This is a genomic window from Hyphomonas pacifica, assembly GCF_000682675.1.
Lineage (GTDB): Bacteria > Pseudomonadota > Alphaproteobacteria > Caulobacterales > Hyphomonadaceae > Hyphomonas > Hyphomonas pacifica.
The window spans coordinates 62,501-114,298 of sequence record NZ_AWFA01000067.1 but is presented as its reverse complement, the minus strand read 5'-3'; the positions used below and the strand labels follow the sequence as shown (position 1 = coordinate 114,298).

49 protein-coding genes, 3 tRNA genes, 2 rRNA genes and 1 pseudogene (1 of these 55 running past the window's edge) are annotated in these 51,798 nt (G+C 60.3%); 22 read left to right on the top strand and 33 right to left on the bottom strand.

What is annotated here, in order from left to right:
* From HY2_RS15225 to HY2_RS15185, 9 genes are all read right to left on the bottom strand, one after another.
* A partial coding sequence (locus tag HY2_RS15225) for a phage tail assembly chaperone (protein ID WP_034829094.1) occupies positions 1-225 on the bottom strand: 225 nt, incomplete at its 3' end.
* The gene (locus HY2_RS15220) at positions 225-518 is read right to left on the bottom strand and encodes a GTA-gp10 family protein (protein ID WP_034829092.1); all 294 of its coding nucleotides are present in this window, start codon (positions 516-518) and stop codon (positions 225-227) included. The genes HY2_RS15225 and HY2_RS15220, both read right to left, overlap by 1 nt.
* A 1-nt stretch (position 519) precedes the next feature.
* Positions 520-930 (bottom strand): phage major tail protein, TP901-1 family, encoded by a 411-nt coding sequence (locus HY2_RS15215; RefSeq protein WP_034829091.1) that lies wholly within the window; start codon positions 928-930, stop codon positions 520-522.
* Positions 930-1,340: a DUF3168 domain-containing protein gene (locus HY2_RS15210; protein WP_034829089.1), complete on the bottom strand. Its 411-nt coding sequence runs from the start codon at positions 1,338-1,340 to the stop codon at positions 930-932. Before HY2_RS15210 ends, HY2_RS15215 begins: the two co-directional genes overlap by 1 nt.
* Entirely contained in the window at positions 1,337-1,882 is a 546-nt protein-coding gene (locus HY2_RS15205) for a head-tail connector protein (RefSeq protein ID WP_034829087.1), read from the bottom strand. The genes HY2_RS15210 and HY2_RS15205 overlap by 4 nt, the downstream gene beginning before the upstream one ends.
* Positions 1,883-2,022: 140 nt before the next feature.
* Positions 2,023-3,192, bottom strand: a complete 1,170-nt coding sequence (locus HY2_RS15200) for a phage major capsid protein (protein WP_034829085.1) — start codon at positions 3,190-3,192, stop codon at positions 2,023-2,025.
* 50 nt (positions 3,193-3,242) lie between these two features.
* Positions 3,243-3,794: an HK97 family phage prohead protease gene (locus HY2_RS15195; RefSeq protein WP_081815094.1), complete on the bottom strand. Its 552-nt coding sequence runs from the start codon at positions 3,792-3,794 to the stop codon at positions 3,243-3,245.
* Positions 3,787-4,017 carry a hypothetical protein gene (locus HY2_RS15190; protein ID WP_034829083.1) on the bottom strand — a complete coding sequence of 77 codons (231 nt, stop codon included), beginning with the start codon at positions 4,015-4,017 and terminating at the stop codon, positions 3,787-3,789. The genes HY2_RS15195 and HY2_RS15190 overlap by 8 nt, the downstream gene beginning before the upstream one ends.
* Positions 4,014-5,180, bottom strand: a complete 1,167-nt coding sequence (locus tag HY2_RS15185; protein ID WP_034829082.1) for a phage portal protein — start codon at positions 5,178-5,180, stop codon at positions 4,014-4,016. Before HY2_RS15185 ends, HY2_RS15190 begins: the two co-directional genes overlap by 4 nt.
* A gap of 217 nt (positions 5,181-5,397) precedes the next feature.
* Between HY2_RS15185 and HY2_RS15180 the strand changes: the two genes are divergently transcribed.
* Both HY2_RS15180 and HY2_RS15175 read left to right on the top strand, forming a co-directional pair.
* Positions 5,398-6,282, top strand: a complete 885-nt coding sequence (locus HY2_RS15180; RefSeq protein ID WP_051595100.1) for a ParA family protein — start codon at positions 5,398-5,400, stop codon at positions 6,280-6,282.
* The gene (locus HY2_RS15175) at positions 6,279-6,752 is read left to right on the top strand and encodes a hypothetical protein (RefSeq protein ID WP_034829081.1); all 474 of its coding nucleotides are present in this window, start codon (positions 6,279-6,281) and stop codon (positions 6,750-6,752) included. Before HY2_RS15180 ends, HY2_RS15175 begins: the two co-directional genes overlap by 4 nt.
* 24 nt (positions 6,753-6,776) lie before the next feature.
* On the opposite strand, the gene HY2_RS15170 is transcribed toward HY2_RS15175, so the two are convergent.
* Positions 6,777-7,172: a VOC family protein gene (locus HY2_RS15170; protein WP_034829080.1), complete on the bottom strand. Its 396-nt coding sequence runs from the start codon at positions 7,170-7,172 to the stop codon at positions 6,777-6,779.
* A 76-nt stretch (positions 7,173-7,248) separates the two neighbouring features.
* On the bottom strand, positions 7,249-7,686 hold the full coding sequence (locus HY2_RS15165) for an acetyltransferase (protein ID WP_034829140.1): 438 nt from the start codon (positions 7,684-7,686) through the stop codon (positions 7,249-7,251).
* Between the two features lie 89 nt (positions 7,687-7,775).
* Here HY2_RS15165 and HY2_RS17215 point away from each other — a divergent pair.
* Positions 7,776-8,542, top strand: a pseudogene (locus tag HY2_RS17215) (IS5 family transposase).
* A 149-nt stretch (positions 8,543-8,691) separates the two neighbouring features.
* Here HY2_RS17215 and HY2_RS15155 read toward each other — a convergent pair.
* Positions 8,692-10,014, bottom strand: coding sequence for a DNA-packaging protein (locus HY2_RS15155; RefSeq protein ID WP_199285707.1), 1,323 nt, complete (start codon positions 10,012-10,014; stop codon positions 8,692-8,694).
* Here HY2_RS15155 and HY2_RS15150 point away from each other — a divergent pair.
* The 3 genes from HY2_RS15150 (at position 10,013) to HY2_RS15140 (ending at position 14,631) form a co-directional block, all read left to right on the top strand.
* Positions 10,013-10,441 carry a hypothetical protein gene (locus HY2_RS15150; protein ID WP_034829079.1) on the top strand — a complete coding sequence of 143 codons (429 nt, stop codon included), beginning with the start codon at positions 10,013-10,015 and terminating at the stop codon, positions 10,439-10,441. The two genes, HY2_RS15155 and HY2_RS15150, sit on opposite strands and share 2 nt — an antisense overlap.
* 281 nt (positions 10,442-10,722) lie before the next feature.
* Positions 10,723-13,509 (top strand): TonB-dependent receptor, encoded by a 2,787-nt coding sequence (locus HY2_RS15145; RefSeq protein ID WP_034829078.1) that lies wholly within the window; start codon positions 10,723-10,725, stop codon positions 13,507-13,509.
* Between the two features lie 90 nt (positions 13,510-13,599).
* Positions 13,600-14,631 carry a phytase gene (locus HY2_RS15140; RefSeq protein ID WP_034829077.1) on the top strand — a complete coding sequence of 344 codons (1,032 nt, stop codon included), beginning with the start codon at positions 13,600-13,602 and terminating at the stop codon, positions 14,629-14,631.
* Positions 14,632-14,709: 78 nt separating this feature from the next.
* Here the strand turns inward: HY2_RS15140 and HY2_RS15135 are convergent, their stop codons facing one another.
* The 3 genes from HY2_RS15135 to HY2_RS15125 form a co-directional block, all read right to left on the bottom strand.
* Positions 14,710-16,533 carry a sensor domain-containing diguanylate cyclase gene (locus HY2_RS15135; protein ID WP_034829136.1) on the bottom strand — a complete coding sequence of 608 codons (1,824 nt, stop codon included), beginning with the start codon at positions 16,531-16,533 and terminating at the stop codon, positions 14,710-14,712.
* Positions 16,534-16,689: 156 nt separating this feature from the next.
* Positions 16,690-16,763: transfer RNA gene (locus HY2_RS15130), tRNA-Gly, on the bottom strand.
* Between the two features lie 31 nt (positions 16,764-16,794).
* A tRNA-Tyr gene (locus HY2_RS15125) sits at positions 16,795-16,879 on the bottom strand.
* Between the two features lie 107 nt (positions 16,880-16,986).
* On the opposite strand from HY2_RS15125, the gene rlmB reads away from it, so the two are divergent.
* The 4 genes from rlmB (at position 16,987) to HY2_RS15100 (ending at position 23,050) form a co-directional block, all read left to right on the top strand.
* The gene (gene rlmB, locus HY2_RS15120) at positions 16,987-17,823 is read left to right on the top strand and encodes a 23S rRNA (guanosine(2251)-2'-O)-methyltransferase RlmB (RefSeq protein WP_034829076.1); all 837 of its coding nucleotides are present in this window, start codon (positions 16,987-16,989) and stop codon (positions 17,821-17,823) included.
* Positions 17,824-17,887: 64 nt separating this feature from the next.
* Positions 17,888-18,790, top strand: a complete 903-nt coding sequence (locus HY2_RS16920; protein WP_051595098.1) for a hypothetical protein — start codon at positions 17,888-17,890, stop codon at positions 18,788-18,790.
* A 98-nt stretch (positions 18,791-18,888) separates the two neighbouring features.
* Positions 18,889-21,708, top strand: coding sequence for a phosphoenolpyruvate carboxylase (locus HY2_RS15105; protein ID WP_034829070.1), 2,820 nt, complete (start codon positions 18,889-18,891; stop codon positions 21,706-21,708).
* A gap of 280 nt (positions 21,709-21,988) precedes the next feature.
* The gene (locus HY2_RS15100) at positions 21,989-23,050 is read left to right on the top strand and encodes a DUF4852 domain-containing protein (RefSeq protein ID WP_034829068.1); all 1,062 of its coding nucleotides are present in this window, start codon (positions 21,989-21,991) and stop codon (positions 23,048-23,050) included.
* 72 nt (positions 23,051-23,122) lie between these two features.
* Here HY2_RS15100 and HY2_RS15095 read toward each other — a convergent pair whose 3' ends face one another.
* Entirely contained in the window at positions 23,123-24,025 is a 903-nt protein-coding gene (locus tag HY2_RS15095) for an aspartyl protease family protein (protein ID WP_158534052.1), read from the bottom strand.
* 257 nt (positions 24,026-24,282) lie between these two features.
* Here HY2_RS15095 and HY2_RS15090 point away from each other — a divergent pair, with 257 nt between their 5' ends.
* Together HY2_RS15090 and HY2_RS16915 are read left to right on the top strand one after the other, a co-directional pair.
* Positions 24,283-25,527, top strand: coding sequence for an acetyl-CoA C-acetyltransferase (locus HY2_RS15090; protein ID WP_034829063.1), 1,245 nt, complete (start codon positions 24,283-24,285; stop codon positions 25,525-25,527).
* Between the two features lie 185 nt (positions 25,528-25,712).
* Positions 25,713-26,114, top strand: a complete 402-nt coding sequence (locus tag HY2_RS16915) for a SpoIIAA family protein (protein ID WP_051595097.1) — start codon at positions 25,713-25,715, stop codon at positions 26,112-26,114.
* A gap of 15 nt (positions 26,115-26,129) precedes the next feature.
* Here HY2_RS16915 and arsC read toward each other — a convergent pair whose 3' ends face one another.
* The 4 genes from arsC to rnk all read right to left on the bottom strand — a co-directional run bounded on the left by arsC (position 26,130) and on the right by rnk (position 28,838).
* Positions 26,130-26,531: an arsenate reductase (glutaredoxin) gene (gene arsC / locus HY2_RS15085; protein WP_034829061.1), complete on the bottom strand. Its 402-nt coding sequence runs from the start codon at positions 26,529-26,531 to the stop codon at positions 26,130-26,132.
* A gap of 364 nt (positions 26,532-26,895) precedes the next feature.
* On the bottom strand, positions 26,896-27,180 hold the full coding sequence (locus tag HY2_RS17655) for an aquaporin (protein ID WP_206741047.1): 285 nt from the start codon (positions 27,178-27,180) through the stop codon (positions 26,896-26,898).
* A 157-nt stretch (positions 27,181-27,337) separates the two neighbouring features.
* On the bottom strand, positions 27,338-28,333 hold the full coding sequence (locus HY2_RS15075) for a DNA topoisomerase IB (protein ID WP_051595096.1): 996 nt from the start codon (positions 28,331-28,333) through the stop codon (positions 27,338-27,340).
* An 85-nt stretch (positions 28,334-28,418) separates the two neighbouring features.
* The gene (gene rnk / locus HY2_RS15070) at positions 28,419-28,838 is read right to left on the bottom strand and encodes a nucleoside diphosphate kinase regulator (RefSeq protein WP_034829058.1); all 420 of its coding nucleotides are present in this window, start codon (positions 28,836-28,838) and stop codon (positions 28,419-28,421) included.
* Between the two features lie 482 nt (positions 28,839-29,320).
* On the opposite strand from rnk, the gene HY2_RS15065 reads away from it, so the two are divergent.
* A complete protein-coding gene (locus HY2_RS15065; protein ID WP_034829057.1) occupies positions 29,321-30,274 on the top strand; it encodes a LysR substrate-binding domain-containing protein in 954 nt (317 codons plus the stop codon).
* A 30-nt stretch (positions 30,275-30,304) separates the two neighbouring features.
* Here HY2_RS15065 and HY2_RS15060 read toward each other — a convergent pair whose 3' ends face one another.
* From HY2_RS15060 to HY2_RS15050, 3 genes are all read right to left on the bottom strand, one after another.
* A complete protein-coding gene (locus HY2_RS15060) occupies positions 30,305-31,276 on the bottom strand; it encodes a hypothetical protein (protein WP_034829054.1) in 972 nt (323 codons plus the stop codon).
* A gap of 103 nt (positions 31,277-31,379) precedes the next feature.
* Complete coding sequence (gene dnaJ / locus HY2_RS15055; RefSeq protein ID WP_034829052.1) at positions 31,380-32,537, bottom strand: molecular chaperone DnaJ; 1,158 nt, start codon at positions 32,535-32,537, stop codon at positions 31,380-31,382.
* Between the two features lie 134 nt (positions 32,538-32,671).
* Positions 32,672-33,988 (bottom strand): penicillin-binding protein activator, encoded by a 1,317-nt coding sequence (locus tag HY2_RS15050; protein ID WP_081815093.1) that lies wholly within the window; start codon positions 33,986-33,988, stop codon positions 32,672-32,674.
* On the opposite strand from HY2_RS15050, the gene rsmI reads away from it, so the two are divergent.
* Both rsmI and HY2_RS15040 read left to right on the top strand, forming a co-directional pair.
* Positions 33,982-34,902 (top strand): 16S rRNA (cytidine(1402)-2'-O)-methyltransferase, encoded by a 921-nt coding sequence (gene rsmI, locus HY2_RS15045; RefSeq protein WP_081815092.1) that lies wholly within the window; start codon positions 33,982-33,984, stop codon positions 34,900-34,902. The two genes, HY2_RS15050 and rsmI, sit on opposite strands and share 7 nt — an antisense overlap.
* Complete coding sequence (locus tag HY2_RS15040; RefSeq protein WP_034829048.1) at positions 34,895-35,296, top strand: YraN family protein; 402 nt, start codon at positions 34,895-34,897, stop codon at positions 35,294-35,296. The genes rsmI and HY2_RS15040 overlap by 8 nt, the downstream gene beginning before the upstream one ends.
* Here the strand turns inward: HY2_RS15040 and HY2_RS15035 are convergent.
* The 3 genes from HY2_RS15035 to HY2_RS15025 all read right to left on the bottom strand — a co-directional run bounded on the left by HY2_RS15035 (position 35,293) and on the right by HY2_RS15025 (position 37,905).
* Complete coding sequence (locus tag HY2_RS15035) at positions 35,293-36,522, bottom strand: MFS transporter (RefSeq protein ID WP_034829046.1); 1,230 nt, start codon at positions 36,520-36,522, stop codon at positions 35,293-35,295. The genes HY2_RS15040 and HY2_RS15035 overlap by 4 nt on opposite strands.
* A 183-nt stretch (positions 36,523-36,705) precedes the next feature.
* The gene (locus HY2_RS15030; protein ID WP_051595094.1) at positions 36,706-37,380 is read right to left on the bottom strand and encodes a cytochrome b/b6 domain-containing protein; all 675 of its coding nucleotides are present in this window, start codon (positions 37,378-37,380) and stop codon (positions 36,706-36,708) included.
* A gap of 6 nt (positions 37,381-37,386) precedes the next feature.
* Positions 37,387-37,905, bottom strand: a complete 519-nt coding sequence (locus tag HY2_RS15025) for a c-type cytochrome (RefSeq protein ID WP_051595093.1) — start codon at positions 37,903-37,905, stop codon at positions 37,387-37,389.
* A gap of 187 nt (positions 37,906-38,092) precedes the next feature.
* On the opposite strand from HY2_RS15025, the gene HY2_RS15020 reads away from it, so the two are divergent.
* Both HY2_RS15020 and HY2_RS15015 read left to right on the top strand, forming a co-directional pair.
* Entirely contained in the window at positions 38,093-39,073 is a 981-nt protein-coding gene (locus HY2_RS15020) for a glutathione S-transferase family protein (protein ID WP_034829044.1), read from the top strand.
* Between the two features lie 90 nt (positions 39,074-39,163).
* Positions 39,164-40,312 carry an acyl-CoA dehydrogenase family protein gene (locus tag HY2_RS15015; protein ID WP_064773926.1) on the top strand — a complete coding sequence of 383 codons (1,149 nt, stop codon included), beginning with the start codon at positions 39,164-39,166 and terminating at the stop codon, positions 40,310-40,312.
* A gap of 69 nt (positions 40,313-40,381) precedes the next feature.
* Here HY2_RS15015 and HY2_RS15010 read toward each other — a convergent pair whose 3' ends face one another.
* The 3 genes from HY2_RS15010 to HY2_RS17210 form a co-directional block, all read right to left on the bottom strand.
* Complete coding sequence (locus HY2_RS15010) at positions 40,382-41,269, bottom strand: hypothetical protein (RefSeq protein WP_034829041.1); 888 nt, start codon at positions 41,267-41,269, stop codon at positions 40,382-40,384.
* A 117-nt stretch (positions 41,270-41,386) separates the two neighbouring features.
* Positions 41,387-42,904, bottom strand: a complete 1,518-nt coding sequence (locus HY2_RS15005) for a flavin-containing monooxygenase (protein WP_034829124.1) — start codon at positions 42,902-42,904, stop codon at positions 41,387-41,389.
* 134 nt (positions 42,905-43,038) lie between these two features.
* A complete protein-coding gene (locus HY2_RS17210) occupies positions 43,039-43,494 on the bottom strand; it encodes a hypothetical protein (protein WP_081815090.1) in 456 nt (151 codons plus the stop codon).
* A 167-nt stretch (positions 43,495-43,661) separates the two neighbouring features.
* Here HY2_RS17210 and HY2_RS15000 point away from each other — a divergent pair, with 167 nt between their 5' ends.
* The 3 genes from HY2_RS15000 to HY2_RS14990 are packed head-to-tail and all read left to right on the top strand — an operon-like array spanning position 43,662 to position 47,420.
* On the top strand, positions 43,662-45,668 hold the full coding sequence (locus tag HY2_RS15000) for a transglycosylase domain-containing protein (protein WP_051595091.1): 2,007 nt from the start codon (positions 43,662-43,664) through the stop codon (positions 45,666-45,668).
* Between the two features lie 40 nt (positions 45,669-45,708).
* A complete protein-coding gene (locus HY2_RS14995; RefSeq protein ID WP_034829039.1) occupies positions 45,709-46,749 on the top strand; it encodes a class I SAM-dependent methyltransferase in 1,041 nt (346 codons plus the stop codon).
* The gene (locus tag HY2_RS14990; protein ID WP_034829037.1) at positions 46,749-47,420 is read left to right on the top strand and encodes a pseudouridine synthase; all 672 of its coding nucleotides are present in this window, start codon (positions 46,749-46,751) and stop codon (positions 47,418-47,420) included. The genes HY2_RS14995 and HY2_RS14990 overlap by 1 nt, the downstream gene beginning before the upstream one ends.
* On the opposite strand, the gene HY2_RS17385 is transcribed toward HY2_RS14990, so the two are convergent.
* Positions 47,417-47,572, bottom strand: coding sequence for a hypothetical protein (locus tag HY2_RS17385; protein WP_155836567.1), 156 nt, complete (start codon positions 47,570-47,572; stop codon positions 47,417-47,419). The genes HY2_RS14990 and HY2_RS17385 overlap by 4 nt on opposite strands.
* A gap of 418 nt (positions 47,573-47,990) precedes the next feature.
* Between HY2_RS17385 and HY2_RS14985 the strand changes: the two genes are divergently transcribed.
* Together HY2_RS14985 and HY2_RS14980 are read left to right on the top strand one after the other, a co-directional pair.
* Positions 47,991-49,820 (top strand): ABC-F family ATP-binding cassette domain-containing protein, encoded by a 1,830-nt coding sequence (locus HY2_RS14985; RefSeq protein ID WP_034829035.1) that lies wholly within the window; start codon positions 47,991-47,993, stop codon positions 49,818-49,820.
* Positions 49,821-49,919: 99 nt separating this feature from the next.
* The gene (locus HY2_RS14980; protein WP_158534051.1) at positions 49,920-50,312 is read left to right on the top strand and encodes a PAN domain-containing protein; all 393 of its coding nucleotides are present in this window, start codon (positions 49,920-49,922) and stop codon (positions 50,310-50,312) included.
* A gap of 135 nt (positions 50,313-50,447) precedes the next feature.
* Here the strand turns inward: HY2_RS14980 and HY2_RS14975 are convergent.
* The 3 genes from HY2_RS14975 to HY2_RS14965 all read right to left on the bottom strand — a co-directional run.
* A tRNA-Met gene (locus HY2_RS14975) sits at positions 50,448-50,524 on the bottom strand.
* A 159-nt stretch (positions 50,525-50,683) separates the two neighbouring features.
* Positions 50,684-50,798 (bottom strand): 5S ribosomal RNA (gene rrf / locus HY2_RS14970).
* 91 nt (positions 50,799-50,889) lie between these two features.
* Positions 50,890-51,798: ribosomal RNA gene (locus HY2_RS14965) — 23S ribosomal RNA — on the bottom strand (it continues 1,865 nt past the right edge of the window).

The window sequence follows — 51,798 nt, the reverse complement described above, 5'->3', positions numbered from 1 at the left end:
CTCATCCTGAGCGAAGTCGAAGGATGAAGCGGCAGGAGTTTCACGCCCGGCTCCATCCGGAAACGCCTTTATCAAATCCACCATCCGTCCACGCCCCATCACATCACCTCCACGCGCCAGCCAGCGCCACTCCTTCAGAGACAATCTCCAGAACGCCTCCGGCCCAATCCCGGCAGACAGCGCCGCCCGCATCATCGCCCCCCAGGGCAGCAAGCCATCCCCCATCACCCTGCCAGCCCCAGCCGGAACGCATCCGCCACGGCGCGCGCCGCCGCGCCCGGCTGCACATCGCTCTCGCGCAGCGCATCTGCCATCTCGGCCTCGCCGCCCCCGCGCAGCAACGCCGCCAGCACCACCACAAGGTCTGCCGCAGACAGCGCCCGCATCCGCGCCTCCAGCTCACTCATCCGCACACAGCCGAAAGCCGCCTCAATCTCTGCCAGTGCGCCCAGCGTCAGGCACAGCCGCCGCGCCCGACCGCCAATCACCAGCCCTGTCTCTCCCCGCGACGCATTCATCCTACAGCGCTCCAAAGCTCAGGCGGCCGGCGCTTTCCAGCGTGACGGAGAATTCCGCCTCGCCATCATGCTCGCCGCTCCAGCTCAGTTCGGTGATCTGGAACGCGCCTTCCAATATGCCGAAATCCGGCAGGATCAGCTGCCAGCCCGGTGCTTCGCCTGCAAAGAAGACGGCCCGCATCCGCGCATCGCTGGCGGCATCCTTGAACACGCCGCGCCCGGTCACGCGGGCGGATTTCACGCCCGCACCGGCCACCAGTTCACGCCAGGCCTCTGCGCTGTCAGCGCTCGTCCCGTCGACACTTCCGGCCGACAGCTGAATGCGGCTCGCCCGCACGCCGGCCAGTGTCGTAAAGTCACCCGCCCCGTCTGAAATCTTCAGCAGAATGTCCCTGCCCCTCTGGCCAGCCATCACGCCATCTCCTCTGAAATAATCCTGATCCGGATCAGCCCCCGGAACGCGCGCTTGTCTGCCGTGCGCATCACATCGCCATAGACGACATGCGCCAGCACGATATGCACGCCCGGCACGCTCCAGCTTGCGCCCTCCACCGCGCGGCGCAGCGCGGCCACCGCCGCCTTCGCGCCGCGCACGCCGCCCTCACGGGTATAGACCGCCAGCGAGATCCGGTGCGCCGCACCCTTCACCAGCGCCGCATCTTCCGGCGTCACCTCGTGCCGCTCCAGCAGGGCGTGCGGAAACATCGGCGCCTCACTTTCGGCATCGAACACGCGCGCAGGTGATCCGAACACGGCCTGCACACCGGCATCCGCGCGCAGCATTTCCATCAGCGCCGCTTGCACCGCTTCTTCCGCGCTCATATCCGACGCTCCCGGCGCGCGGCCAGTATGGCGGTCACCTCCTCTGGCAGGGCCTCGCCCGCCTCACGGCCATAGGCCGCCAGCACCAGCCGCTTCAGCGCCTGCACCAGATCCTCCGGCACATCCGCCGCTGCGCCATATCCGGTCACGAAGGTCACATCGGCCCGCCCGCCCGGCGGAATGGAGGGCCGCGCCACAAAAGGCTTCAGCCGCAGCCGTCCGCCTACCAATTGAAACCGCCCCGTGTACAGCTGCGCCGCGCCATCGGCATCTGCCACCTCAACGGAGACCAGCGCCGAGGCCGGCCCCGGCAACAGGCGCGCGCCAGTGCGGATCAACCCCACCGGCCAGTGGTCAAAGCTGCGCTTTACCGTCCGCGTCACCAGGGCCAGCCCCGTCTCCGCCTCCAGCCGCGCCCGCGCCGCCGCGATCAGCCCCGCCACCAGCGGATCTTCCCCCTCATGCCCGATGCGGAGATACTCTTTCGCCGCCTGCAGAGACAAAGCCTCGTCGGCTGGCGGTGTGATCACCGTCAGTGTCATAACTATTTCCTTCTCGATATACCTTCCTCCGCCTGAGGGGGAAGTGGGTCGGACGCCAGACGCGGCCGGGCTGAAGGGGGCCTTCCCCCTCCGCCTTTCAGACACCTCCCCCGCAAGCGGGGGGGGGAGGAGACGCCGCGCTAAAACACCATCACTTTCGCCGCGTCGAAATTCTGTACCCCGCCGCCGACACGCTTCGTCGTATAGAACAGCACGTAAGGCTTGGCAGAGTATGGATCGCGCAGCACGCGGGCGCCCTGCCGGTCGGCGATCAGATAGAAGCGCCGGAAATCTCCGAAGGCGATGGCCACATTGCCCGTGCCAATGTCCGGCATGTCCTCCACTTCCGTCACCGGATAGCCGAGGATCGTCGCTGCTTCTCCGCCCGTGCCGGGTTGCCACAGATAGCGCCCGTCGCCATCCTTCAGCTTGCGGACAGATGCCACAGTCCGACGGTTCATCACAAAGCGCCCATTCGTGCGAAAATGCGCCTTTGGCGTGTAGATCAGGTCGATCAGTTGGTCGGCCGCATTCGCCGCGCCGAAATCCCCGGCGACAGAGCCGATTTTGCCCCACACATGGCTCGCATCGGCCACAATGTCATAGTCCAGAAAACCGCGCGGTTTGCCGCTGCCATCGCCGCTGACAAAGGCCGCCGACTCCTGCGCCGCAAAGGCGGCTTCCACCTCATCGGCCAGCCAGGCATCAATGTCGGCATAGCTGTCTTCCAGCAGGGTCTGCGTCGCCGCCGGCATGGCGTAGAGTTCCCCCGCCGGGAATTCCAGCAGGGAGAGACCGGAATGAGCCGTCTCAGTCCGCGTGGCCTGTTCACCCACCCAGCTTGCCGCCGCGCCAAGGCCCACCGGCTTGCGATAGACGCCGGCAGAGGTCTGCCGCACGGTCGCAATCTGGCGCATCGGGCTCGCCGCCATCAGGCGGGATTCGATCAGCCGGTCCAGTTCCGGTGGCGCAATATAGCCGCCCTGCTCGTCCGTACCCGTATTCAGCGCCTTCACGTCCAGCCGGGCTAGCCCGCTATCATCGCCACTGCGCAGGTAACGCGCCCAGGCGTCACTACGGGCGTCTTCGTCCGCACTCTTTACATTCCCCGCTTCCGGCCTCGCCATCTTCAGGCTCAGCGCCTCAAGACGGCGGTCGATCCGCGCCAGGCGCTCATCCGTCAGCGGATCGCTTGCGCCCTTCTGTTCCATCTCGGCCAGACGCGCATCATTGGCCTCTGTATAGGCCGCAAATGCCGCCATCAGCTCGGTCGTATCCGACCCGCCCGCCATTTTCGTTTCCTTGGTCATACTCTCTCCTGTTAAACTCTCTCTGTCGAAGCACAAGCGCGGGCTCTCCCTCACGCCGCTACCGCCCCTCCCATCAGGGCAAACCGGGCCCGGGCCTGCATCGGGCAGGCCACCAGGGACACTTCCACCAGGTCCACCTCGATCAGTTCCCGCCCATCCGCTCTCAAACGGTTCCAGATGCGCGGACGAAAGCCGATGGACAGGCCGCTCAGGCCGCTCTCCGCCATGCTGCGCGCCGCCTCACCTTCGATCAGTCCACGCACGTATAGCCCTCGTCCATCCTCCACCATGCGCACCCAGCGCCCGGCAATCGCGCCCGGCCTGTGCTGCAACAGCATCGGCACAGGTGCCGCCCGCTGCAGGCTCCGCGAAAACGCCCCAGCCCGCACCACATCTCCGCTCGCATCGGGTATCCCGAAGAGAGAGGCATAGCCTTCGATGAGGAGGTCTCGTCTCGTATCACGCCCCCCACCTGTCCTTCCCCTTGCAGGGGGAGGAACTCCAACAGCAGCCGCCTTGCTTGAAGGCTGTCCTCCCCCCTGAAAAGGGGGCGTTAGAGGGGGGTAATGCGCACGCGGATCTTCGCAGAAAAGCCTACTCATCCCCGGCCTCCATCTTCCGTTCTATCCGGTCCAGCTGGCCTTCCATCCGGTCGACGCCCTCTTCCAGGCGCGCCAGCCGTTCCACCACAGTGCGCCGTTCCCGGACGGTCTGCTCCAGCTGCGAAATCCGCTCCGCCGCCGCCCCGGCCCAGACCAGCGCGCCGCCGGTCTGCACCATCACGGCCAGCACAAAGCCTGCTGTCACCTTCTGCTCCATCTTCATGATTGCAGCCCCGCCAGACGCCGCTTCTCCTCTGCGGTCGCAAAGCTCGCGCCTTCCAGCCGCGCCCACAGCGCATCGCGCTCGGCCGACAGCGCCGGCACGCGGTCAACATCCGCGCGGATCTCCACATCCTGCCCGAATGGCACATCCAGCCAGGCCGACAGCGCGCCCGCGAATTTCTGCACCAGCGGCAAAATCGTCATCCGCCAGAAGGCGAGGTTCGCCTCCTTATAGTTCGAATACGTATTATCCCCTGGAATCCCCAGCAGCATGGGCGGCACGCCCAGCGCCAGCGCAATCTCCCGCGCCGCACCATGCCGGGCTTCCAGAAAGTCCATCTCCGCAGGCGACAGAGACATCGGCCGCCACTCCAGCCCGCCTTCCAGCAGCAGGGGCCGCCCAGCATTGCTCGCGCCGGAATACATGCTCTCCAGCTCCGCCTTAAGCGCTTCGAACTGGTCCGGCGGCATCCGCCCATGCCCGCCATAGACCAGCGCGCCGGAGGGCTTGGCCGAATTGTCGATCAGCGCCTTCGCCCAGTCCGCGCTCGCATTGTGCAAATCCAGCGCCCGCCGCGCCGCGCCCAGCGGGGCCAGGCCCAGCGTGTCATTCAGCGGATTGAACAGTTTCAGGTGCAGTACCGGGCTCCAGCCCGTCTCTGCATCGCGGCGGATCACCCGCTCGCCATGGCGTTCCTTCACGGCCCAGGCCTCCACCCAGCCGCGCGCATCCTTCAGCGGCCGCATGGCGGACGGGGCCAGCGCATACAGCGCAGACACCCCCGCCCCGTCCACCACACTGGCCGCCCCACTGGCCGCCCCCCTCACAGCCTCCAGGCAGACGCCTTCCAGAAAGGCATTGCCGGTCAGCTGAAGCTGGGAATAGACCGCCTCAAACAGCTCCGCCGCCACGCCGTCCGGCTGCGGTCTGCGGATCAACCGCGCGGCCCCGTCATGCGCCGTCACCAGCGGAACGGACGCCGCCGCCTCGGCCACCATGCGCACCGCGCGATAGGCCACGGCATTCTGCAGATACCCGTCCCGCGTCAGCGCCGCGCCATCGCGGGCGCCCCAGCGGGCCGTCCCGATTTCTGATAGCGCGACCAGAGGCACCGCCGCTTTTGCCTCGCGCTGGGGCAACCGGAAAGGCCAGATGGGTTTCATGAAGGGCTCCGCTCTGTTTCGTTTGATGAGCAGAAATTAAATCCCTGACATCCCCATCGGATTCAGTTTGGAAAATCCTTCCAAAAACAGCGGCCTACCGCTAAAACATTAGGGAAACCGCCGGATTTTTCCCTGTATTTTATTCCCGTGCAGGCATAGCCAGACCGGCGCAAATCTGCTTTTTCGCCGAACTATCAGGCGCCAGGGAGCTAACAGAATGTCAGCACGTGTGATTTCCATTGCCAACTCCAAGGGCGGGGTCGGCAAAACCACCACTTGTGTCAGCCTTGCCGAGGCATTTGCCGCAAATGGCTTCCGCACACTGGTCGTGGATCTGGACACACAGGCCAACGCCTCGCTGCTGGTTTTCGGCCATGAGGGCGACGAGCATCTGTTCCGCGCGATCAATGAATACGTCACCATCTCTGACTGGCTGCTGGAGAATTTCTTCGCCGGTGAACACAAGCGCCTCTCAGACTTCATCGTCACCGACGCGTCCGATGTCTCCTACAATGGCAAGCCGCTGGAGCTGGACCTGATCCCCTCCTCGCCGCGGCTGCGCAAGACAGAGCGCGAGTTGATCTATGAGCTGACCGCCAAGGGCTATTCCATGGAGGCCCTGCAGGGCCAGGTCGGCCGCCGCATGCGCGATGACTTCGAAAAGCTGAAAGCCGACTATGACGTCATCATCTGTGACTGCCCGCCCGGCATTTCCGTGATGACCGAAACCGTTCTGGCCGCCAGCCACCTGATCATCGTACCCACTATTCCGGACTTCATGTCCACGCTCGGCCTCGACCTCTTCACCGGCGACATCATGCGCAATCTGCGCGGGCGGGACATTGACAGCCTCCCCTGCGTTCTGGCGACTCGCTATGATGGCACACCGCACCAGCAAGTGGTCCTCAATGCCATGCGCGAGGCGGCAAACGCCAAGGAAACCGAATTCACCATGTTCAAGACCGTCGTGCCGATGAAACAGGGCTTTGCCACAAACCCGATCGAACTCGGCCCGGAACCGACCCTGAAGGCAAAATGGCCAGGCGAAGCGCTCGGCGTTGTGGAAAGCCTTCTCAAGGAAGTGCGGGAGAAAATTCAATGACCGACGCCCCCAAGGACAGCGCCAACGCCCTCGGCGCCCTGCTCGGCCAGAAAGACCGTTTCGGCAAGCTGGGGGAGAAAGACTTTTCCGCCGCCACCGAAATTCTCGTCAAGAGACTGATGGTCTCCGCGGGTCAGACCACGGAAGACATGAAGGCCCTGCGTGAAACAGTCGGGCCGGAGATCTTCGACAAGGTCCTGAAATCCCTGACCGCCCACCAGGCGCGCCAGCTCGCCCGCCGCATGGACAAGACCGTCCCGGACATCGAAGTCTCCACCGCCGGCGCCGCCTGCGCCTGGATTCGCGGCCTGATGACCGGCAACATGCCCGCCCCGCTGGAAACCAGGCCGACAGAAACAGAGACAACGGCAGAAGAAACGTCCACGGAGGAAACTGCCTCCGACGACGACAAACCCACGCCCCCCAAAAACGCCTATTTCGGCCGCAAAGCCTTCCGCACGGGGGGCTAGGTCCGTGGCGAGATCAAGGCGCTGCTATTGCTTGCGCTGAATCAGGTCCCAGCGATTGCCATACAGGTCTTCGAACACGGCGACGGTGCCATAGTCCGCCTCCACAGGCTCCCGCACGAAGGTAACGCCCTGCGCCTTCATCGCCTCATAGTCCCGCCAGAAATCATCCGTGCCGAGGAACAGGAACACGCGCCCGCCGCACTGATTGCCGATTGAGGCTTCCTGTTCCGGTGACGACGCTTTCGCCAGCAGCAATTGCGTGCCGCCACCCCCCGGCGGCGCCACCAGCACCCAGCGCTTGTCCTGTTCCGGCAGGTAAGCGTCTTCGACCAAGTCAAAGCCCAGCGCGCCAGTATAGAAGGCTATCGCCTCATCATAGTCACGCACGACAAGAGAAATGTGGAGCAAGGTCTGTTTCATAGTGCTGCTTTAGGCCGTGAACCCATTAATTCCAGCGCAATGAAGCTGCCGATTTTGATGCTCGGAGGTCGGTCAATCAGTTCACATATTCCAGGTGGATGAGTGGATATGGCCTGCCCTGTCCGTCGATTGGTGAGCGGCCCGTCTGTTTGAATCCCATTCGTTCATAGAAGCGAACAGCTTGATCATTCTGTTCGTTAACATCAGTTGTCATTTTTGGATGAAGGGCGAGGCCGTGCTTCACAAGGGCAGCACCAATACCGGTTCCGCGCTGGGCGGGATCAACGAATAGCGCCTCCATGTGGCCTTCGTCGATCAGCATGAAGGCCAGCGGGTAGTCATTTTCATCAACCGCCAGCCAGAGTGGGGCGTGCGGAAGGAAACCGCACACCATTTCGTCAATGGCGAGACGATCGTCAGGCGTTAGAAAGTCGTGAGTAGCGTCAACTGCGCCTCGCCAAATTTCAATGATGCGGGTGCCCTCGTCGGGGCGGGACGGTCGGATCATAGTCATGGTCTCAGGATACAATGCTGTGATCAAGTGAGTAAAGCGAGTTGCTGATTAGACTTACATTTTGCCGCCAATTCTGATTCAGACCCGGCATGAGCAGTTATGACTTGACCGACTTCGAATGGCGCGTGATTGAGCCGCTGTTGCCCAACAAACCGCGCGGCGTGCCACGCGTGGATGATCGCCGCGTTCTGAATGGGATTTTCTGGGTGCTGCGGTCCGGTGCGCCGTGGCGCGACCTGCCCGAACGCTATGGCCCGCGCACCACCTGCTAAAACCGGTTCGTGCGGTGGAGAAAGGCCGGGGTGTGGGACCGGATGATGGACACCATCACCGCTGCGCACGATGGCGACATCCAGATGATCGACAGCACTTCTGTTCGCGCTCACCAACAGGCCGCGACGGCAAAAAGGGGGATCGAGATCATTGTCTCGGTCGCTCCCGAGGCGGTCTCACGACCAAAATCCACGCGGTCGTCGACGGACAGGGCCTCCCGATCCGACTGAAACTTTCCGCCGGGCAAAGCCATGATGGCCAAGCCGCTGACGATCTGCTGGACCATGTTGGTGCTGGAACGATAGTCCTCGCGGATAAGGCGTATGACGCCGATCGTATCCGAGCATCTCTCCGCGAGAAAGGAGCTTTCGCCAATATCCCGCCCAAGGCCAACCGGCGGTCGAAACCGTACTTTAGCAAATGGCTGTATCGCGAGCGCAACCTGATCGAGCGCTTCTTCTCCAAGCCGAAGCACTTCCGCAGGGTCGCAACCCGCTACGATAAGCTGGCCGAAAACTTCCTCGCCATGGCCCAACTCGCCTCAATGCGCCTATGGCTACGAGTTTATGAGTCTACGGCCTAGTGAGATTCGTTCAGGCCGCTGCCCCCAATCGGCCTGGATCCCGGCTTGCGCCGGGATGAGCGCTGCCTGGACTGAGACGCCCCTTCCTCTATTCCGCTCACCCCGACGAAAGTCGGGGCCCGGGGCCACACGCTACGCACCTCCCCCCCTCACAACACCCGGACCCAGGGCCCAGCCCCCTCCAGAACCAGCGCCCATACCGCCCACACCAGCGCATCGACGCGGTCCGGTGAGCCGCGAAACCCTTCCGCGCCAAACCGGCACATCTGGTCTTCCAGCGTGGGCAGCAGGCCGACATGACTGACCCGTCCCTGTGCGTACAAAGCCGCCACCGGGGCTGCCCGCGCCCGCTTGCCCAGCCGCGCATGCACCAGCCGCACCGGCACGCCCGCCCCGGCGCTCTCCAGAATCTGCCGCACCATTTCGCCGCCCTGATTGGCCTCCGCGATAATCTCCCGCGCGCCGGTCTCGCGGCACACCGCCACTGCGCGCCGGGCCCAGTCCAGCGGCTTCAGCCCCGGCGCAGACGCATCCGCCAGCACATAGGCATGACCGCTGCGCACCCCCGCCGCGATGATGCCGCACGCATCCGCTGCCGGGCCGCTGGTTGCTGGCGGGTCGACCGCGACGATCACATCCTCCATCATGGGTGGGGTGTCCACCCGCCCCTCATCAATCATCTCCCTACGGAATAATGCGCCTTCGGGATCTTCCATGAATTCGCCGTTCAACTCCTGCCGTGCCAGCTGGCTGTCGCCATAGGCGGCCTTCATGGCGCGCAGGAAATCCGGTGACAGATTGCCGGCATTCTCCTGCGTCCCCGCGCGCAGCACATGCACGGCCTCATCCTCTCCCGCCGACAGCAGGCGGCGCATCACCCCCACCGCGCGCGGCGTCGTGGACGCAAAGCAGCGCGGCGCCGCCCCCAGGCGCAGACCCATCTGCAGCGTGTCCCACACTGCCTCTCCCTTCGCCCAGGCGGCGATCTCGTCACACCAGGCGACATCGAATTGCGGGCCGCGCAGACTGTCCGGGTCTTCTGCGGAAAAGACATGCGCCTCTGCGCCATTGTCAAAGCGCAGGATACGCCGGCTCGCATGATAGACCGGGCGAAGATCCCGCCTGGGTTCGATCCATTTCAGGCCGCTCGGCCCGTCGATCATCACTTCGCGCACATCGTGCAGGGCCGGGCCCACCAGCGCCGCGCGCCTCCGCCCGCTGTGCAGCAAGCTCCAGCGCAGCCATTCCGCCCCGGCCCGGGTCTTGCCAGCGCCGCGTCCGCCCATGAACAGACATGTCCGCCAGCCCGCCTGCGGCGGAACCTGTGTATCGCGGGCCAGGCGCAGCCACGGATTCTCCGCAACCAGTTCGCCCGTCTTCGGCGGCAGGTCGCTCCAGTCCCGCGTCTCGAAAGCCGTGCGCACCTTGCGGCGGAAGTCCGGGTCCATCAGCTGGTCGCCCTTTCCTCTCATGGCCGCCCTGCTGGGGCCCCTCATCGGCTCCTTCATCGGAGAGGAAGGCATAGATGTCCTCTTCCTCGTCTGCGACGCAATTAGCGGCCTGCCGTTCATCCGTAATTCCCCCGACCTTGATTCCTGCCATTTCCAGCTGGCGCACTTCCGTACTGACCCGCACCAGTTGCGTCACTTTCGGCGCAATGTCCTCGCCCGCCGCTGCGGCGGCCAGCATCTGTTCCGTCGCCAGGTCCTGCGCCTCGTCCATGGACAGCTGCAGGCGCTCCAGCGGCTTTTCCGGCTCGTTCAGCTCATGCGTGCGCATCAGGCGGTAGACGCTTGTGCGATGCAGGCCCACCTGCGCCGCGATGCGCGTCACGCTCCAGCCGAGCAGCCAGCAAAGCCGGATCTGGCGCTTCAGACGATCCCTGTTCGGATGATGTGACATGCGTCCCTCCCGTTTGATGAGGGCAATGTGCCGCCTGCACGTCCCCATCGGATTCGCGCGTCAACTGACTTCAAGAATTCCGTATGATTCCCTCGCATGGCCGCCCATCCGGGCACAGATGTGTTGCAGGAAAAGCACGAATTTCTCCCCGCATGACGGGCACTTGCCCCAAAACCCTAATGAAACCGAGCGGCGTCACAAAAACATTACGCATCTGTCATTCAGGCGTAACGGAGCCGTGGGAACGGGCCGCCATCCAGAGAGAAGGACTTCCTCCCATGACTTCAACCACCCGCAAGCTATTGCTCCTGGGTGCCGCCACGGCCACCCTGGTCCAGGCTGCTTCCGCCGACATCCTCAAAGGCGTTGTCACCGACGCGACCGGCGAAGCACCGCTGCAGGGCGCCATCGTGACGATTGAGGAACTCGGCCGCAGCGCCTCCTCAGACCGTTTCGGCGCATACCGCTTCACCAGCATTCCGGCTGGCGACTATACGCTGTCCATCTCCTATGTCGGTGCAGACACGGTCACGGACACGGTGAACGTCTCCGGCGACTCCACCTATGATATCGTGCTCGGCGGCGATGTGCGCTATCTCGACAACGTCCTGGTCGTCGGCTCTGCCGCTGCCCAGGCCGGTGCCATCAACCAGCAGCGCGCCTCCGATGCCATCATCAACGTGATCGACTCCGACGGCCTCGGCAACTTCCCCGACACGACCGTTGCTGACAGCCTTTCCCGCGTGCCGGGCCTGTCCATCGAGAACGACCAGGGCGAAGGCCGCTACGTCTCCATCCGCGGGATCAACACAGATCTGATCTCCGCCACCATCAACGGCGTGCGCACCCCCTCTCCGGAAGACCGCCGCGGCGTTCTGCTGGATGGTGTGCCGTCTGACCTTCTCGACGGCATCGAGGTTCAGAAATCCCTGACCCCGAATGTCGACGCCGACACCATCGGTGGTGTGATCAATCTGAAAACCATCTCCGCCTTTGACCGCGATGGCCAGTTCATCCGCGCCAAGGTCGAGGGCTCCTACAATGAAATCACCGAAGAGATTTCCCCGAAAGCCACGCTGACCTATTCCAACGTGTTCGGCGAGAAACTGGGTGTGGCCGCCTCCGTCAACTATCAGGATCTGCGCATTCAGGCCCACAATAACGAAACCGGTGGCTGGGACGAAGACGACCTGGTTCCTAATGACGATTACGAAATGCGCTGGTATGACTTGACCCGCGAGCGCGTCGGTCTTGTCTTCAATGTGGACTACAAGGCCACAGAGAATACAGAGCTTTACCTCCGCACCCTGTACAACCGCTACAAGGATGACGAAGTTCGCAACAAGTTCGAATTCCGCAAGCTGGACGAAGAGGCCGTCACCCTCACAGACAAGGGCTTCAGCTTTGATTTTGCCCAGGCCGATGCCGAAGTGCGCCAGCGGGAAGAAGTCCGCAACATCCAGACCTATGCTCTCGGCGGCAAGACCTATGCCGGCAACTGGACCTTCGATTATGAAGTCTCCTATGCCTATGCCGAAGAAGACGATTCCAACAATCACGACGTCACGTTCCGCTCTGACAAGTTCAAAGGCGATGGCGTTCTGCTCTGGGACAATTCAGACCCGAAAAAACCAAAGCTCTCCGGCACCGGTTTTGACTTCCTGCTCGACCCGGCCAACTACACGATGGACGCTTTCGAACAGGAATACACCACGAATGAAGACACCGAATGGTCCTACAAGCTGGACCTGACCAACGACACCGTTCTGGGCGACACGCCCGTCACATGGAAAATGGGTGTGAAGGTACGCGACCGCGAAAAAGTGCGGGACGTGAACCTGAAAATCTACGAGCGTGATGATGTTCTGCTGACAGACTATATCACCGCAAACTCGCAAATCTCCGGCTGGCGCATGGCCAATCCGATGTTCCAGTGGCCCTCTGCCGATCTGACGAACGCCCTGCGTGGCACCTTCACGCCGGATGAGCTGGACGAAGACGGCTCCAATTTCGACAGCCTGGCCGAAGACTATACGATCGACGAGTTGATCATCGCCGGCTATGGCATGGGCACCTTCCAGATGCAGAATTTGACCGTCGTGGCAGGCGCGCGTATCGAGGCCACCGATGTCTCCGCCAAGGGCAATATCTTCTTTGAGGAAGACGATCCGGCAAATGTTGGCACACGTCAGTTTGATGATGAATATGCCCACTTCCTGCCCAGCCTGAACCTGAAATATGCCTTTGCGGACAACCTCATCGGCCGCGCAGCGTATTATGCCTCCATCGTGCGCCCCGCCTTTGGCGAAATGCGCCCGACCATCGCCCTGAACAGCGACCGTGACGAGGCAGAGCTCGGCAATCCGGAGCTGAATCCGTACGAAGCGAACAATTTCGATCTTTCCATTGAATACTATCCGACGAAATTGTCCGTGCTGTCAGCCGGCCTGTTCTACAAGGACATCTCCAACCCGATCTTCCAGGCGACCTATGAGAAGGGCCAGTTCCCTGACTCTGTTGACCTGTCCTTCCTGGATCCCGCAACGGTGGCCGGGCTGGATGAGATCAAGACCTACATCAATGGCGAAAGCGCCACGGTGAAGGGTATCGAGTTCAACTATGTCCAGCAGCTGGATTTCCTCGGCGACGCCTGGGAGGGCCTGCTGGTCTCCGGAAACCTCACCCTGGCTGACTCCGAAACCTCCGTCCAGGATGAGAAAGACCTCGCCAAGACCCGCGATGTCCCGATGCTGAAGCAGAATGACCGCGTCTGGAACGTCGCCATCGGCTACGACAAGGGCCCGTGGGACATCCGTGTCTCTGCCAACTACCGCTCTGCCTATCTGGACGAGCTGTTCGGTGCAGGCATCGACCGTTACACAGACGACCATATGAGCGTCGAAGCGTCTGCGAAATATGACGTGAACGACCATCTGCAGGTCTATGTCGAAGGCAAGAACCTGACGGACGAGCCGGAATACTACTATCACGGCTCCAAGAACCGTCTGTCCCAGTATGACGAGTTCGGCGCCCGCTACGTTTTCGGTGTCCGCTACACCTACTAGTCTACTCGGATAGAGCTTGATCTCTGAGGCCGGGCAGGACACACCTTGCCCGGCCTCTTCCTTTTCCCCTCCTCAAGGAGCTGAAGACCCATGAAACGCCATTTTCCCCTTGCCGCCCTTCTGGTGGCTGCATGTGCCACAGAGCCGGCCCAGGACATCTACGAAGTCGAGACGGCAAACGTCTATGCCGCCTTCGAAACAGACCCGATGCCAACCAAAGGCGACACCGCCGATGATCCGGCCCTGTGGGTAAACCCGGATGACGCCTCCAAAAGCCTGATCCTCGGCACCAACAAGGATGAAGGTCTCTATGTCTACGATCTGACCGGCAAGAAGACCCAGTTCATCGACACCGGCCGTATCAACAATGTGGATGTGCGCGGCAATGTCGCCATTGCCTCCAATGACGAGACGAACTCTATCAGCTGGTTCTCCATCGACCCGGCGACGCAGACCGTGACGCATATCGGCGATACACCGACGCTGAAGGATGAGCCCTATGGCATTTGCGCCGGTCTGATCGACGACAATTTCCTGGCGATCCCGACCTACAAGGACGGCACGATTCAGGTCTGGTCCGTCCCCTATGACGAGGCCGCTGGCCTGAATGCGGAGCTTGTCCGCACCCACAAATTCGACAGCCAGCTGGAAGGCTGCGTTGTGGAAGATGATGGCCGCCAGGTATTTGTCGGCGAGGAAGAGTACGGCATCTGGAAGCTGGATCTCGTCAATGATGAGAGCACACCCATATCCGTTGATTCGATTGCGGCCCGTCAGGGCCTTGTCGCCGATGTCGAAGGCATCAGCATCTGGAAGGGTGAAGAAGGCTATGGCTATCTCGTTGCCTCCGCCCAGGCAGCCAACCGCTATGTCATTTACGATCTTGAGCCCCCGCACGCCCGCGTCGGCGTGATCAGCATCGTCGAAAGCCCGGATGGCAGCGTGGACGGCGTGACCCATACCGATGGCCTTGACATCAACTCCACGCCCCTGCCCGGCTTCCCGAAAGGCGTAATGATTGTTCAGGACGATGCCAATCCGAAATCGGAAATCAACCAGAACTACAAGATTATCGACTGGGCCCGGATCGAGGCCGCCACCCGCCTGAATGACCGTCCGTAAACGGCGTTCAAATTTCGCAGTCTCAGGGACAGCGCCCTCCGACGAAATCGGGGGGCGTTTTCATATCCGGCAGAGACCTCAGGCGACGAGATCTTCCTTGACGCCAAGCGGGGCCTTGGTGACGCGGTCGCGGCCCTTTTCCTTGGATTCATATAGCGCAGCATCTGCAGTGGTGATCAGCTTGTTACCCGCGCAATGATTGGGCGTCGTGGCAACACCGAATGAGGCCGTGACCTTCTTGATCGGGGCCTCATTGAAGGTGAAGTGCAGTGCGGCAACGCCCTTTCGGATGGCCTCGGCCCGGCGCACGGCATCGCCCGGCTCAACCCCCGGCAACAGAATGACGAACTCCTCCCCGCCATAGCGGAAAGCCAGGCCGTCTTCCCGCGTATGGGATTTCAAGACCCCCGCCACATCCTTCAGCACCTGATCGCCCATGTCATGGCCATAGGTGTCGTTCAGCATCTTGAAATTATCAATATCCAGCATGATGCAGCTGACCGGGCGGCCCGTATCATGGGCATCATACAGCAAAGTGTTCAGGCGCTGTTCCATCAGGCGGCGATTGGACAGACCTGTCAGCGGGTCTGCGGTTGCCTGTTCGTGCAGCTCTTCGCGAAGATGCATGTTGGCCAGCGAGAGAGAGATGTTCTCCGCCATCATGAACACATAATGCTCCTGCTCGATGCTGATCACGCCATCCGGCAGTTCGCAATACAACAGGCCGATCACTTCGCGCTGCGCCGTCAGCGGCACACAGAGCGTGGCAATGTCGAAGGCTTCCACATGGTCCAGCTGGCCGGGCTCGAACATGTGCTGACAGGGCATATCGGTCTGGTTCCCGCCCTGACGATGCGGCGCGCCACGGCGAATGGACCAGCATTCACCGGGGGGAAACTCCGGGGCCGAGCCCTTCGGTTCCAGCCAGTCACACGCCTGGCGCATCATCTGATCATCCTCTTCAAACAGATACATTTTGCCCGCATAGCCTGGCAGGATGACCGGCAGGAACAGGCGCACGACATTGGCCACTTCCTTTTTGCTCTCACAGGCCTGCATCCGGTGTGTCATCCGACTCAACAGGTTGCGCAGTTTCAGATCACGTTCCAGCTTCTCTTCAAGGCGCAGGCGCTCCAGACCATTCTCGCGGAAGATCTTCACCGCCTCGGCCATGTCGCCAATCTCGTCCATGTGGCGGAAATCGCTGATCTCGACGCTGTAATCCTCGGCGGCCAGCCGTGTGACCACATCGCTGAGCCTCATCACGGGGCGCAGGATACGGCGTTTCAGGATGAAATACAGCACGCACAGGAACATCAGGGCCGTTGCGGCCAGAACCACTTCAGACATGAACCGCCAGAACCGGGCGCGGGTGATGGCGTGCTCCACCTCAACCTGCGTTCGCTGGTCCAGAAGGGCCTGAAAGCGTGTGATCGTGGCATCAATCAGGCTCAGTTCACCCTCATAATGGTCGCTGAAAACCATCTTGCGCGCGGTTTCCACATCTCCGGCCTGATACGCCTCGATGGCGTTTTGCTGGTTGTTAACCAGTGTCCTCGCCATATCTATAGCCGTCTGAAGCGTGGACAATTCTTCCTTGCGTGCGCCGGCATCTTCCACACGGCCCAGCATGGCGCGCGTGTCATTCAGATTGATCACACCCGCCTTGAAGTCTTCCAGATATTCCGGATTGCCGGAAATGACATATTCCCTTGCCTTTTCAGACTGATAGAAAATTTCGTGATCCAGCCCCGATGTGGCCTTGTCCAGCACATAGCGTTGCTGCACAGCAGCGCGCTCTGTGCGCATGGAATTGGAGGCCATCAGCATGGCGACGCCCGCAATCATGGAAAGCGCAACCGTGGTAACATAGGCGGTATTGGTGATCGTGGATAAACGCATGACACCAGCCATAGGGCCAGCAGAGTTAATTCTGCCCCTAAAAGGACCGATAATTCGGAGTCATTCCAAAACCTTTCGTTCAGACTTTCTTCACCCACAAGAAACCGGCTCCAAGCGCGCCTGCGATAAAACTTATGGATGCAAGGAAGGAAAGCTTGGAGCGGGTAGACGGAATCGAACCGACATACTCAGCTTGGAAGGCTGCTGCACTACCATTGTGCTATACCCGCATCAGGCCTTGTCGGCGGGCGGGGGCGCGGGTGGTGGAGGGAGCTGGATTCGAACCAGCGTACGCTAGGCGGCCAGATTTACAGTCTGGTGGATTTAACCACTCTCCCATCCCTCCACGGGACCCGCGACCACACGCCGTTTGACGCCGTCACGCCGGGGCTTCACATAGGCGCTGACACGCCGCTGATCCACACCGGAAGCGGCCTTATAGGGAAACCCGAAATGGCGCGCAACCATTCTAAACGGCGAAAAGCACACGACAGTGCAGATAGTGGCCCCCGCAGGCATTCCGGCAAGCCATCCCGCCCGCATGCACGGGGCGGATCGCACCGTCATTCCGAGCCGGAGGACGGCCCGGTCTGGCTGTGGGGCACACATGCCGTCGCCGCGGCGCTGGCCAACCCGGCCCGCACCTGTCACGAGCTGCTGGCGACCGAAAATGCCGCGAGCCGCCTGCCCCAGGGCGCGATTGCGCCGACGCTGGTGACGGCAAAGGAGATTGACCACCGGGTGCCCGATGGCGCGGTGCATCAGGGCGTGGCGCTGAAAGTGGACCCGCTGGAGCCGCTGGCGCTGGAAGACCTGATCGATTCGGGAATCAGCCATATTGCCGTTCTGGATCAGGTGTCAGACCCGCACAATCTGGGCGCCATCTATCGCTCTGCCGCTGCGTTCGGCTTTGGCGGGCTGGTGCTGCAGACCCGCAATGCCCCGCCGATCACCGGAATTGTCGCCAAGACCGCCGTTGGCGCAATCGAGACGGTGAAGGAGGCGCGCGTTGTGAACATTGCCCGCGCTCTGGAACAGCTGGGAGAGGCCGGATACCACACAGTGGGCCTGGCCGGCGAAGGCAAGCGCCTGATCGCGGACGCTGTAGACGGGGCGCACAAACTGGTCATCGTGCTGGGCGCGGAAGGTCCGGGCATCCGCCCCGCCGTGGCCAAGGCCTGTGCAGAGCTGGCACGCATTCCGATTGCCCCGCAAATGGAAAGCTTGAACGTTTCCAACGCAGCCGCCGTCGCTTTCTATGAGAGCAGCCGGAAGCGATTCCCACAGTGACAAAGCTCTGCTAGGGATTAACCCTAATGCTGTGGGGCATCACTGACGGAGCATTCGGACCGCCATGCTGAGACTGATTTCGATTCTTCTATTGCTGTGCGGCCTGGGCGCTGCCGGCTATGCCGGATCTGTTCTTCTGGAACAGTACGCGCCTCATGATGAGGTTGTGACCACAAATCCTGTGGAAGAGGCCGAAACCGAACAGGCCTTTGAAATGGCCGAAACGGAAGCCCTGCCCCCGATCACCGAAGATGAGGTGATCGCCGCCGAGCCAGCCCCTGCGCCGCGCGCCGCCCGGTCCATCCAGGCGGAAGACATGGAAAACGGCATGGCAGACAGCGAAATGGCCGATAGCGGATTGGCAGAAATTCGTCCGCAATCCGCTGAGATACTTGAGGGCTTTGATGCGCCGCGGGCCCAAAGCCGCTCCGCCAATGTGCAGCCCTCTGTCTCAAAAGATTTCATCGAGAACCTGAAAACCGTTCCGGTGGCGCATGAGACGCCCAGCACGGCAGAATACAAGCGCGCCTTCGATGTGACGCTGGCAATTGATTCGACCGGCGATGACAGCGCCGCAGATGCCCTGCCCGGGCGCGGAAATATTATCGAAGGCGAAGCGAAAGTGTCTGACCGCGTGGAAGCGCGTCTCAGCGGCGCGAATTTCGAGATTGTGCCGATGTCTCCGGACGTGCAGTCCCTGTCGCCGCTGACAGAGAATGTCTGGCGCTGGTCTGTCACCCCGCTGTCTGCGGGCAGTCATGATCTGGTGTTCGAGATCTATGCGATTGATGAGGACACGGTGACGCCGCTGCGCACTTTCCGCGATACAGTAACGGTGCAGGTCTCCGGCCTGAACCGCGCGATTGCCTTTGCGGACCAGGCGAACCCGCTCTTCGTGCTGCTGGGTGGTCTCGGCTCAGCGATTGCAGGCCTGATCGGCGTGATTCGGTTCTTCGGACGCAAATAGACGGGCGCGCGCCCTCATCGGAGCGGATATTCGGAAAATTCCGGACCTGTTTGGGCCAGTCCCTTTGACTTTGGGGCAATTTCCGTCTTTCTGGCGCTATGACAACGTTATCTTCCAAGCTTTCGCTCGAAACTGCGCAGGATTATCTGCGCGAACAAGCCGCCCGGATCGATGTCGACCCGATGACCAATTCGGTCTTCGCGCTGGCCCAGACCCTGTTCCGCCAGATCGAGGCGGGCGACGCCAAACTCTCCGATCTCTCCAAACTGGCCGATGAGGTGCATCTGGACCTGATCGAGGAACGCGCCGACCGGTTCCGCGTGCAGCATTCCGGCGGCAAGGCCAAGACGGCGCGGGAAGACCTGATCGCCGATCTGGAGGCGCTGGCCACCAAGGGGCTGGACGCCTTCCGCAGCGCAGTGGAGCAGCCAACCGGCGGCATCGTGTTCACCGGCCACCCGACCTTTGCGCTGTCGCGCCCCCTGCGCGATGCGCTGGCCGATCATGTGGTGAGCGCCACCAAGACGAGCCGCACCGCGCTGATGCGCCAGATCCGCACCGATTCACGTGACTGGAACCAGGCCATCAGCCTGAAAGGCGAGCATGACGAGGTGCAGGCCGCCATCGCCCATGCCGCAACCGCGCAGCTGGCCTATGCCGAGGCCGTGATTGCCGTCGCGCGCAAGGCGTTCCCGGATGAGTGGCGCAGCCTGCGCATCTACCTGCCGACGCTGGCCAGCTGGGTGGGCTATGATCTGGATGGCCGGACCGACATTCACTGGTCGCAATCGCTGACCTTCCGCCTGGCGGAAAAGGCCAGCCAGCTCGGCCGCTATGCCGAACAATTGGAAGCGATGAGCGGCAGTCAGAAGATCGGCCCGCTGGCCAAGCTGACCCAGCGCCTGAAGGCGGCGGCGGATGAAACCGCGAAACATGCCAATCTGTTTGCGGAAGACCTGACCGATCCGGAAAATCTGGTGCCGGCGGCCAATGCGCTGACAGCGCATTCCAGCCGCGCCCTGCTGGACGCAGCAGACATTGTCTCTGTACTGGATGGCGTGATCCCGAAGGCCGATGACCAGATGGCCGCCAACCTGATGGCCCTTCGCGCGCAGGTAGAGGCGCTGCAGCTGGGCACGGCGCGCATTCATCTGCGCGTCAACGCGGCGCAGGTCCGTACCGTGATCAATCGCGATCTGGGCCTGCAAACTGAAGACCGGGAGCTGGGCCGCCTGGCGCTGGCCGAACTGGCGCAGAAGGCGCGCAAGTCAAAGCCCGTGCCGGTGAACTTTGCAGACCTGTTTCTGGAACAATCCACCGCCCGCCGCCAGTTCATGATGTGCGCGCAGATCCTGAAACATATCGATGCGGGCTCTGTCATCCGCTTCCTGATTGCCGAGAGCGAGAACCCCGCAACCGTGATGGGCGCGCTTTATCTGGCCCGGCAATATGGCGTCGATGACAAGCTGGACATCTCCCCGCTATTCGAAACGCCGGAAGCGCTGGAGACCGGGGGTCGCTTCATTGAACGTCTTCTGGAAGAGCCGGAATTCCTGGAATATGTGAAGCAGCGCGGCTATCTTTCCATCCAGCTTGGTTTCTCCGATGCCGGACGGTTTATCGGACAGGTCGCCGCCGACATGGCGATTGAACGCATCCACAATCTGATCGCACGGGCGCTGGCCGCCAAGGGCGCGGATGTGGATCTGCTGATCTTCAATACGCATGGCGAGAGCATGGGACGGGGCGCCTGGCCCGGCACGTTCGAGCAGCGCTTTGACCATTTGCTGACGCCATGGACACGCGCCGGAGCCCGCGCGCGCGGTTTGCAGCTGCGCCATGAGGTGAGTTTTCAGGGTGGCGACGGCTTCCTGCATTTTGCCAATCCGACGCTGGCCGAGGCGACCATGTCGGCCTGGTGCCGCCATACGCTGTCAGACCCCGGCGATACGAGCCAGGACCCGTTCTATACGCGCACAGACCTTGTCTGGGACTTTTACCGATCCCTGCGCAACTGGCATGAAAACCTGTTCGACAATGCCGATTATGGCCGTCTGCTGGGCGCGTTCTCCAGCGGGTTGACCGTGAAGGCGGGCTCTCGCCCGAAACGCCGCGCGGCAGGCCCGGTCGGCCCTCGCAGCCTGCGCGCGATTTCCCACAATGCGACGCTGCAACAGCTGGGCATTCCGGTAAACACCGCCGCGGGCATCGGTTCCTCGCTTCAGCGAGAGATGGAGCGTCTGGTGGAGCTGATCAATGCCAGCCCGCGGATGCGTGGACTGATCCTGCTGGCGCTGAATGCGCGTGTACTGACCAGCCTGCCCGCCCTGCGCGCCTATGCCGGGGTGTATGATCCCAGCGTCTGGATCGCCCATGCCAAGCTGGCCGATAGCGACAAGGCAAGCGCCTATCGCGGCGTCTATTACACGCTGCGCAATACCGAAACCGCGCATTCCATGAACCAGATTGCCAATTATCTGACGGTGGACCTTGGCAAGTTCGACCGTCTGATTGCGCAACTGAATGATGCCCCCTCAATTGAGGAACGCCATGAAGGCCGCCTGGACATTCATGTTCTGCACGCGGCGCGCCAGGCCCTGATCATGAAGGCATTCGCGATTGTCGGCGGTCTGCCCCGCCTGTCGGAACGCCATGATGCCAGCACGCGGGATCTGGTGGAGATGGTGGCCGAACTGCGTATCCGCGAGGCGGTGGAATTGCTGTGCGAGATCTTCCCGCGCTCACGCGACCAGGACACACCGCTGAAGGCGCTGACCGAACCGGGCAGCGAAGCGCGCGTCGCCAGCTATGGCTATGATCGCATCCACAGGGACATCATCACGCCGCTGGACGAGATTGATCGCACCCTGCACGGCATCAGCCTGGCCATCGCCCACGCCTATGGCGCCTTCGGCTAAGCGGGCGCGACGTCAGGGCTTCATCTGACGTTCATTTTCTCTATCATAACCAAGGCCCGGGAATCATGCGTGATTTCCGGACTTTGGCCGGGCTGTGAGTGTCTGGCTCCATGCAAGAAGAGATCAGCATGGCATGACGGGGGGGAGAGAGATGCCTACGCCACAGGCGCAAGCACTCAACAAGTTTACATTCAAGGGCAAAAGCCTGCCAGGCCTTTGCCCTGACCGCCTGTCTTCTGGTCTTTATCTGAAGATGCCCCAAGAGTGACAGGACTTACAAATGAATCTGACCAAACATCTTGCCCGTCTCGGCGCCGCCAGTCTTTTTCTGGCCATGGCCGCCTCGCCCGCGCTGGCCGAAACAAATGATGCGCCTGCAGAAGCCCGTTTGAACGCGGTGAACGCGGCCTTGCTTTACCATCAGGTGTCAGGCGAACCAGCCCCGGTCGCCAACATGATGACCAAGCCGCTGAACATGCGGTTCGACAATGAGTTCGAACGCCGCCGTTTTACGAAAGAGAACTTCCCAGCCTTTCAGAAGATGGCGGAAGATGTGATGGCGCAGCCAGCCTATTACACAAAGTTTTCCGTGCGCCTCGGCGATTATGATTTCACCGATGAACGCTTTCCGATCAACGGAATTTACAGCGGGTCCATGTACTTCAACTATGATGCCGACAAGGCCGGTTCAGAAGGCATGGACTACGCCGTACGCATTGTGAACACCGATGAAATCAAATTCCTCGACATGGCCCCGGATGATGCCGAAGCGCTGTTGAACAGAGTGGAAGGTAACAAGATCAGCGCACAGATGTGGATGGTGCCTGTCACCCCCGTTTCTGCAGGCTGGATCAAGATGAAGAACAGCTATTACCGGACCGTGCAAATGAAGGCGACGGTGCTGAAGCTGTTCGACCCCAATGGCGAGTTGATTGCGGAAATTGAAAGCAAGACCCCCAATCTGAAGAACAAGGCCAGGCCGGTGAAGCACAACCCCATCAGCGAACCGACATTCTCAAACCCCTGGACCGCAGAAGATGCGCCAACGGCTATTCTGGATCACTACCAATGGTACATTCAGAAGAAATACCAGGTGGCCGATAATGGCTCCAGCGGAGATGCTTTCCAGAACGCTGTGGACATGCGCGGCGTGGCAGCCGAGGGGTGCACCACCACTTTCGGCTATTCCGAGTGCAAGCGCCTCATGACCGCGCGCCGTCAAATGATGGACCGCTGCACGGCCAGCGTTGCCAAGGAACGCGTGCGGGAATGCTATATGATCGATGATATTCCGTACACCACAGAGGAAGCCGATTCCTATTCCAACCGCACGTCTGACTGATCAGGCACACCTGCCCAAAGCAACACCGCCCCGGTCAGGCTGGGGCGGTGTTCTTTCATGCAGCATTGAATTTCAGTCGATGCGCGACACATGAGCCGTGCTGCAAATAAGACAATCCAGACGTTCACGCCTCAGGATGAAACTGTCATTGCGGCGGTCCAGCTGCATGCGGAAATGCGAGAGGAAATCCATGCCCAGCACCATGACGGGCTGATCCTGGAATTCCAGATACGTGAACAGAGCGGGGTCTGAGACCAGAAGGTCCAGCCGCGTCAGCTCCATCTGGCCGAGGGAGAGTGTGGAGACGCGCGCAATGCGCACATCATACTCCTCTCCGGTCAGGCCCAGCAATTGCTTGGTCTTTTCCTTGTTGGTGACGGTGTTCGAAAGATCGGCAAAGTGGCTGTTGATATAGGTGATGGATGAGCCCGTATCGATCAGGGCACGGCCTTTCACATTGTTGATCTCGACATCCACATAGAAGAGGCCCGAGACTTCGTGCAGGTCTGTCTTGCAGACGCGCCCGCTGCGGCGGCCATTCGGGCTGCCATCATACAAGGTCAATGTCTCTTTTCTGAAATCGAAGTCCAGCACGTTCGCTTCCAAGACGCTGACGGGGAGAATGTTGAGCACGCCTTCCACGGCAGGGCTGGTATCGAGCGCGGCATTCAGGACGCCCAGATGGACATTGCCCGCCGACAGGCTTTGCAGCTTCAAAAGGGGGAAATCTTCCGGGCCGCCGAGGCCGAGCACGGTGATGAGCTGAGGCTCCCCCGGGCGAATTTCAACCGGGCTGAGGCCAACCGCGTGGGCCGTCCTGCCCTCGATCAGCGTCAGGGTCGCAGCGGTATCGAGCACGCCCGTGGCGGTGACACCGTTTTCCAGCGTCAGGTCCACAATGGGGCGATCATATTCATCAAGATCGAAAGGAATGACGAGGCGCCCTGTGGCCAGTGCCGGAAGGGCAATGGTCACGCATATGGCCAGGACCAGCCCGCGCCATAAGCGGCGGGCTTGCCCGGCCCCTGAAGGGGCGACTCCTCCCATGATTGCGCCTTTCTGATGTGCGCTTACATTTCCCATAATATGCCACAAATCCCTGCTGCCGCCAAATTTGGCCGCGCCTGTAGCAAAGACAGGGAAACCTACCCCGACGTCACGGCTATTCCTTACGCTTACGTTCGCGTAAAGCACTGCAAAACAAGAAAGATATTCACCAGGGAGAGAAGTTCATGGCTGAGGCCTATATCATCGACGCTGTCCGCACCCCGCGCGGCATTGGCAAGGTCGGCAAGGGTTCGCTTGCGCACCTGCACCCGCAACATCTGGGCGCAACCGTGCTGAGTGCGATCCGCGACCGAAACAATCTGGACACCGCCACCGTGGATGACGTTATCTGGGGCACGTCCAGTCAGCGCGGCGCACAAGGCGCCGATATGGGCCGCATGGCCGCGCTCGACGCCGGCTTTGACATCAAGGCCTCCGGTGTGACGCTGGACCGATTCTGCGGCTCCGGCATTACAACGGTCTCTCTGGCTGCAGCGCAGATCATGTCCGGCATGGAAGACTGCGTCATCGCAGGCGGCTGTGAGATGATGAGCTACACCGCGGCCACGGCAGACCCGAAGAACCCGCCCATGATGGATGCCGGCAACCTTCACCTGCGTGAACTGCACCCGCAATCCCAGCAAGGCGTCTGCGCTGATGCCATCGCCACGCTGGAAGGCATTGACCGCGAAGCCGTAGACCAGCTGGCCGTCACCTCCCAGCAGCGCGCAAAACGCGCCATGGATGAAGGCCGCTTCGACAAATCCATCGTGCCGGTTTACAATCGCGATGGCACACTGGCGTTGGACAAGGACGAGTTCCCTCGCCCCAGCACGACCATGGAAAGCCTGGCTGGGCTGAAAACCGTGTTCAATATGTTCATGGACGTTCCGGTCGACGACACTGGCAACACCTATGGCAAGATGGTCACCAAGGTATATCCGGAACTTGAAGGCAAGATGACCCACGTACATCATGCCGGGAACTCCTCCGGTGTTGTGGACGGCGCAGCGGCCATCCTGGTCACCTCAAAAGAGTATGCCGACAAGAACGGACTGAAACCCCGTGCACGGATCGTTGCAACTGCGAATATGGGTGACTGCCCGACACTGATGTTGAATGCGCCGGTTCCAGCAGCGAAGAAAGTTCTTGAAAAGGCTGGTCTTTCCAAGGACGACATTGATGTCTGGGAAATCAACGAGGCGTTCTCTGTCGTGGCAGAGAAATTCATCCGTGACCTGGAGCTGGACCGCGAAAAGGTCAACATCAATGGCGGCGCCATGGCGCTGGGCCACCCGATCGGCGCCACAGGCTCCATCCTGATCGGCACCGCGCTGGACGAGCTGGAACGCTCCGGCGGCCGCTATGGCCTGGTCACGATGTGTGCAGCTGGCGGCATGGCTCCGGCGATCATCATTGAACGGATCTAATTGAACGGATCTGAAGGTTTCCTCCCACAAACTTTTCTGCAGATCCATTCATGACTGCCCGGCCTGCAATATGGCCGGGCTTTTTTTTGAAATCCGGGGCAAAAGCCCCTATATGTAATTCAGAAGGAACGCGGGGCCCCGGCCGCGCGTTGCTTTTTTGATTGAGCAACCCTGACAGGAGACCCATGCCTTATACGATCCAAGCTGAAAACACCGACCTTTTTTCCATCGACGCGCAAGGCGAACTGAACCCGGAAAATATTCCCGAAGCCGTCGACCAGATCATGGAGCAGACGAGCGAGGAAGATCCTGGAAGTTTGCTGGTGCGGTTACAGCATATGGATCTCGGCACGCTCCATAATGTTGCAAGCAGCTGGTCCCGGACAGCTGAATTCTTTGCCCTGCAAAAGCGCTTCAACAAAGTGGCCGTTCTGACGGACCAGCCTTGGGTGCGCCAGTCGGCCAAGATGCAGGCCGTGGCCCTGCCCGATACACAACTGAAGGTCTTTGATCTGGCCGATGAGGCCGATGCCCGCGTCTGGCTGGAGAAACAGCCCGCACCTGCCGCTGAGCCTGAACTGGCCTGAACGCGCAGCAGCGCTTTAGCCGGATGTGACCGTCTCGCCGTCTTCCTTGGTGAAACTGGCGGGTGGATTGTCCAGCAATGCAAATACCTTTTCAGAGGGACGGCACAGTGCCGTCCCTTTTTTTGTGACTACAATCGGCCGGTTCACGAGGATAGGGTGCTGCAGCATCGCCTCGAACAGCTCTCCCTCTGTGATGTCCGGGCCGGTCAGACCCAATTCTTCTGCAGGGCTTTTGGAGACGCGCAGCACATCGCTCGGCTTCAGCGCCAGATCGTCCAGCAGGCCGGCAAGCTGTTCGCGTTGCCAGCCGCGCTCAAGATAAAGAACGATATCAGGGGCTTCGCCACTTTCGCGCAGAATTTCGAGCACGTTGCGCGACGTGCCGCACTCTGGATTATGATAAATCGTTGGTCTCATACCGGCCTCTCCCTGAACAACCATCCGCAAAACACGGTGGCCGATACCGCGCCTATCAACTGGGCGGCTATGAAGGGCAATATACTCTGCGAGGCCATCCCGGCAAATGTATCGTTCGCCCCCCCGCGCGATTGTCAGCGCCGGATTGGCGAAGGAGGTGGACGCCCTAAACCACTATGCGGCGGTAATATACCCCCACCATCATCGGAACGCCCGCAGGCCTGAGCCGCACCCCGGCAAGGATCGCCGCGACCAGACCGAATGTGGCGATGCCTTCTGAAAACATGTGCGCCGCTCCGTCACGGCCATGCGCGGAGAGCTGAACGCAGCCTCATCAAACATCAGGTGTGCAGCCCAGTCCCCCCTATGCCACCCGCCCCTGCACGTCGAGATAGGTCAGCGCCAACAATGGCCAGGAAATTTCCCGCTGAAGATAGAAGGCCAAAGTAACGGCCGGATTGAAATGTGCGCCAGAGACCAGGCCGAACATGGTGATCAGCACATAGAGCCCCGCCCCGATCGCCAATGTGTTGCCCAGCAGAGCAATCGCCCTGTTGCCAGTGGAAAGCCGGTCTCCCATGATGCCACTGCCGATGATGATGGCCAGCAAGAGCGCCTCCGCCACCAGACGGCGCAAGATGGAAAACATCAGCAAGGGCGGCTCAAGGCTTGCGCCCGCATCAATCTGGTGGCGCGCTTCTTTGTATGCTCGGCCATGCAAAATTCTGCCCCGGCGCTCGGATGCATGCAGGGCAAAGGGGCGCGTTACGAATATGTTTTTAAACATTTTTTGAAAGCACGTGTCTCTAGTGCAGGGCGGGATCCGTTTCCAGGACGGCCAGCAACAAGTCTTCACCGGTCAGCTCACACATGTCTTCGCGCAGGTCACTCGGGCGCTGTTTATCGCGTGCCATGTCGAGCAGGACGGGATGAATGTAGGAGGATTTGGCAATCGCAGGCGTATTGCCGAGCGCCTTGGCGGCGGCCTCTGTGAGGGCTTTCACGGTGACTCTTTCAGCCTTGCAGAGGGCATCTGCGGCGGCAACACTGCCTTTCCAGGTGCGAAAATCCTTTGCTGTGAAAGGCAGGCCAAGCGTCTCCTGAATATAGGCATTCACATCCTGCGCGGCGGGTCGCACACGGCGGGAGCGGAAGACGAACACACCTTTTTCCTCCATCAGGGAGGCGATGGTCTTCGCCAACAGGCGGTCGCGCACAGAGACGCGGCGCGGCACACCGCCCTTTGCCTTGTAGGCGCAGACCACTTTGTGGCCTTCGACCGTGACATGGGATTTGCGCAGGCTGACCGCGCCATAGGTCTTGCGTCCGCACTGGCCGATGCGCAGCGCGCCCCGGTCCAGCAGGCGTACAATCGCGGCAATACGTATCTCGCGCGGGCAGTCTGAATAGGTCAGATCATGGCGCACGCGCCGACGCAGTTCCGGCAAGGCATGACCAAAGGCCAGCAGGTCATCAAACTTGGCGGAGCTGCGCGTGGCAGACCAGGTCGGGTGATAGCGGTATTGCAGACGACCGGCATCATCGCGGCCCGTTGCCTGAATATGGCCACGCGGATTGGGACAAATCCAGATGTCGTTCCAGGCGGGCGGCAGCACCAGCGCGCGGCACCGCTCGGCGCGTTTACCGGACAGCGTATTTCCATCCTGGTCCTGATAGGTGAAACCCTTGCCGCATCTGCGCCGGGTCCAGCCTGGCCCGGCCGGATCAGCGCGCACAAGACCTATCGCCTCAGCAGTCATGCCTTCGCGGCACAGCGTTTCCTGATCTGCACTGAAGGCCATGGGCGTATCTCTTGCGCGGGACTGCCGGGATCAACGGCCCCGGCGGCAAAAGAGTTCCCATAAGGCGCGTGACTTTTGCGCTGCCTTAGCCCTCATCAGGCGGATAAACCTTCAGCACACGCAAATACCTGTCTTGCCCGTCATGAAACCGGCACGGAATGGCATCTCCTTCAGACAGGCCGATCAGCGCGGCAGCGACTGGTGTGACGATGGAAATGCGATCCCGGGAAATGTCCGCCAGATGCGGGAAGACAATCTGCACCGTGCGCACATTGCCATTGCCCTCATCGCGGAATTCCACGCGCGAATTCATCGTCACCGTGCCTGGGGGCAGGCTGGTCACGGGGTGTACCTGCGCCCTGTCCAGCTCTGCCAGCAACATGCCAGACAGTTCCGGTTGCTTATGGCTGATCGCGAAGGCCAGCGCGTTGAGAGCATCAAACTCAAGTTCGCTGATATTTACCGGCGGCAAATCAGCAGACAGATAAGTGCTGGGTTCAGTCATTTTTCTTGTGTCCCTGTTGCCCCCACTTCAGGAGGAAGTCTGCCAGCCGGCACAGTGGGGGGAAGATTACGCCGGCTGGCAGATGGGCCATGACACGCGGCCCCTGAAGACCGGAATCATGTGCCCGCAAGACCAGCCCCTCTACACAGCCCTGAGAGGCGCCGGTCCTTGCATGAGAATTTGCGTTTTACCCGTTGACCTAGACGTACCAGATGGGCGGGATCGTCGCCTTCTGATTATCCCTAAACTGATCAGTTCGGGATGTCCGGTGCTGGCCTGGCGGAGGCGCGGCCTTGTGCACAACAGACCCCCGTGAGGGCCGGCGCGGATCCGCGATGGGAGAGACAACGGGAATATCCTTGGGTGACATTTTGACCGGCCTCCTGTCCAAGCAAGTTTCAGACGTTCCTGAACAATTGAAATCGGACTTTCCTGATGATAGTTCAAATAGAAAGAATATCTTGATACTATAGCTTGAAACTATGAGACCCACCCTTCGCCAGCTTCAATACCTGGTCGCCGTTGCCGAAACAGGACGTTTCAGCGAGGCGGCCAAGCGCGTGAATGTCAGCCAGCCCAGCCTGTCGGCCCAAGTGGCCCGCATGGAAGAGGAACTCGGCGTGACGCTGTTCGAACGCGCAACCTGCGGCGCGTTGCTGACGCCGAAAGGGGCCGACATTCTTGCACGGGCGCGGGCCATTCTGCGGGATGTGGAAGATCTGCGCGCCTCGGCGCGGCAGGAAAGCGAAGACCTGGAAGGCCTGTTACGACTGGGCGTTCTGCCAACAATAGGCCCCTATCTGCTGCCCCTGGCAACGCGGCAGTTGCATGCCCGCTTTCCGCAGCTGCGCTTCAGCGTTCGGGAAGAACGCACAATGGACCTGAAGGCACACTTGCACAGCGGCGAATACGACACGATTATTTCGATGACGGATGATCTGGCGGGCACAACCTCCCTGCCCCTGTTTGAGGAAAAGTTGTGGATCTGCATTGCACCGGATGACCCGCTGGCAAACCGCTACACACCGATTGGCCCGGCGCATCTGGAAGGGCGCGAATTGCTCAGCCTGGGCCATTGGCAAAATCTGAACCTGAGGGTTCAGGCGCTGGCAAACGCGGCGGGCGCGCATGTGAACACGGAATATGCCGGCACCAGCCTCGACTCCCTGCGCCAGATGGCGGAGATGGGCACGGGTGTTGCCATCCTGCCCAGCCTGTATGCTTTGTCGGAAATGCGGCGCGATCCGTACCTCATCATCCGCCGGATTGATTATCCACAGGCCTCGCGGACCATCTCCCTGATCTGGCGGGATAGCTCGCCGATTTCCGGAAAGCTGGAGACGCTGTCAGATGTGCTGAAAAACGCCGCCACAGAGCTGTTGGACGAATCCTGCCTGCCAGACAAACCCGCCATACGGCTCAACCCCGTCGGCTAGACCCTCCCGAAAAATCAGCGCCTATTACGCCTAGCTGATGGATTTCAGTTTTTCGCGGAGTTCCGGCCAGGTGATTTCGAAAAGCGGGTCTCCATCAGCGCCGTATTGGTCCAGTTTTCTGAAGCCAAACATTCTGGCCATGCGCACGATGCTGGGGCGTTCCACCTGCATGATGAACGGTACGGTCTCCAGATCGAAATCCGAGGCCACGCGCCAGATGTGCTGGACATGACTGCGAATAAGGGTGCGGATAGCCTGTGTCCCGCCGGACTTGCCTCCATCAGGACGGTAATCCGTCAGCATACCAATGGCAAAAAGCAGAATGCATCCGCAAGGCTCACCCATAGAGGCGACGGCGATGTCCATGACATCATGATCAGACAAGGCCCCTTTCTTGTACAGCAATGTTCCCGTCGGGTTCATGGGAATCACCATCGAGATGCCCATGCGCTGGCCTGCTTCATCCAGCACATAGGCAAAGCTTTTTGGGTAGCGTTCCTGAATGCTGGTATTGCGCAGCAGTTTATCCACATAATCCCCGGAATAATTGGCGCTTTCCTCAAAGCATTCCGTATTGATGCGGCTGAATTCCTTCAGCGCCTCATTGTCAGAGACTATCTGCAACTCCTCTGCCGGAAAGCGCAACTCGCCATGTTCGGTCAGACGACGGAGGTCTTCCAGAAGATAGCTCTGACGGTTTGTCTGAAGTGCCTTCGCCAGCTCACCCGCGGGGTTGCGCGTCAGCATGTAGCGAAGCAGCGGCATGGCCACGACAATGCTGAGGGTCACGGCCTGAGCGAGGCCTACCGTGTTGAAGACAAGCGCGCTGGTATGCCCTGCCTCCTGAGCCCACGTGCCGAGTGACGGGCTCAACGCCGCCGCAGCGCGTATCAGCGTGCTGATGACAAGCGCGACCAGCACGCCGATCCATACCCATCTTTCGATCCGGGAAAATCCCTTCAGCGCGCCATTCAGCCCGCGAAAAACATGTCCTGACTTCATGCCATTGCCCCGCTTTCATCGCCTTGCAATGAGGTATTGCGGAAGTCAGTCCAAGGGACAACCGTCAGACGGTTAATGCAGGGCAGATGCGTAAAGCGGACGCCTAATTCGGGCGTTTTTCTTCGTGGTCGCCGCTCCAGAAGCGTTTGATGCGGCCAAGGAAGCCCTCACTTTCGGGGTGACAGTCAGCGCCTGTGCACTCGCAGAATTCTCGCATCAGCTCTTTCTGGCGGGCAGACAGGTTGCGCGGAGTTTCCACGAACATCTCGACGAACAGATCTCCCGTATGGCCGGACTGACGCACCGACGGCATGCCCTTGCCGCGCAGGCGCAGCTTGCGGCCCGTCTGGGCCCCTTCCGGCACGACGACACGCGCACGGCCGCCATCAATGGTCGGGATCTCGATCTCGCCGCCCAGCGCCGCCGTTGCCATGGGCACGGGCGCGCGGCAGTACAGGTTCGGGCCGTCGCGTTCGAAAATGTCATGCTCGACGACATCGACGAAAATGTAGAGGTCCCCGCGCGGACCGCCCTGATCGCCGGGCTCGCCCTCGCCGGACAGACGGATGCGCATGCCGCTCTCGACACCTGCCGGGATCTTCACCTGCAGTTTGCGTTCTTCACGCACCTGACCTACGCCGCCGCATTCCTTGCAGGGTTTCCTGATGATCTTGCCCTTGCCGCCACAGCGCACGCAGGTGCGTTCCATGGTGAAAAAGCCTTGCTGGGCGCGCACACGGCCATGACCGTCGCAGGTATCACACGTTTCCGGACTGGTGCCGGGGGCTGCGCCAGAGCCGTCACAGCCCGTACAGGGCACGGCCTGGGGCACGTGAATGGTCTCTTCCTTGCCGGCCCAGGCGTCGGCCAGCGTGATCTCCAGATCATAGCGCAAATCCGAGCCGCGCTGGGGCCCGCCGCGACGCCGTCCGCCGCCAAAGCCGCCTGCGCCGAAGACCTGACTGAACAGGTCCGAGAAGATGTCTTCAGGATTGACGCCCGCGCCGAACGGATTTCCACCGCCCCCGCCGCCATTCTCAAAGGCGGCATGGCCGAAGCGGTCATAGGCGGCGCGTTTCTGGCCATCGCTAAGCACAGCATAGGCCTCTCCCACCTCCTTGAATTTCTCCTCGGCTTCGGGATTTCCGGCATTCTGGTCCGGATGGTATTTCATTGCCAGCTTGCGGTAGGCGGACTTGAGCTGTTTCTCGTCCGCATCACGCGCAACGCCGAGCACGTCATAATAGTCACGCTTGCTCATGGAATGGCTGCCGTCTTCCAGTGCTGCTAAAACCTCAGCCGGTCATGTGGGGGGATAAGTCCCGCAACGCAAGGGAGGCCTGCAGATTGCCTTAGCGGCAGGCTGCAGGTGTTGCCATTCTGCCCGGTGCTGCCTCAGCTGTCGCCAGTGCCGAAAGACTGCACGCCGCCCTCAACCACGGCCGGACCGCCGGATTCGATCTGCTTGACCGCCAGACCGCGCTCGGATGTGCCGTCAATGCGGAAGCGGAACAGGCCATTCACGCCATAGAAGCCGTCCGGATCGGTCACGCCGCCATAGCTGAGATTGTCTTCCCCGGCGAGGCGCACGGCCAAGGCCGCCGCATCATAGGCCTGACCGGCCAGATCCGTCGGCGCACGGCCATAGATCCGGCGATAGGTTTCGCGGAATGTGGTCTGGTTGGCCGGGTCCGGCGACGCAAACAGGCCGCCTGCCAGCGTCGGCTCCCGCCAGATGCTGGGATCATCCCAGTAAGAGGTGCCGAGTAGCTTCACCTTTCGCATGTCCACGCCGTTATAAGGCAGCAGTGGCGCCACGGAGAGCAGCTTCACGCCCCGCTCAGGGATCATCACGGCGACGCGGCCGGGGCGGTTCACCAATTCGGATTTCAGCACGCTGGCGATCTGGCGCGCTTCAGGCCCTGCCCCGCTGGATGGGTCATAGAAGGCAGACGCCGCCACAACAGCGCCGAGACGGCCTGCTTCATAGCGCATCGCAGCCTCAACCTGGCGGCCATAATCGCTGCTGGGGCCGAGAAACACGAATGTGTCTACGCCGCGCGTTGCAACATATTCCATCACGCGGCGCACTTCCTCATCCGGGGAAATGGAGGCGAGATAAGCCCCGCCACCGGCTGCGCTACGGTCATTGGAGAAGGCGATGACCGGGATTTCCTTGTCGCGGGCAACCTGGCGCACGGTTTTCACATTTGCGCCAAACAGCGGCCCAAGAATGACGTCAGCCTTTTCCTTGATGGCCTCATCGGTGCGGGCCTCGGCAACGGAGGTCTTCCCGGCGGTATCCTTGGGGATGATCAGGAAATCCTTGTCGGCATATTCAAACAGCGCAAGCTCAATGCCAGCCAGCATGCTTTCGGCCTCTGCACGCACATTGGCGTTCGGGTGGGAAAAGGGCAGCATCACAACGGCGCGCTTGATGTTGCGGCCTTCCATGAAGGGCGGGATCAGGCCGCCATCGCCGCGGACTTTGGCCGTATCTTCCGGCTCTTCCATCTCACCGACATCGACATCGCCGCGATTATCGCCCAGATCACGCGGCACGCCGGTGACGGGTTCTTCACGCGGCTGACCGGTGCCAATCGGCACAGGCTGGCGCGCCGGGGCACTGGCGCAGGCCGTTGCCAGCAGCAGCGATGCGAGTACAAGGCTTGGCGCGGGGAACTTCCTGAGCAATGGTTGAAGCAATGTCATCTCCTGATCCTTCTGACTCCGGGGCGATTCCCGCCACGGGCGACTCTATTCCTGCTCACCCGCAGGGGCAACCGCGCGTAGCGCTTGCGCCGGGGCTTTATGTCGTTTCCACGCCAATCGGCAACCTTCGAGATATCACGATCCGCGCGCTGGACGTGCTGGCCGCTGCAGATGAAGTGCTGGCGGAGGACACACGCGTCGCCGGGAAACTGATGTCAGCCTATGGGCTTAAGGTGCGCCTCAGCCCCTATCATGACCATAATGGGGCAGAACGGCGGCCTGGCCTCCTGAAGGCTTTGCAGGAAGGCGCAAAGATTGCGCTGATCTCTGATGCGGGCACGCCGCTGGTGTCTGATCCGGGCTGGAAGCTGGCGCATGATGCGCTGGAGGCCGGGGTGCGCGTGTTCCCGATTCCGGGGGCGTCTGCGATGCTGGCGGGCCTCGTCGCCAGCGGCCTGCCGAGCGACAAATTCCTGTTTGCAGGCTTTCTGCCGCCCAAATCCGGCGCGCGGAAATCTGCCGCCGAAGCGCTGAAGGCCGTGCCGGGCACGCTGATCTTCTATGAGAGCGGGCCGCGCCTGGCCGATGCGCTGGCGGACCTTGCGGATGTATTCGGCCCCCGTGACGGCGCAGTGACACGAGAGCTGACCAAAATGTTCGAGGAGACGCGCCGGGGCACGCTGGCAGAGCTGGCCGCGCATTATGCGGAGGCCGGGCCACCGCGGGGTGAGATCGTGCTGCTGGTCGGCCCGCCGGGCGAAGAAGAGGTGACGCCGGAACAGCTGGACGCCGCCCTGCGCGAAGCCCTCGACGGCCAGCCGACCAAGGCCGCCGCCAATGCTGTCGCCGCGGCGCTGGGCCTGCCCAAGCGGGACGTTTATCAGCGTGCGTTGCAATTGAAGGCCGATGGCTGAGGGGCGCTCAACCGGTGCACGGGGGCCCTCCCCGAAACGCAAGGCCGCCGAACAGCGCGGCCGAAAGGGCGAAACGCTCGCCGCCTGGTCTCTCCGCCTCAAGGGCTATCGCATTCTGGCGCAGCGCGTGCGCACGCCGGTGGGTGAAATTGATCTGATTGCGGAGAAATCCGGCACGATCATTTTTGTGGAGGTGAAGGCCCGCGCAGGCCGGCTCGCCGCGCTGAACGCCGTGACGCCGCATGCCTGGGCCCGCATCGCCCGCGCCGCGGACTATTGGATGGCCCGCCGCCCGCATTATTCAGACCATGGCTGGCGCTACGACCTGATCGCCATCACCCCAGCCCGCTGGCCCGAACACATAAGAGACGCCTGGCGACCGGGGATGTTTTAGCCCTTGGGCGTTTTTGCGAGCTTCTTGTAGACGCGGGTGAGCGGGCTTTTGGGCACCGGGATGTAGGGCATCTTCTTGGTGATCGTGGACGGACGCAGGCCGACGCGGAGGATGCTGAAGACGGCCAGCAGCAGATAGATCGCCGCGATGTACCAGAAGAGCGCCGCCGGGTGAAAGACACTCATGGCGAGCGCGCCGGCGAGCGCCCCGAAGACAGAGCCTAGCCCGTGCAACAGCAACAGCCCGCCGCTGGTCGCGACCGCCTTGCCGACAGCGGCATGGTCGTTCGCATGGGCTGCACAGATGCCAAATGTCGGGATGATCAGCCCGCCGAAGAAAAAGCCGAACACAAGCAAGGCGCTTTGCGAGATACCGGCAAAGCTGGCCAGCAGGATGGCCGCCACCGCGCCCGCCACAGAGGCGCCAATGATCACATAGCGCCGGTCAATCCTGTCTGACAGCGTGCCCATCGGGAACTGGAACAGGCCTGCGCCAATGATGGCCGTACTCATGAAAACCGCGACCATGGCCGAGCCATAGCCGACCTTTTGCACGAAGACCGGCGCCATGCCCCAGAAGGCCGCATTGGCGAGGCCGGTCAGCATCGCGCCAACTGCGCCGACGGGCGAGACGCGGTAAAGCTCTCGAATGTCCAGCTTCGCGGTTTCCAGCGGCGCAGGAGAGCTGGTCTTCGTCAGCGCCACCGGCACCAGCGCGATGGAAATGAGAATAGAGACCAGCACAAACAGCTTGAACCCGGACGGAGCCGATACAGCCAGCAAAAGATTGCCGATGGTCACAGAGCCAAGGTCTACCATTCTGTAGACGGACAGGATCTTGCCGCGATTGGCATTCGTTGCGCGCTCATTGATCCAGCTTTCCAGAACCATGGTCAGACCCGCAAAGCTGAACCCCGTCACAAAGCGCAGAAATGCCCAGGAGACAAGGTCAACGAACAGGACATGCGCCAGCGCGCTGGACGAGGCAATCGAGGCGAGCGCCACAAAGGCGCGGATATGGCCGACATTCTTGATCATGCCCGGCACGAAGCGGCAACCCAGAATGAAGCCGGCAAAATAGGCTGAGGTCAGCCCGCCGATCACAGCGGTCGGGAACCCTTCAAGGTCTGCGCGCACAGCCAGCAGCGTGCTTTGCAGGCCATTGCCCGCATAGAGAATGGCCGCTGCAATGAGCAGAGATCCAATGGAAGAAATTGACCTGAACATGGCGGGCCCTGACGGGTCTGGTGTGGAGGCTATAAACGGTGCCTGAAGTAAAGCATGCAGGCCTGAACGTGTTCCGCCGGAATGTGTGGAAAAAGCTGCGCAGACGGGGCGTGACACCTAATTGTGCAGGCCCGGCCCTTCAAGGGCTGGCACTGCACGCAAATTGACGGGAGGTGTGACGCGTCAACCGACCGTCAGGATACCATAGACAGCTGCCACGGCCACGACCGCAGCGATCAGGAAACGGACCCATGGCAGGCGGTTGTCCGAGACATCTGCCTCCCTGAACTCTGCCGCGGCCCGGCGGCCCGTCACCATGGGCCGGACGAGATTGTCCTTGAAGAAGACAAGATACACGGCAATCGCAATGACATGCAGACAGATCAGGGTGAACAGCACATTGAAGCTGATCTCGTGAATCTCCGCCGCCTGACGACCCGCATCAAAGGAGATCAGGCTGGCCAGCGGACCGGATTCGAGGCCATCCGTATCGACTGTGAAGAGACCCGTGCCGAGTTGCGCGGCCAGCGCCGCCAGCATGGCAAACACGCTGAGCGAGCCGACGGGGTTATGCCCGAAATGCGGACGGTGCCGGCCCGCCAGCAAATCTTTCACATAGCCGACCAGTACGGCCGGCCCCGTCACCATGGCGGCGAAGCGGGCGGTCTTCGGCCCGATCACGCCCCAGACAAGGCGGAACACCAGAAGGGCCACCAGGGTGAGCCCCATCCGCTTGTGCCAGTCCATAATGCCCTGCTCTGCCGTCCACCACATGGAGGCAACAAGCAGAACTGTTGCCCAGTGGAACAGGCGCACTGCGCCGTCCCATACGATGACGCGCCTCGTCTCTTCCATCATGCCGGATCAGTCGTCTGCGCGATAGGTTTCGTGGCAGGACTTGCAGGTTTTGCCGGTTTCGCCGAACGCTACCTTGATTGCCTCGACATCGCCAGTCTGCGCGGCCTCGCTCAACTGGGCGGCTTCGGTCTGGAAATCTGCGACGAGCTGGTTGAACTCTTCCGGGCTTTCCCAGATGGTCGGCAGGGCATCCGTTTTGACGCCGCTGTCAGGGCCGGAGCCTTTCGGGAACCAGGTTTCCATGCCTTCGGCTTCAGATACGAGATTTGCGGCGGCTGTCTGGATGGCGGTCATGTCCGGATCGGAGGCTTTCAGCTGGTCGCTGATCGTCTTAAAGGCCTTGCCGTAATTCTTCAGATGGGCCTGACGGGCATCAATCTGTTCCTTGGGGGTCATGCCATTGGCCAGGATAACCGCTTCGGCCCCGGCATCCGCCGTATCCGGCGCATCCCCCGACCCACACGCCGCCAGAAGGGAAAGGCCAAGCAGGGCCGCGACGGCAACAGATGTCTTGCGATGGGTCATGAGGGAGTCTCCTTGAAAGGTTCGCTGCATTTGAATGGATAAGCAAACCCGTGAGCAGGAGCAAGCGTTCCCTCAGGCTAATATTGGGCCTGCAATCGCCTGAATAACTGTTATGTTAGCGAAACCATTGAGCTCGCTCGCGCGTAGTAAAATATAAGGGAAATGAGAAAAAACAAAGGACTGGGATATGGCTGGACTGCTGGTAAATGGCGAATGGAAACAGAAGGACGAGTTCGCCGAGGAAGATGGAAAGTTCAAACGTCAGGATTCCGCCTTCCGTAACTGGATTACCACGGATGGCTCCCCCGGCCCGGGTGGACAGAATGCCGTCAAGGCAGAGGCCGGGCGGTATCACCTCTATGTTTCATATGCCTGTCCGTGGGCCCACCGCACGCTCATCTTCCGAAAGCTGAAGGAATTGCAGGATTTGATCCCAGTCAGCGTGGTGCATCCGCACATGCTGGATGATGGGTGGGAGCTATCAGACGACTTCCCGGGCGCGACGGGCGATCCGCTCTATGGCAAGAAATATCTGCACGAAATCTACACGCTGGCCCGGCCATACTATACCGGCAAGGTGACTGTGCCTGTGCTTTGGGACAAGCAGGAAGAAGCAATCGTGAACAATGAGAGCGCGGAGATCATTCGCATTTTCAATACTGCCTTCAACGAGATTACGGGGAATACAGAAGACTATTACCAGGACTCGCTGCGCGATGAAATCGACCAGGTGAATGACCGCATCTACACGACCGTGAATAATGGCGTCTACAAATGCGGCTTTGCTGAAACCCAGGACGCCTATGACGAAAACATCACGCCCCTGTTTGATACACTCGACTGGCTGGAGCAGCGCCTGTCGACAAATGGTCGCAAATATCTGGTGGGCAATATGCTGACGGAGGCGGACATTCGCCTGTTCACGACCCTGATCCGCTTCGACCCTGTTTATTATGTGCACTTCAAATGCAATATGAAGCAGATCCGCGCCTATCCTGCACTGAATGATTATATGCAGCGTCTGTACGAAATGCCGGAAGTGAACCCCACGGTGAATTTCGATCACATCAAGCAGCATTATTACTACTCTCATAAGCACATCAATCCGTATCGCATCGTGCCGAAAGGCCCCCGTGAAAATGTGACGGATCTGGGCATCCGCATGTAGCGCGGCACGCCATCCACGTATTTCCCCTGATTGCAGATGAAGACAGCAGGCGGCTAAGTGTTGCGGACACTCCGGACAAGGGAGAGTGACATGGATGGCAGTTTTCCGCTCGCAGAGCCCCTGCTCTGTGATCATTCGCATGGCAGGGCAGACGCAGCCTTCCGCGCCGAAGTCGATGCATTCCTTGATGAAGAACTGACCGAGGAATTGCGCATGGCAGGCCGCGCGACGACGGGCCTGAAATCTGCCCATTGGGCGTGTGATGCCTGGCGCAAGCGTCTGGCAGAACGCGGCTGGTATGCGCCCTCCTGGCCCATCGAATATGGCGGCGCGGGGTGGAGCCTCCAGCAACGCCTCTACTTCGAAAATGCCTGCGCGGAGCGCGATGCGCCGATCCTGATGAATTCAGGCGTGCGCACCATCGGCCCCCTGATCATCGCTGCCGGCACCGAAGAGCAGAAAGCTCATTATCTTCCCGCCATCCTGCGGGGAGAGCATGAATGGTGCCAAGGTTTCTCAGAGCCACAAGCGGGCTCTGACCTCTCCTCCCTAGCCTTCCGCGCAACGCGGGACGGCGATGACTTCATCCTGAATGGCAGCAAGGTTTGGACCAGCTTCGCACATTATGCGACGCACATGTTCCTGCTGGCGCGGTGCGAGCCCGGCAGCAGGGGCCGCGATGGCCTGGTTTTCCTGCTGGTCGAGATGCACCGCCCCGGTATCCGTGTACGGCCGATTGAGTTCATCAGTGGCGAAAGCGAAACCAATGAAGTGTTCTTCGACGATGTCCGCACACCGGTCGCTCACCGCATTGGCAAAATCGACGAAGGCTGGAAAGTGGCAAAACAGCTGATGGCAATTGCGCGTGGCAACAACACGACGACCGGCCTGCTGCGCCGCGCCTTGCGAGCTGTCCGCCGCGGACTGGATGATCTGGAAGGCCACTATCCCGCCATGGAGGCCAAACTCGGCGCGATGACAATGAAAGTCGATACGTTCGAGGCCATGGAAGCGCGCGCCTCTCACGGGATGCTGGATCTGACAGATGCCCCTGCCGCGTCTGCCCTAAAGCTGCTCGCCACAGAGCTGCATCAGGAGATTACGGAGTTCGGGCTCGTCGCTGCACCGGATAGCGAGTTTGCCAAGGCGAAATATTTCGCGACGCGCGCTGCGACGATCTATTCCGGTACCAGTGAAGTGCACCGCAACATTCTGGCGCACGCCATTGGCTGCCCCTGATTTCGGGCCCTGGATATTTGCCTTGAAAATTCCGGGATGAAAGGAATGTGCGTATCGAGAGCAAGAGGTTTAAGGGGCGGCGTTCGCCGCCATGGCTTCAATCTCGTCCAGCGCCGTCTGGCGATCCTTTGACCAGTAAAGGCGCGATTTCTCGCTGGCCAGCACCGTGTCGCGATAGGCCTCCACCTTCGCCGCAATGGCACGCGCCGTAGGCGGGTCGCTTTCGGCAACCGCTCTGGCCGCCGCCATGCGAATGCTGTTCAGCTCAAAATGCAGTCCCCATGTTGGCTGCGCCATGGGACACGCCGCGCCCAGCGCTTCGGCGAATTGCAGGGCAAGCCCCTCGCCGCCCGGATTCGTGTCCAGCCATTCGCGGGCAATTCTCACATCCTGCGTCAGGCCCCGATGACAGGATTTCGGCCAGTCAGGCCCAATTATGTAGGGTTGAGTGATGCCGTATTTCGCCTGAAATTCCAGCATGCCATTGACGAGATCCTTGCGAAGGGCAACCGCCTGTTCCTCCTCTACCTCGACATCGACAATGTCTGCGCCATTCAAGGCTTCAAAGATGTCGTTATGTTCGTCCATCTTCCAGTAAGCGGTCGAATAATCGAAGGCTGCATACCACTCGGACATCACCGCGTCATTACTGGCCTCTTCCTCCATCATCCGAAGCGCGCGTGTAACATGCGCCGCCGCGGCATAGTGCACGGCAAAGTCATTCTCCGGACACTTGCGAGCGGCAGCATCAAATAAAGGAAGCAACGCATAGAGCCGGTTGGGCGTCTCCGACACTTCGACCACGCTGACCATCACATGGCGCGAGAGGGCCTCGCCGCAGTCCAGAGCCTCATCGGACTCGGCCATGGCTTGGCCGGACACAATAATCGCCGCCAGCCCGGCACTGCAGGCCAGTCTCGCAATACGCACAGCAGGCGTTGTCCAGAATGCAAACATGAAAATCCCTCCCACACGGAACTGGTAGGAGGGAAACTAGATGGCTCTTTATGCCGTGACCAGCACTTTCACGGACGGACGCAAGAATGCCCAGATTCCGCCTGCTGACGGCCCTGATCAGGCGTCTTCCGGCACTTTTGCCTTTTTGCGTTCATAGACGAATTCAGCGCCTTCCAGATCAATCGTCGGCAATTCATCCCGCTCGCGCCAATAGTCCTGTGTGTGTTGCCAGATATAGGCCGTGCCGCGTTTCGGCATCAAATGCATGGAACGCATCAGATAGCCCGGATTGAAATTGTCCGGATCGATCCAGGGCTTGATCTCCATATCCTTGTCTTCCTCGCGCAGTTCCACGCGCACCTCGGCCGCGCCGATCTCGTCCATATGCTTCAGCAGACGGGAGATGAAATCCCCCATCAGGTCCACCCGCAATGTCCAGCTGGCGCGGAAATAGCCAAACACCCAGGCCATATTCGGTACGCCGGTAAACATCATGCCGCGATAGGTGACCGTCTGGCTGAAATCAATCGGCGCACCATCCTTGGAGAACGGAATGTCTCCGAGCACGGACAGGTTAAAGCCCGTCGCCGTGATGATGATATCGGCCTCCAGTTCTTCGCCGGATTTTAGCAGAATGCCTTTCTCGGTGAAGCGGTCGATCTGGTCCGTCACGACGCTCGCCTTGCCGCTGGCAATGCCCTGGAACAGGTCTCCGTCCGGCACGAAGGCAATCCGCTGCTGCCAGGGGCGATAGCGGGGCGTGAAATGCGGGTCCATCGGGTAATCCGGGCCCAGGAATTCACGCACACCGTTCAGCAATTGCTCTTTCACGGCGTCCGGCACGGTCTGCGCCAGATGCGTGAACTGCGCCTGATCGAACAAGACGCGGCGGCGCACGATCTCGTGAATCCACTCTTCCTCAATGCCCACTTCGCGCAGGGCATCGGCCAGTTCGTTTTCGTTGCGGCCTGGAATGAAATAGGTCGGCGAGCGCTGCAGCAGCGTGACATGCTCGCATTCCCCGGCAATCGCTGGCACGACCGTCGCCGCCGTCGCGCCGGAGCCGATGCAGATGACCTTTTTGCCTTTGATGTCCACATCTTCCGGCCAGGTCTGTGGGTGGATGATCTGGCCCTTATAGTCGTCCATCCCCTGCCATTCGGGCGTGTAGCCCTTCTCGTGATTGTAATAGCCTTGGCACATCCACAGGAAGTTTGCGGTAAAATACAGGGTCTCGCCCGTGTCTTCGCGCTTCGCCGTCAGAGTCCACAATTTGTCTTCAGACGACCAGTCCGCCGCCACGATGCGGTGGCGATAGCGGATGTTTGGAGCCAGATCATTATCCTCAATCACCTCGCCCATATAGGTGAGGATTTCCTGGGCCGTGGCGATGGGCGTGCCCGTCCATGGCTTGAAGCGATAACCGAAAGTGTAGAGGTCGCTGTCGGACCGGATGCCGGGATAGGTGTGCGTGCGCCAAGTGCCGCCAAAGTCTTCCTGCACTTCAAGAACCAGATAAGTCTTGTCCGGGCATTGATGCTTCATGTGCCAAGCAGCGCCGATGCCGGATATACCTGCGCCGACGATCAGTACGTCAAAATGCTCTGCTTCTGTCGTCTTGCTCGATGATGCCATATTTTCCTCCCATGCGCGGCTCATTAACGGCCTGCGGTCATTATTGGTCAGAGTAGACCAGATTTTCGGAAGGATTTCACTAGGGAGTTGTCCTTAAAATTTAAGATCACGCAGCGTAAGGCAGATGCAAAAGCCTAACCTCGCTTAGAGAGTAAGCGGCAAGCCATGTACTCCTTGTTCCAACGCGTAGCAAAAGTATCGGAAACCACAAACCAACTTGAATTTGGCCCACCGGCACCATGATTTGCGCCCATACATGAACACTGACATTCGTGCCCCTTGGCATTCATACAAGCAGGTGCGCATTTCTCCTGCTCGCGATATGGCTGAATAATATAGGTCTGACCGAATCTATGGAGAGACTGCTCCACTAGATCATTGAACCACGCCTGCGGAAGCTCCCAAGTTTTGTCATTATAATCCCATTTGGGCTTTCTTCTTTTTTGTCCCCTCAACCACTGTCGATTTCCATCTGCATATGGAAGCCTTGCTAACAGAGGATTGCCCGGCCCTCTTCTGAGAAGAACAGGTATGAGTTTGGATTCCCGCGCCCAGATTTGTTTTATTCGCTGCTCATCTGAAATGATCATTTTTCTGGCCCCCTGTCCTACAGGACAAAAGAATGATCTTAAAAATTGAATTCACGCAATCAATAATTGATCGCGCCCAACTCCTCTGTAAGATATTTTGCCTTTTCCTTGCCTAATTCCTCAGTCACTTCTCTTGTTTACACATGGCATTCAGGTAATCGGCAGATATGGCAGGCAAAACAGCCCCCCGAAAATCCGCGCGCGCCATCAAGGTGCCCTCAAAACGCTTCGCCTTCGTACGCAGCGGGCCCGGCAAATATCTGGCGCTGTCATTGCTGTTCGTGCTGTTGGTGGCGGCTGGCTGGGGCCTGTGGAAGTGGCGCTCGCTCTATGCCGGCATGCCCAGCCTGCCTGAAGTGTCAGAGCTGTGGAACTCCAAACGCGAACCGGCGATCGAATTCGTGGACAGGAACGGCAATACGCTGGATGTGCGCGGCCCCCGCTATGGCCGGGCGACGGATGTGAGCCGACTGCCCCCGCACGTGCCGCAGGCCTTCATCGCCGCCGAAGACAAGCGCTTTTACGAGCATGATGGCGCAGACGATGCGGCCATTGCCCGCGCAGCCTGGTCCAATATGCGGGCCGGGGAAACTGTCTCCGGCGCCTCCACTATCACGCAGCAGCTGATCAAGAACCTCGTGCTCGACAGCCGCCAGACGATTTCCCGCAAGGCACAGGAAATGAAGCTGGCCCGTGCGCTGGAAAAGAAGATGACGAAGGACCAGATCCTGTCGCTCTATCTGAACCGGGTCTATTTCGGCGCGGGCCTGTACGGCATTGATGCCGCCGCGCGCTATTATTTCGGCAAGCCGCCGGAAGATCTGACCATATCTGAAGCGGCCCTTCTGGCCGCCCTGCCAAAGGCGCCGTCAAAACTGAATTTGCGCGAGAATCTGGAAGGCGCGAAATCCCGCCAGCGCTATGTGCTGTCTGAAATGGCTGACCTTGGATTCATCACGCGTGAACAGGCGCTTGAAGCAGGCGAAGCGCCCATCACGATTATTGATCCGCCGGCCTATGACCCGCAATTCGGCTATGCACTCGATACAGCGGCAGAGCGCCTCAAGGCCATGCTGCCGCGCATTCCGGGGGATCTGGTGGTCACCGTCTCCATTGATCCGCAGATGCAGCAGAAGATCCAGACGAAACTGGCTGAGCGTATGGAGAAAGACGGCAAGGCCTCCAAAGCTTCGCAAGTCTCAGCGCTCGTGATCGACAAGGATGGCCGCGTCATCACCCTGATTGGCGGGCTGGATTACAAGGCCTCCGAATTCAACCGCGTGACCCAGTCCCGCCGCCAGCCAGGCTCAGCCTTCAAACCCTTTGTCTATGCCACCGCGCTGGAGAATGGGTTCACACCTTATGATGTGTTCCAGGATGCGCCGCTGTCTATCGGCAAGTGGACGCCGTCAAACTATACTGGCAATTATCTGGGCCCGATGACGCTGAGCGAAGGGCTCGCACGCTCGATCAACACGATCGCAGCAGAGCTGGGTCAGGAAGTCAGTGAAGAGAATGTCATTCAGCTGGCCCAGCGATTTGGCATCACGACGGAGCTGAAGCCCTTCCCCTCCATCGCGCTGGGCAGCCAGGAAGTCTCTCTATGGGAGATCACACGTGCCTTTGGCACATTCCAGTCTGGCGGCGAAAGGCTGGACCCATGGCTGATCGACCGTATCGAGAATTCGCGCGGCGACATTCTGTATGAGCGCCCGAATTATAACCGCGACCGCGTCTATGATTATGAATACGCCAAGGAAATGAACGCCATGCTGACGCGCGTGGTGAACAGCCGGATTGGCACTGGCGGCAAAGCGAAGATCCCCGGCTGGACCGTGGCCGGCAAGACCGGCACTAGTCAGGACTGGCGAGATGCCTGGTTCATCGGCTTTACCAGCGCCTATGTCGGCGGCGTCTGGGTGGGCAATGATGATGACAGCGCCATGAACCATGTGACCGGCGGCGGCCTGCCGGCTGATCTGTGGTCTGACGTGATGACCATCGCCCATGCCGGCATGAAGCCGGAGCCCCTGCTGGGCGCGGAAGAAGGGTTGGAGATGAGCGAAGACGCCGAAAAGCGTATCACCTTCTATCGGGGCCTGGCCCAAGCCTTCAAAACGGCCTCTGGCGGGCGTAGCCCGGATGGCAACAAGGTGCGCGTGATCCGGCAGTAAGCCTCTTCCCCGCGCCCCTTAAAACTTCTAAACAGCGCGCATGTTTGATGCAGCTGTCTATGAAACCCTTATGCTGGCCCTGGAAGACGGGTCTGTCGCGATGCCGGAGACGGGACCGGTTCTTTTCTTGCGCGCAGAAGTCTCTCCGTATCTTTCCGGCCTGCCGAAGGACCGGCTTGTCTGTCAGAACAGTTTCAAGCCGGATCATGATGCGCTGAAGGCAGCAGGCTTTGAGATGTTGCCACCGGAGACCGAGACTTTCCCGGCCACGGCGCTGACGCTGATCTTGCCGCCGCGCCAGAAGGATGAGGCCCGCGGCCTGTTCGCCCGCGCCCTGCGCGATGCGCCGGAAGGCGGCATCCTTCTCGCCTGCCTACCCAATACGCTGGGCGCGAAGACGAATGAGAAAATCCTGGGCGAGATTGCCGGAGACACCGACAGCCTGTCCAAGAACAAGTGCCGCGCCTTCTGGACCCTCAAGGACAGCACACAGATCAATCACGCCCTCATGGGTCAGTGGATCGCGCTCGACTCCCCGCAGGAAATGGAGAGCGGCCTGTGGAGCCGTCCGGGCCTGTTCAGCTGGAACCGCGTCGATGCCGGCTCTGAAATTCTGGCTGACAGCATTCCGGAATATATCAAGGGTCATGGCGCAGACTTTGGCGCAGGTCAGGGCTTTCTGGCGCGCGAAGTGCTCTCCAATTGTCCGAATGTGGAGCATATGACGCTGCTGGAGGCAGAGCACCGCGCCCTGGCCTGCATCGACAAGACAATGGCAGGTTTTGAGAACTGGGATGCCAAATGGGCTGATGCGACGAAGGATGCAGGCGAGCGCCTGTATGATTTCATCGTCATGAACCCACCCTTCCATGTTGGCCGCGCGGACGCGGCTTCACTGGGGCAGGATTTCATCCGCGCCGCCTCCCGCGCGCTGAAGACCGGAGGTCAGCTCTGGCTCGTTGCCAACCGCCACCTGCCCTATGAGCAAATACTGGGCGAGTGCTTCAAGGGCCATGAAATGCTGGAAGACGAAGGCGGCTACAAGATTATCCGGGCCGAAAAGCCCAAGCGGAAACGCTGATGAAATCTGATCGTCAGCTTGCGAAATATCTGGCGAACCTGGGCTATGGCAGTCGCAAGGAAGTTGAGGCCGCCATTCGCAGGGGCCGCGTGACAGGCGAAGGCGAGAGCTTGCGCTTTGATGGAGAGCCGGTCGACCCCGCCCCCGGAATGGTGATCCTGATGAACAAGCCGGCGGGCTTTACCTGTTCGCGTCAGGATCAGGGCAATCTTGTTTATGAATTGCTGCCGCCGCGCTATCTGAAACGCACGCCTGCGCTCTCGACGGTCGGACGGCTGGACGCAGATACGACAGGACTTCTTCTCTTTACGGATGATGGAAAACTGCTGCATAAGCTGATCTCTCCCAAACCCGGTACACCGAAAACCTATGAAGCAACACTCGCCCGCCCCCTGGAAGGCCATGAGGCAGAGCTGTTCGCAAGCGGAGCGTTGATGCTGCGCGGAGAAGACAAGCCGCTGCTGCCCGCCACGCTTCAAATCACTGGAGAGCGCACCGCGCGGCTGACCATCACGGAAGGCCGCTATCATCAGGTGCGCCGGATGTTTGCCGCTGCCGGAAACCATGTCGAGGCCCTGCACCGCGCAAGCTTCGGCCCGCTCATCCTTGGCGACCTGCCGGAGGGCGAATGGCGTCTTCTGAGCGCGGAAGAAATCTCCGCGCTCGCCTAGTATTCGAGTTCCAGTTTCAGCTGGAAATGGCCGTCCGCCTCTGTCTCGCCAAAGCCGGCGAGATAGCCGATCTGGATCTTAGACTCTCCGCCGCCAAAATCCGGCAGTTCGAATTGCGCAATCGGCCCCCAATAATGGGCCTCGGCGAGCATGGCCTAGCCGCCCTCTTCAGCGCCGCCTGTGAACTGCCCATAAACCAGTTCAAACTCGGCCGCGCCTATCTCGACCAGAGGGCCATAGACGGCTTTTCCAGGTTCTGCATAAGCCGCGGCCAAGAAGACGGATGAGAGGCACAAGCCCAAGCGAGCAAACTGTCGATACATGACGTTTCCTGTTTGCTTTCAAGAGGAACGCCCGCAGGCTTTTAATTTTTCATTGAGGCAGTAGGCGATTTTGGCTGATCCCTGCGCCCCTGCATGCAAGCCCCTGCCACCCATTCTGCGTCCTGTGTAGCAGGCCAGACACAAACGCGGCGGCGTACCCATTCGCGGCCAAATACAGGCTGACAGAAAAAGCAGACCGCGGCCTCAGACAGCACGCCCCCTAGCGCCGCATCCTTCGGCGCGCTACATCGCGCGCATGGCACAACCTCCCTTGATTACCCTAAATGACCTTCGCCTGTCCTTTGGCGGCAAACCCCTGTTCACAGGGGTCAGCTTCTCCCTCTCCAAGGGGGAACGCGTGGCCTTGGTCGGCCGCAATGGCGCAGGCAAATCCACCTTGATGAAGATCATCTCCGAAAATGTGGAAGCCGATTCCGGAGAGGTCTGGTGCCAGCCCGGCATCACCTATGCCATCGTCGCGCAGGAGCCGGACCTTTCCGGCTTTGACACGGTGCTGGACTATGCCTCCGACGGGCTGGAAGCAGACTATATGGCCGAAGCGGAGCTGATGGAATTTGGCGTAGAGGCCAGCGCCGATCCGTCAACCCTGTCTGGCGGACAGCAACGCCGCGCGGCGCTCGCCAAGGCCTTCGCGCAAGATCCTGACGTACTGCTGCTGGACGAGCCGACCAACCACCTGGATGTGCCCATGATCGAAGCGTTGGAAGCGCGCCTGAAAGGGTTCAATGGCGTTGTCCTTCTGGTTAGCCACGACCGGCGCTTTCTGGAAAATGTCTCCACCAACACGCTGTGGCTGCGCCAGGGCAAGGTGCTGAAAAGCCCTGAGGGCTATGTGAAGTTCGACGAATGGGCAGAGCAGATCGAGGTGGAAGAAGAACGCCAGATGCGGCGCATGACGACCCAGCTGAAAGACGAACAGCACTGGCTGGCGCGTGGCGTGACTGGTCGGCGCAAGCGTAACCAGGGCCGCCTCGCCAAGCTGAAACAGATGCGTGTTCAGCATGCGGAAATGCGCAGCGCCCTGCAGGATCGCAAGAATACGGCGGATCTCTCCGTCAGCAGCGGCGACTCGATGAGCAAGAAGGTGATCGAGGCCAAGGATCTTTCCAAGACGTTCGACACACCCAAAGGCCCGTTGGTGATTGCAAAGGATCTGTCACTGCGCATTTTGCGCGGAGATCGCATCGGCATTATCGGGCCAAACGGTGCAGGCAAGACGACGCTTGTGCGCCTGCTGCTTGGAGAGATTGAACCGGATTCCGGCAGTGTACGACAATCAAAGACGCTGCAAGTAACCTATCAGGACCAAACCCGCGACACGCTGAACCCGACCGATACGGTATGGGAGGCATTGGCACCAGGCGGCGGCGATTCCATCATGGTGCAGGGCAATCAGCGCCATGTGGCCGCCTATGCTAAAGACTTCCTGTTCAAGCCGGAACAGCTGCGCCAGCCCGTGGGTGCACTGTCTGGCGGGGAACGCAACAGGCTCGCGCTCGCCATCGGGCTTGCTCAGTCCTCAAACCTTCTGGTGATGGACGAACCGACCAATGATCTGGATATGCAAACGCTGGAATTGCTGGAAGACATGCTGCTGAATTATGATGGCACGCTGATTCTGGTCAGCCACGACCGGGCCTTCCTGGACTCGACCGTGACAAGCTGCCTCTGCCCTGTGGGCGATGGAAGATGGGTTGTCACCGCCGGAGGCTGGAGCGACGCGCAAGACCAACTGAAGCATTTCCGCAAGGATGAGGCGACCGCTCAAAAGGCAGAAAAAACCAAGACAGACAATGCACAACGCCCGAAACCCAAGACGAAACTTTCCTTCAAGGACGAGCATCGCCAAAAAGAGATAAACGATCTGATCCCCAAGCTGCAGGCGGAAATCAAGACACTGGAAGAGAAGCTGGGCGATCCGGATTTCTATTCGCGCGATCCGGACAGCTTTGCCAAGGCCTCGGCCCGCACGGGCGCGGCACGTGAAGAGCTCGACATGATCGAAATGGAATGGCTGGAAATTGAGGAAAAGCGCGAGGCACTGGCCGGGGGCTGATCTTTCCAGTCTGCCCTGCAGGGAACTCTTCTTTAAGGTGGCCGCTTCTAGTCTCGCAGACACGTCTAGCGAGTATTTTTCATGCGCCCCTTCCCTACCATGCTGATCCTGGCCTGCCTGGCGATACCTGTGGCGACGGCCACTGCCGCACCTGCCGGCGAACAGGAAACAGGCATTTACAGGCTTGGCGGCACCTATGATTACAGCTTCACGGAAACAGAAGATGCGTGCGAGGCGATCTGTGCGGCAGATGAAGCCTGCGTCGCATGGAGTTTTGTGAAGAGTAACAGTGCAGACAATTCCCGCTGTGAACTGAAAGATACAGTCGGAGCAGCCCAGCGGAATCCATTTGCTACTTCCGGAAAGTCTGCTGCGTCGGCAAGCGGCGTGAGCACTGACTCCGCATCTACTATTTCTGGTATTGGGGAGCAGCCTCGCGAAGAGCTTGCAGGCGGACCGCTTCCCTCCACCTCGGATCCGAGACCTCATTAATTTCTATTTTCTTCTTTGAGCGTGCGGGCAGCTTCTTCGTAAAACGAATAAGCGCAGCTAGTATGATGTCTTCACGACATTTCCGCGCAAGAAACAGGAAAACCCCCGAAATCCGCGAGGATTTCAGGGGCTTGTTGGGTGCGGGAGTAGGATTTGAACCTACGACCTTCAGGTTATGAGCCTGACGAGCTACCGGGCTGCTCCATCCCGCGTCAGTATGTATTACACTTAGGAGACTTGCCCCTTAAATGCAAATCCGGCCACGAGGGCCGGACAGATCCGCCAGAGCAAGCTCGGCGGCAGGCCGTAAACGGCCAAAATCGTCGTAAGTAGAAAGATATGTCTGCAAGACAGATAACTGGGCTCTGCGGACCCGGCAGCGACCTACTCTCCCACGCCTTAAGACGTAGTACCATTGGCGCAAGGGGGCTTAACGACCGAGTTCGGAATGGGATCGGGTGGGGACCCCCTGCCATAACCACCGGGTCGGCGGAAACCAGTCAGGGAATATGAACCAACATGTTCTTTATCGAGTTTGTGTAGAAGCAAATACGTTTTCAACTACACATGAATTTCAACAATCAAGCCTATCGAGCAATTAGTACCGGTTAGCTTCACGTGTCGCCACGCGTCCACACCCGGCCTATCGACGTGCTGGTCTTGCACGGCTCTCAGGGATACCTGGTTTTGAGGTTAGTTTCCCGCTTAGATGCTTTCAGCGGTTATCTAGTCCACACATAGCTACCCTGCAATGCGGCTGGCGCCACAACAGGTCCACCAGAGGTGTGTTCATCCCGGTCCTCTCGTACTAGGGACAAATCCTCTCAAGTATCCAACACCCACGGCAGATAGGGACCAAACTGTCTCGCGACGTTCTGAACCCAGCTCACGTACCACTTTAATCGGCGAACAGCCGAACCCTTGGGACCTGCTCCAGCCCCAGGATGTGATGAGCCGACATCGAGGTGCCAAACGATGCCGTCGATATGGACTCTTGGGCATCATCAGCCTGTTATCCCCGGAGTACCTTTTATCCGTTGAGCGATGGCCCTTCCACTCGGGACCACCGGATCACTATGACCGACTTTCGTCTCTGCTCGGGGTGTCCCCCTCACAGTCAGGCAGGCTTATGCCATTGCACTCAACGAGCGATGTCCGACCGCTCTGAGCCTACCATCGCGCGCCTCCGTTACTCTTTAGGAGGCGACCGCCCCAGTCAAACTACCCGCCACACAGGGTCCCGGTCCCATCCAGGGACGCGGTTAGACATCAAAGAAATTAAGGGTGGTATTTCAAGGTTGGCTCCACAGCATCTGGCGACACTGCTTCAAAGCCTCCCACCTATCCTACACATAAGTTCTTTAATGCCACTGTGAAGCTGTAGTAAAGGTTCACGGGGTCTTTCCGTCTGACCGCGGGTACCCCGCATCTTCACGGGGAATTCAATTTCGCTGAGTCTATGTTGGAGACAGTGGGGAAGTCGTTA

Bases quoted from the DNA above. Each gene is read 5' to 3' on its own strand.
- HY2_RS15220 (WP_034829092.1), bottom strand. From the start codon at position 518: ATGAATGCGTCGCGGGGAGAGACAGGGCTGGTGATTGGCGGTCGGGCG.
- HY2_RS15215 (WP_034829091.1), bottom strand. From the start codon at position 930: ATGGCTGGCCAGAGGGGCAGGGACATTCTGCTGAAGATTTCAGACGGG.
- HY2_RS15210 (WP_034829089.1), bottom strand. From the start codon at position 1,340: ATGAGCGCGGAAGAAGCGGTGCAAGCGGCGCTGATGGAAATGCTGCGC.
- HY2_RS15205 (WP_034829087.1), bottom strand. From the start codon at position 1,882: ATGACACTGACGGTGATCACACCGCCAGCCGACGAGGCTTTGTCTCTG.
- HY2_RS15200 (WP_034829085.1), bottom strand. From the start codon at position 3,192: ATGACCAAGGAAACGAAAATGGCGGGCGGGTCGGATACGACCGAGCTG.
- HY2_RS15195 (WP_081815094.1), bottom strand. From the start codon at position 3,794: ATGAGTAGGCTTTTCTGCGAAGATCCGCGTGCGCATTACCCCCCTCTA.
- HY2_RS15190 (WP_034829083.1), bottom strand. From the start codon at position 4,017: ATGAAGATGGAGCAGAAGGTGACAGCAGGCTTTGTGCTGGCCGTGATG.
- HY2_RS15185 (WP_034829082.1), bottom strand. From the start codon at position 5,180: ATGAAACCCATCTGGCCTTTCCGGTTGCCCCAGCGCGAGGCAAAAGCG.
- HY2_RS15180 (WP_051595100.1), top strand. From the start codon at position 5,398: ATGTCAGCACGTGTGATTTCCATTGCCAACTCCAAGGGCGGGGTCGGC.
- HY2_RS15175 (WP_034829081.1), top strand. From the start codon at position 6,279: ATGACCGACGCCCCCAAGGACAGCGCCAACGCCCTCGGCGCCCTGCTC.
- HY2_RS15170 (WP_034829080.1), bottom strand. From the start codon at position 7,172: ATGAAACAGACCTTGCTCCACATTTCTCTTGTCGTGCGTGACTATGAT.
- HY2_RS15165 (WP_034829140.1), bottom strand. From the start codon at position 7,686: ATGACTATGATCCGACCGTCCCGCCCCGACGAGGGCACCCGCATCATT.
- HY2_RS15150 (WP_034829079.1), top strand. From the start codon at position 10,013: ATGGCCGCCCTGCTGGGGCCCCTCATCGGCTCCTTCATCGGAGAGGAA.
- HY2_RS15155 (WP_199285707.1), bottom strand. From the start codon at position 10,014: ATGAGAGGAAAGGGCGACCAGCTGATGGACCCGGACTTCCGCCGCAAG.
- HY2_RS15145 (WP_034829078.1), top strand. From the start codon at position 10,723: ATGACTTCAACCACCCGCAAGCTATTGCTCCTGGGTGCCGCCACGGCC.
- HY2_RS15140 (WP_034829077.1), top strand. From the start codon at position 13,600: ATGAAACGCCATTTTCCCCTTGCCGCCCTTCTGGTGGCTGCATGTGCC.
- HY2_RS15135 (WP_034829136.1), bottom strand. From the start codon at position 16,533: ATGCGTTTATCCACGATCACCAATACCGCCTATGTTACCACGGTTGCG.
- rlmB (WP_034829076.1), top strand. From the start codon at position 16,987: ATGGCGCGCAACCATTCTAAACGGCGAAAAGCACACGACAGTGCAGAT.
- HY2_RS16920 (WP_051595098.1), top strand. From the start codon at position 17,888: ATGCTGAGACTGATTTCGATTCTTCTATTGCTGTGCGGCCTGGGCGCT.
- HY2_RS15105 (WP_034829070.1), top strand. From the start codon at position 18,889: ATGACAACGTTATCTTCCAAGCTTTCGCTCGAAACTGCGCAGGATTAT.
- HY2_RS15100 (WP_034829068.1), top strand. From the start codon at position 21,989: ATGAATCTGACCAAACATCTTGCCCGTCTCGGCGCCGCCAGTCTTTTT.
- HY2_RS15090 (WP_034829063.1), top strand. From the start codon at position 24,283: ATGGCTGAGGCCTATATCATCGACGCTGTCCGCACCCCGCGCGGCATT.
- HY2_RS16915 (WP_051595097.1), top strand. From the start codon at position 25,713: ATGCCTTATACGATCCAAGCTGAAAACACCGACCTTTTTTCCATCGAC.
- arsC (WP_034829061.1), bottom strand. From the start codon at position 26,531: ATGAGACCAACGATTTATCATAATCCAGAGTGCGGCACGTCGCGCAAC.
- HY2_RS17655 (WP_206741047.1), bottom strand. From the start codon at position 27,180: ATGTTTTCCATCTTGCGCCGTCTGGTGGCGGAGGCGCTCTTGCTGGCC.
- HY2_RS15075 (WP_051595096.1), bottom strand. From the start codon at position 28,333: ATGGCCTTCAGTGCAGATCAGGAAACGCTGTGCCGCGAAGGCATGACT.
- rnk (WP_034829058.1), bottom strand. From the start codon at position 28,838: ATGACTGAACCCAGCACTTATCTGTCTGCTGATTTGCCGCCGGTAAAT.
- HY2_RS15065 (WP_034829057.1), top strand. From the start codon at position 29,321: ATGAGACCCACCCTTCGCCAGCTTCAATACCTGGTCGCCGTTGCCGAA.
- HY2_RS15060 (WP_034829054.1), bottom strand. From the start codon at position 31,276: ATGAAGTCAGGACATGTTTTTCGCGGGCTGAATGGCGCGCTGAAGGGA.
- dnaJ (WP_034829052.1), bottom strand. From the start codon at position 32,537: ATGAGCAAGCGTGACTATTATGACGTGCTCGGCGTTGCGCGTGATGCG.
- rsmI (WP_081815092.1), top strand. From the start codon at position 33,982: ATGTCATCTCCTGATCCTTCTGACTCCGGGGCGATTCCCGCCACGGGC.
- HY2_RS15050 (WP_081815093.1), bottom strand. From the start codon at position 33,988: ATGACATTGCTTCAACCATTGCTCAGGAAGTTCCCCGCGCCAAGCCTT.
- HY2_RS15040 (WP_034829048.1), top strand. From the start codon at position 34,895: ATGGCTGAGGGGCGCTCAACCGGTGCACGGGGGCCCTCCCCGAAACGC.
- HY2_RS15035 (WP_034829046.1), bottom strand. From the start codon at position 36,522: ATGTTCAGGTCAATTTCTTCCATTGGATCTCTGCTCATTGCAGCGGCC.
- HY2_RS15030 (WP_051595094.1), bottom strand. From the start codon at position 37,380: ATGATGGAAGAGACGAGGCGCGTCATCGTATGGGACGGCGCAGTGCGC.
- HY2_RS15025 (WP_051595093.1), bottom strand. From the start codon at position 37,905: ATGACCCATCGCAAGACATCTGTTGCCGTCGCGGCCCTGCTTGGCCTT.
- HY2_RS15020 (WP_034829044.1), top strand. From the start codon at position 38,093: ATGGCTGGACTGCTGGTAAATGGCGAATGGAAACAGAAGGACGAGTTC.
- HY2_RS15015 (WP_064773926.1), top strand. From the start codon at position 39,164: ATGGATGGCAGTTTTCCGCTCGCAGAGCCCCTGCTCTGTGATCATTCG.
- HY2_RS15010 (WP_034829041.1), bottom strand. From the start codon at position 41,269: ATGTTTGCATTCTGGACAACGCCTGCTGTGCGTATTGCGAGACTGGCC.
- HY2_RS15005 (WP_034829124.1), bottom strand. From the start codon at position 42,904: ATGGCATCATCGAGCAAGACGACAGAAGCAGAGCATTTTGACGTACTG.
- HY2_RS17210 (WP_081815090.1), bottom strand. From the start codon at position 43,494: ATGATCATTTCAGATGAGCAGCGAATAAAACAAATCTGGGCGCGGGAA.
- HY2_RS15000 (WP_051595091.1), top strand. From the start codon at position 43,662: ATGGCAGGCAAAACAGCCCCCCGAAAATCCGCGCGCGCCATCAAGGTG.
- HY2_RS14995 (WP_034829039.1), top strand. From the start codon at position 45,709: ATGTTTGATGCAGCTGTCTATGAAACCCTTATGCTGGCCCTGGAAGAC.
- HY2_RS14990 (WP_034829037.1), top strand. From the start codon at position 46,749: ATGAAATCTGATCGTCAGCTTGCGAAATATCTGGCGAACCTGGGCTAT.
- HY2_RS17385 (WP_155836567.1), bottom strand. From the start codon at position 47,572: ATGCTCGCCGAGGCCCATTATTGGGGGCCGATTGCGCAATTCGAACTG.
- HY2_RS14980 (WP_158534051.1), top strand. From the start codon at position 49,920: ATGCTGATCCTGGCCTGCCTGGCGATACCTGTGGCGACGGCCACTGCC.